Annotated in this window: 45 protein-coding genes, 4 tRNA genes and 3 pseudogenes (2 of these 52 only partly in view); 34 read left to right on the forward strand and 18 right to left on the reverse strand. The window is 61.8% G+C overall.

Going from position 1 to position 57,671, the window contains the following annotated elements:
• The 14 genes from murF to mutT all read left to right on the forward strand — a co-directional run.
• Positions 1-1,144, forward strand: partial view of a UDP-N-acetylmuramoyl-tripeptide--D-alanyl-D-alanine ligase gene (gene murF / locus PG883_RS02440; protein ID WP_103858095.1) — the 3' portion only. Its footprint begins 212 nt before the window's first position; only the last 1,144 of its 1,356 coding nucleotides appear in the window; the start codon falls outside the window, past its left edge; the stop codon is at positions 1,142-1,144.
• A complete protein-coding gene (gene mraY, locus PG883_RS02445; RefSeq protein ID WP_010675838.1) occupies positions 1,138-2,220 on the forward strand; it encodes a phospho-N-acetylmuramoyl-pentapeptide-transferase in 1,083 nt (360 codons plus the stop codon). Before murF ends, mraY begins: the two co-directional genes overlap by 7 nt.
• Positions 2,221-2,223: 3 nt before the next feature.
• A complete protein-coding gene (gene murD / locus PG883_RS02450; protein WP_041211794.1) occupies positions 2,224-3,507 on the forward strand; it encodes a UDP-N-acetylmuramoyl-L-alanine--D-glutamate ligase in 1,284 nt (427 codons plus the stop codon).
• Positions 3,504-4,688 (forward strand): cell division protein FtsW, encoded by a 1,185-nt coding sequence (gene ftsW / locus PG883_RS02455; protein WP_010675836.1) that lies wholly within the window; start codon positions 3,504-3,506, stop codon positions 4,686-4,688. The genes murD and ftsW overlap by 4 nt, the downstream gene beginning before the upstream one ends.
• A complete protein-coding gene (gene murG, locus PG883_RS02460; protein ID WP_125117056.1) occupies positions 4,685-5,752 on the forward strand; it encodes an undecaprenyldiphospho-muramoylpentapeptide beta-N-acetylglucosaminyltransferase in 1,068 nt (355 codons plus the stop codon). The genes ftsW and murG overlap by 4 nt, the downstream gene beginning before the upstream one ends.
• 108 nt (positions 5,753-5,860) lie before the next feature.
• Positions 5,861-7,315 (forward strand): UDP-N-acetylmuramate--L-alanine ligase, encoded by a 1,455-nt coding sequence (gene murC, locus PG883_RS02465; RefSeq protein WP_041211792.1) that lies wholly within the window; start codon positions 5,861-5,863, stop codon positions 7,313-7,315.
• A gap of 97 nt (positions 7,316-7,412) precedes the next feature.
• Positions 7,413-8,165, forward strand: a complete 753-nt coding sequence (locus tag PG883_RS02470; RefSeq protein WP_161653113.1) for a cell division protein FtsQ/DivIB — start codon at positions 7,413-7,415, stop codon at positions 8,163-8,165.
• Positions 8,146-9,405, forward strand: a complete 1,260-nt coding sequence (gene ftsA / locus PG883_RS02475; protein ID WP_010675832.1) for a cell division protein FtsA — start codon at positions 8,146-8,148, stop codon at positions 9,403-9,405. The genes PG883_RS02470 and ftsA overlap by 20 nt, the downstream gene beginning before the upstream one ends.
• A gap of 39 nt (positions 9,406-9,444) precedes the next feature.
• Positions 9,445-10,596, forward strand: a complete 1,152-nt coding sequence (ftsZ, locus tag PG883_RS02480; RefSeq protein ID WP_005305686.1) for a cell division protein FtsZ — start codon at positions 9,445-9,447, stop codon at positions 10,594-10,596.
• A gap of 102 nt (positions 10,597-10,698) precedes the next feature.
• Entirely contained in the window at positions 10,699-11,622 is a 924-nt protein-coding gene (gene lpxC / locus PG883_RS02485; protein WP_010675831.1) for a UDP-3-O-acyl-N-acetylglucosamine deacetylase, read from the forward strand.
• Between the two features lie 140 nt (positions 11,623-11,762).
• Complete coding sequence (locus tag PG883_RS02490) at positions 11,763-12,668, forward strand: M23 family metallopeptidase (RefSeq protein WP_039040495.1); 906 nt, start codon at positions 11,763-11,765, stop codon at positions 12,666-12,668.
• Positions 12,669-12,725: 57 nt separating this feature from the next.
• Positions 12,726-15,446 carry a preprotein translocase subunit SecA gene (secA, locus tag PG883_RS02495; protein ID WP_103261558.1) on the forward strand — a complete coding sequence of 907 codons (2,721 nt, stop codon included), beginning with the start codon at positions 12,726-12,728 and terminating at the stop codon, positions 15,444-15,446.
• A gap of 65 nt (positions 15,447-15,511) precedes the next feature.
• Positions 15,512-16,696: a tetratricopeptide repeat protein gene (locus PG883_RS02500; RefSeq protein ID WP_103858093.1), complete on the forward strand. Its 1,185-nt coding sequence runs from the start codon at positions 15,512-15,514 to the stop codon at positions 16,694-16,696.
• 8 nt (positions 16,697-16,704) lie between these two features.
• A complete protein-coding gene (gene mutT, locus PG883_RS02505; RefSeq protein WP_171864957.1) occupies positions 16,705-17,109 on the forward strand; it encodes an 8-oxo-dGTP diphosphatase MutT in 405 nt (134 codons plus the stop codon).
• Positions 17,110-17,166: 57 nt separating this feature from the next.
• Here mutT and yacG read toward each other — a convergent pair whose 3' ends face one another.
• The 9 genes from yacG to PG883_RS02550 form a co-directional block, all read right to left on the reverse strand.
• Entirely contained in the window at positions 17,167-17,361 is a 195-nt protein-coding gene (yacG, locus tag PG883_RS02510) for a DNA gyrase inhibitor YacG (RefSeq protein WP_103858092.1), read from the reverse strand.
• A gap of 10 nt (positions 17,362-17,371) precedes the next feature.
• A complete protein-coding gene (gene zapD / locus PG883_RS02515; protein WP_010675825.1) occupies positions 17,372-18,094 on the reverse strand; it encodes a cell division protein ZapD in 723 nt (240 codons plus the stop codon).
• 37 nt (positions 18,095-18,131) lie between these two features.
• Entirely contained in the window at positions 18,132-18,746 is a 615-nt protein-coding gene (gene coaE, locus PG883_RS02520) for a dephospho-CoA kinase (RefSeq protein ID WP_052814464.1), read from the reverse strand.
• An 18-nt stretch (positions 18,747-18,764) separates the two neighbouring features.
• A complete protein-coding gene (locus PG883_RS02525; protein WP_052814465.1) occupies positions 18,765-19,640 on the reverse strand; it encodes a prepilin peptidase in 876 nt (291 codons plus the stop codon).
• Positions 19,641-19,717: 77 nt separating this feature from the next.
• Positions 19,718-20,959, reverse strand: a complete 1,242-nt coding sequence (locus tag PG883_RS02530) for a type II secretion system F family protein (RefSeq protein ID WP_010675822.1) — start codon at positions 20,957-20,959, stop codon at positions 19,718-19,720.
• A 127-nt stretch (positions 20,960-21,086) separates the two neighbouring features.
• Entirely contained in the window at positions 21,087-22,793 is a 1,707-nt protein-coding gene (gene tapB / locus PG883_RS02535) for a PilB family type IVa pilus assembly ATPase TapB (protein ID WP_052814466.1), read from the reverse strand.
• Complete coding sequence (locus tag PG883_RS02540; RefSeq protein WP_080989820.1) at positions 22,793-23,182, reverse strand: pilin; 390 nt, start codon at positions 23,180-23,182, stop codon at positions 22,793-22,795. The genes tapB and PG883_RS02540 overlap by 1 nt, the downstream gene beginning before the upstream one ends.
• Before the next feature lie 310 nt (positions 23,183-23,492).
• On the reverse strand, positions 23,493-24,356 hold the full coding sequence (gene nadC / locus PG883_RS02545) for a carboxylating nicotinate-nucleotide diphosphorylase (protein ID WP_052814467.1): 864 nt from the start codon (positions 24,354-24,356) through the stop codon (positions 23,493-23,495).
• 3 nt (positions 24,357-24,359) lie between these two features.
• On the reverse strand, positions 24,360-24,830 hold the full coding sequence (locus PG883_RS02550) for a retropepsin-like aspartic protease family protein (RefSeq protein WP_042015101.1): 471 nt from the start codon (positions 24,828-24,830) through the stop codon (positions 24,360-24,362).
• A 128-nt stretch (positions 24,831-24,958) separates the two neighbouring features.
• Between PG883_RS02550 and ampD the strand changes: the two genes are divergently transcribed.
• The 5 genes from ampD (at position 24,959) to lpdA (ending at position 32,908) form a co-directional block, all read left to right on the forward strand.
• Complete coding sequence (gene ampD / locus PG883_RS02555) at positions 24,959-25,531, forward strand: 1,6-anhydro-N-acetylmuramyl-L-alanine amidase AmpD (RefSeq protein WP_039040507.1); 573 nt, start codon at positions 24,959-24,961, stop codon at positions 25,529-25,531.
• Between the two features lie 276 nt (positions 25,532-25,807).
• Positions 25,808-26,572 carry a pyruvate dehydrogenase complex transcriptional repressor PdhR gene (gene pdhR, locus PG883_RS02560; RefSeq protein ID WP_052814468.1) on the forward strand — a complete coding sequence of 255 codons (765 nt, stop codon included), beginning with the start codon at positions 25,808-25,810 and terminating at the stop codon, positions 26,570-26,572.
• 83 nt (positions 26,573-26,655) lie between these two features.
• Complete coding sequence (gene aceE, locus PG883_RS02565; protein ID WP_039040509.1) at positions 26,656-29,316, forward strand: pyruvate dehydrogenase (acetyl-transferring), homodimeric type; 2,661 nt, start codon at positions 26,656-26,658, stop codon at positions 29,314-29,316.
• Between the two features lie 120 nt (positions 29,317-29,436).
• The gene (aceF, locus tag PG883_RS02570) at positions 29,437-31,332 is read left to right on the forward strand and encodes a pyruvate dehydrogenase complex dihydrolipoyllysine-residue acetyltransferase (RefSeq protein WP_042015108.1); all 1,896 of its coding nucleotides are present in this window, start codon (positions 29,437-29,439) and stop codon (positions 31,330-31,332) included.
• A gap of 148 nt (positions 31,333-31,480) precedes the next feature.
• The gene (gene lpdA, locus PG883_RS02575) at positions 31,481-32,908 is read left to right on the forward strand and encodes a dihydrolipoyl dehydrogenase (RefSeq protein WP_010675812.1); all 1,428 of its coding nucleotides are present in this window, start codon (positions 31,481-31,483) and stop codon (positions 32,906-32,908) included.
• 73 nt (positions 32,909-32,981) lie between these two features.
• Here the strand turns inward: lpdA and PG883_RS23840 are convergent.
• From PG883_RS23840 to PG883_RS02585, 3 genes and pseudogenes are all read right to left on the reverse strand, one after another.
• Positions 32,982-33,165, reverse strand: a pseudogene (locus PG883_RS23840) (hypothetical protein).
• A 143-nt stretch (positions 33,166-33,308) separates the two neighbouring features.
• The gene (locus PG883_RS02580; RefSeq protein WP_270806926.1) at positions 33,309-34,949 is read right to left on the reverse strand and encodes a methyl-accepting chemotaxis protein; all 1,641 of its coding nucleotides are present in this window, start codon (positions 34,947-34,949) and stop codon (positions 33,309-33,311) included.
• Between the two features lie 122 nt (positions 34,950-35,071).
• Positions 35,072-36,982 (reverse strand): methyl-accepting chemotaxis protein, encoded by a 1,911-nt coding sequence (locus tag PG883_RS02585; protein ID WP_270806927.1) that lies wholly within the window; start codon positions 36,980-36,982, stop codon positions 35,072-35,074.
• Between the two features lie 273 nt (positions 36,983-37,255).
• Between PG883_RS02585 and PG883_RS02590 the strand changes: the two genes are divergently transcribed.
• The 3 genes from PG883_RS02590 (at position 37,256) to PG883_RS02600 (ending at position 44,189) form a co-directional block, all read left to right on the forward strand.
• Complete coding sequence (locus PG883_RS02590; protein ID WP_270806928.1) at positions 37,256-39,559, forward strand: patatin-like phospholipase family protein; 2,304 nt, start codon at positions 37,256-37,258, stop codon at positions 39,557-39,559.
• A gap of 229 nt (positions 39,560-39,788) precedes the next feature.
• Entirely contained in the window at positions 39,789-42,386 is a 2,598-nt protein-coding gene (gene acnB, locus PG883_RS02595; protein WP_270681940.1) for a bifunctional aconitate hydratase 2/2-methylisocitrate dehydratase, read from the forward strand.
• A gap of 231 nt (positions 42,387-42,617) precedes the next feature.
• A complete protein-coding gene (locus tag PG883_RS02600) occupies positions 42,618-44,189 on the forward strand; it encodes an EAL domain-containing protein (RefSeq protein ID WP_200164274.1) in 1,572 nt (523 codons plus the stop codon).
• Here the strand turns inward: PG883_RS02600 and PG883_RS02605 are convergent.
• Positions 44,186-45,103 carry a LysR family transcriptional regulator gene (locus PG883_RS02605; protein WP_161470802.1) on the reverse strand — a complete coding sequence of 306 codons (918 nt, stop codon included), beginning with the start codon at positions 45,101-45,103 and terminating at the stop codon, positions 44,186-44,188. The two genes, PG883_RS02600 and PG883_RS02605, sit on opposite strands and share 4 nt — an antisense overlap.
• Before the next feature lie 76 nt (positions 45,104-45,179).
• Here PG883_RS02605 and PG883_RS02610 point away from each other — a divergent pair, with 76 nt between their 5' ends.
• The 4 genes and pseudogenes from PG883_RS02610 (at position 45,180) to mdtD (ending at position 49,969) form a co-directional block, all read left to right on the forward strand.
• Positions 45,180-45,797, forward strand: coding sequence for a LysE family transporter (locus tag PG883_RS02610; RefSeq protein ID WP_270806929.1), 618 nt, complete (start codon positions 45,180-45,182; stop codon positions 45,795-45,797).
• Positions 45,798-45,912: 115 nt separating this feature from the next.
• Positions 45,913-47,319 (forward strand): D-arabinono-1,4-lactone oxidase, encoded by a 1,407-nt coding sequence (locus tag PG883_RS02615; protein WP_270806930.1) that lies wholly within the window; start codon positions 45,913-45,915, stop codon positions 47,317-47,319.
• 71 nt (positions 47,320-47,390) lie between these two features.
• Complete coding sequence (locus tag PG883_RS02620; protein WP_181023067.1) at positions 47,391-48,518, forward strand: CobW family GTP-binding protein; 1,128 nt, start codon at positions 47,391-47,393, stop codon at positions 48,516-48,518.
• Positions 48,519-48,579: 61 nt separating this feature from the next.
• Positions 48,580-49,969, forward strand: a pseudogene (gene mdtD / locus PG883_RS02625) (multidrug transporter subunit MdtD).
• A 9-nt stretch (positions 49,970-49,978) separates the two neighbouring features.
• On the opposite strand, the gene PG883_RS02630 reads toward mdtD, so the two are convergent.
• The 3 genes from PG883_RS02630 to folB all read right to left on the reverse strand — a co-directional run bounded on the left by PG883_RS02630 (position 49,979) and on the right by folB (position 51,459).
• Complete coding sequence (locus PG883_RS02630; RefSeq protein ID WP_042864868.1) at positions 49,979-50,461, reverse strand: YbaK/EbsC family protein; 483 nt, start codon at positions 50,459-50,461, stop codon at positions 49,979-49,981.
• Positions 50,462-50,578: 117 nt separating this feature from the next.
• On the reverse strand, positions 50,579-51,088 hold the full coding sequence (folK, locus tag PG883_RS02635) for a 2-amino-4-hydroxy-6-hydroxymethyldihydropteridine diphosphokinase (RefSeq protein ID WP_103858835.1): 510 nt from the start codon (positions 51,086-51,088) through the stop codon (positions 50,579-50,581).
• On the reverse strand, positions 51,088-51,459 hold the full coding sequence (gene folB / locus PG883_RS02640) for a dihydroneopterin aldolase (RefSeq protein ID WP_010675798.1): 372 nt from the start codon (positions 51,457-51,459) through the stop codon (positions 51,088-51,090). The genes folK and folB overlap by 1 nt, the downstream gene beginning before the upstream one ends.
• 171 nt (positions 51,460-51,630) lie before the next feature.
• Here folB and plsY point away from each other — a divergent pair, with 171 nt between their 5' ends.
• The 6 genes and pseudogenes from plsY to PG883_RS02670 all read left to right on the forward strand — a co-directional run.
• Entirely contained in the window at positions 51,631-52,293 is a 663-nt protein-coding gene (gene plsY, locus PG883_RS02645; protein WP_029314836.1) for a glycerol-3-phosphate 1-O-acyltransferase PlsY, read from the forward strand.
• 47 nt (positions 52,294-52,340) lie between these two features.
• A tRNA-Phe gene (locus tag PG883_RS02650) sits at positions 52,341-52,416 on the forward strand.
• A 52-nt stretch (positions 52,417-52,468) separates the two neighbouring features.
• Positions 52,469-52,544 (forward strand) — tRNA-Thr (locus PG883_RS02655).
• A 3-nt stretch (positions 52,545-52,547) separates the two neighbouring features.
• Positions 52,548-52,623: transfer RNA gene (locus PG883_RS02660), tRNA-Phe, on the forward strand.
• An 8-nt stretch (positions 52,624-52,631) separates the two neighbouring features.
• Positions 52,632-52,707: transfer RNA gene (locus PG883_RS02665), tRNA-Asn, on the forward strand.
• Between the two features lie 19 nt (positions 52,708-52,726).
• Positions 52,727-53,814 (forward strand): annotated as a pseudogene (locus PG883_RS02670) (IS3 family transposase); the annotation flags it as partial.
• Between the two features lie 182 nt (positions 53,815-53,996).
• Here PG883_RS02670 and PG883_RS02675 read toward each other — a convergent pair.
• Complete coding sequence (locus tag PG883_RS02675) at positions 53,997-54,476, reverse strand: MarR family winged helix-turn-helix transcriptional regulator (protein ID WP_010672813.1); 480 nt, start codon at positions 54,474-54,476, stop codon at positions 53,997-53,999.
• Positions 54,477-54,639: 163 nt separating this feature from the next.
• On the opposite strand from PG883_RS02675, the gene PG883_RS02680 reads away from it, so the two are divergent.
• A complete protein-coding gene (locus PG883_RS02680) occupies positions 54,640-55,167 on the forward strand; it encodes a hypothetical protein (RefSeq protein WP_010672814.1) in 528 nt (175 codons plus the stop codon).
• 9 nt (positions 55,168-55,176) lie between these two features.
• Positions 55,177-56,775, forward strand: a complete 1,599-nt coding sequence (locus PG883_RS02685; protein WP_049636524.1) for a BCCT family transporter — start codon at positions 55,177-55,179, stop codon at positions 56,773-56,775.
• Between the two features lie 70 nt (positions 56,776-56,845).
• On the opposite strand, the gene mutS is transcribed toward PG883_RS02685, so the two are convergent.
• A protein-coding gene (gene mutS, locus PG883_RS02690) for a DNA mismatch repair protein MutS (RefSeq protein WP_270806931.1) crosses the window boundary here: on the reverse strand, positions 56,846-57,671 show its final stretch. It continues 1,730 nt past the right edge of the window; the window shows 826 of its 2,556 coding nt (coding positions 1,731-2,556); the start codon falls outside the window, past its right edge; the stop codon is at positions 56,846-56,848.

Here is a 57,671-nt window from a genome sequence, read left to right on the forward strand (position 1 = left end):
GCCGCTGGCCATTCCACAACTGGTGGTGGGCGACACCCTCAAGGGGCTTGGGCGTCTGGGCAGGCTGGTGCGCGAGCGCATCAATCCGAAAGTGCTCGCCATCACCGGCAGCTGTGGCAAAACCACGGTGAAGGAGATGGCGACGGCCATCCTGCGTTGTGAAGGGGAGGTGCTGGCCACCGCCGGCAACTTCAACAACGAGGTGGGGGTGCCGCTGACCTTGCTGCGCCTCGAGCCGCAACACCAGTTCGCGGTGATGGAGCTGGGAGCCAACCACCCGGGCGAGATCGCCTGGACCACGTCGCTCGCCAGACCCGACGCCGCCATCATCAACAACGTCGCTGCCGCGCACCTGGAAGGCTTTGGCTCCTTGGAAGGGGTGTTCCATGCCAAGAGCGAAATCTTCGAAGGGTTAGGCGAGGGCGGCACCGCCATCGTCAATGCCGACAACGAGTTCTGGCCGAAGTGGCGTGAAAAGGGCATCCAGTGCGCCTTCTCCCTCCAGGATCAGCGTCAGCCGTTCCACGCCCGCGACATCGTGCTCAACGAGCAGGGTTGTGCCGGGTTTGTGATGGTGACGCCCCAGGGAGAGGTGAACCTGACCCTGGCCATTCCGGGTCGCCACAACGTGGCCAACGCCCTGGCTGCTGCCGCCGGGACCCTGGCCCTGGGCGCATCGCTTGCGTCCGTCAAGGCGGGGCTGGAGCAGATGGCGCCGGTCAAGGGCCGTTTCTGCGTGCAACGCTGGGGTGGCCTCACCCTGGTGGATGACACCTACAACGCCAGCGTGGAGTCCGTGCTGGCGGGTATCGATGCCCTGACCGCCATGAACGGCTACAAGGTGCTGGTGTTCGGTGACATGAAAGAGTTGGGTGAGGAGTCCGCCGCGCAGCATGCCCGGGTCGGACACCATGCCCGTGAGCAGGGCCTCGATGCCGTGCTGACCGTAGGGGAACAGAGTCGCCACACCGCAGATGCCGCGGCTGGCCGACATTTCGATAACAAGGCGTCGTTGTTTGAAGTGCTTGCGCAAATGATAGAGACACATCAGGAAATTTCGATTCTGGTCAAGGGCGCCCGTGGCTCCCGCATGGAAGATATCGTCGAGATGGTCAAGGGCCATCAGGAGTCAGCCACATGCTAGTCTGGCTGGCGGAACTGCTCACCCCGCACTTCACCTTCTTCAACGTCTTCTCCTACCTGACGTTTCGCGCCATCCTGTCGATCATCACCGGTCTGGTGGTGGCGCTCTGGATGGGGCCGCGCCTCATCCGTCGCCTGCAGATCATGAAGTTCGGCCAGGTGATCCGCAACGACGGTCCCGAGTCCCACCTCAGCAAGAAGGGCACCCCGACCATGGGCGGCCTGATGATCATTGCAGCCATTTTCACTTCTGTGCTGCTCTGGTGCCGCCTCGATAACCCCTATGTCTGGCTGGTGCTGTTCGTGCTGGGGGCCTATGGTGCCATCGGCTTTGCCGATGACTATCTCAAGGTGGTGCGCAAGAACACCGATGGCCTCATCGCCCGCTGGAAGTACTTCTGGCAGTCCGCGGTCGCGCTGGGTGTGGCAGTCTTCCTCTACGCCACGGCCACCCACGATGGTCAGACCCAGCTGGTGGTCCCCTTCCTCAAGGATGTGATGCCCCAGCTCGGCCTGATGTTCATCCTGCTGACCTACTTCGTCATCGTCGGTACCTCCAACGCGGTCAACCTGACCGATGGCCTGGATGGCCTCGCCATCATGCCCACCGTGATGGTGGCGGGGGGCTTCGCCCTGATCGCCTGGGCGACCGGTAACGTCAACTTCGCGAACTACCTGCACATTCCCTACGTGCCCTACACCTCCGAACTGGTGATCGTCTGTACCGCCATCGTGGGCGCGGGCCTGGGCTTCCTCTGGTTCAACACCTACCCGGCCCAGGTCTTCATGGGGGACGTGGGTTCCCTGGCCCTGGGCGGCGCGCTCGGTACCATAGCCGTGCTGGTGCGCCAGGAGTTCCTGCTGGTGATCATGGGGGGCGTCTTCGTGATGGAGACCGTCTCGGTGATCCTGCAGGTCGGATCCTACAAACTGCGCGGCGTGCGGATCTTCCGCATGGCCCCCATCCATCACCACTATGAGAAGAAGGGCTGGCCGGAGCCGCGCGTCATCGTGCGCTTCTGGATCATCACCCTCATGCTGGTGCTGCTTGGCCTCGCCACCCTGAAGGTGAGGTAAGCCATGGTCATCATCATCGGACTCGGCAAAACCGGACTCTCCTGCGTCGATTACTTCCTCGACCGCGGCGTCACGCCGCTGGTGATGGACACCCGTGCCAACCCGCCGGGCAAGGACGAGCTTCCCCCCGAGGTGGAGCTCATCCACGGGCTGGACGCGGAGCGGCTCAAGCAGGCGCACATGATAGTGGCCAGCCCGGGCATCGCCCTGGCGACTCCGGAGTTGAAGGCCGCCGCCGAGTTCGGGGTGCGCATCGTCGGTGACATCGAACTGTTCGTGCGTGAAACCCAGACGCCCGTCATCGCCATCACCGGTTCCAACGGCAAGAGCACGGTCACCACCCTGGTGGGTGAGATGATCGCCGAGGCGGGACTCAAGGTCGGTGTGGGGGGCAATATTGGCACCCCGGCGCTGTCACTCCTCAAGCAGCCCATGGATCTCTGCGTGCTGGAGCTCTCCAGCTTCCAGCTCGAGACCACCTACAGCCTGCGGGCCGCCGCCTCCGTGGTCCTGAACCTCAGTGAAGATCATATGGATCGCTATGCCGGCATGGCGGATTACCGCGCCGCCAAGATGGAGATCCATCAGCACTCCCAGCACATCCTGATCAATCGCGACGATCCCCAGACCCTGCCCGATGTGGGTCAGGTGTGGCAGAGTTTCGGCCTCGACTGCAACGGCTACGGTCGCTGCGAGCTGGAGGGCCGTCACTGGCTGACCTTGCACGGCGAGCCGCTCCTGGCGGTGGACGAGATGAAGATAGTGGGTGCCCACAACCAGGCCAATGCCCTGGCGGCCATGGCCCTGTGCGATGCGGTGGGCATTCCCCGCGAGGCACAACTTGCCGTGCTGCGCCGCTTTGAAGGCCTGCCTCACCGTGCCCGCTTCGTGCGGGAGGTAAATGGGGTGCGCTGGATCAACGACTCCAAGGCCACCAACGTGGGGGCGACCCTGGCCGCCGTGGCCGGGGTACGTGAAGCGGTCAAGGGCCGCCTGCTGCTGCTGGCCGGTGGCCAAGGCAAGGGGCAGGACTTCGGCCCGGTGCAGGCCCTGCTCGGCAGCCAGATCGATCACATGTACTGCTTTGGCCAGGATGCCGAGGTGCTGCTGGCCCTGGGCGAACAGACCGAGCGGGTTGCCGATCTTGACGCTGCTGTCGCCAAGGCGGCGGTCGATGCCAGGCCCGGTGACTGGGTGCTGCTGGCGCCGGCCTGCGCGAGCCTGGATCAGTTCAAATCCTTTGAAGCGCGCGGCGATCGCTTCACCGAACTGGTGATGGGCTTATGAACGCCCTGCGCGTGGTTGCGGGATTCTTGCAGCGCTGGTTGCTACCGGCGCGCCCCGCCGGTCTCTACGATCGGCAGCTGGTGGTACTGGCTCTCGCCCTGATGGGCGTCGGGCTGGTGATAGTGGCGTCAGCTTCCATTCCTGAGGGGATCGCCATCAACAACGATCCCTTCATGTTCGTGAAGCGCCACGGCATGTTCCTGGTGATGGCGCTGGGTATCTCCTGGTTCGTGTTGCAGGTACCCATGGCACGCTGGCAGCACTACAACGGCCCCATGTTGTTGCTGGCCATCGTGCTGCTGGTGATGGTGTTGCTGGTGGGCCGCAGCGTCAACGGTTCGGTACGCTGGCTGCCGCTTGGCCCCTTCAACTTGCAGCCGGCTGAGTTCGGCAAGCTGGCGCTGTTCGTCTATCTGGCGGGCTATCTGGTGCGCCGCCAGAGCGAGGTGCGCGAACGCTTCATCGGTTTCATGAAACCCATGGCGGTGCTGTTCGTGGTGGCCATCCTGCTGCTGGCCCAGCCGGATCTCGGGTCAGTGGTGGTGATGTTCGTCACCTCCCTCGGGATGCTGTTCCTGGCCGGTGCCCGGCTGGTGCAGTTCATCGGTCTCATCCTGGTGGGGGTGAGCGCCGTGGTGACCCTGATCATCGCGGAGCCCTACCGGATGCGGCGGGTGACCTCTTTCCTCGACCCCTGGGCCGATCCCTTTGGCAGCGGCTATCAGCTGACCCAGTCCCTGATGGCCTTTGGTCGGGGGAGCTGGTTTGGCGAGGGGCTCGGCAACTCCATCCAGAAGATGGAGTACCTGCCGGAAGCCCACACCGACTTCGTGTTCGCCATTCTGGGCGAAGAGCTGGGCTACGTGGGGGTGCTTGGCGCACTCTTCCTGATTTTTGCGCTGGCGGTGAAGGCGCTCAAGCTGGGTCACCAGGCGCTGGTGGCCGAGCGGCTCTATGAAGGTTATCTGGCCATCGGCATCGGCATCTGGTTCAGTTTCCAGACTTTCGTCAACGTCGGTGCCGCCAGCGGCATGATGCCTACCAAGGGGCTGACCCTGCCGCTGGTCAGTTATGGCGGCTCCAGTCTCATCATCATGATGGTGGCGGTGAGCATGTTGATTCGTATCGATTTCGAGTTGCGCCAGGCGAGTGCCCAGGCGCGCGTGCGGGAGGTTGCGTGAGCAAGACGTTACTGGTGATGGCGGGTGGTACCGGGGGCCATGTGTTCCCCGGCCTGGCCGTCGCCGATCGCCTCAAGGCCCAGGGCTGGACCATCCACTGGCTCGGCACTGCCGACCGGATGGAGGCGGAGCTGGTGCCTGCCCATGGTTATCCCATCTCCTTCATCGACATCCAGGGGGTGCGTGGCAACGGCATCAAGCGTCTGCTCGCGGCGCCCTACTGTGTCATCAAATCCGTGCTGCAGGCCCGCCAGGTGCTCAAGACCATCCAGCCCGATGTGGTGCTGGGCATGGGGGGCTTCGCCTCCGGCCCGGGTGGCGTGGCCGCCTGGCTGTCCGGCATTCCGCTGCTGCTGCACGAGCAGAATGCCGCCGCCGGCCTGACCAACAAGCTGCTGGCCCGTATCGCCAGGCGGGTACTGATGGCCTTCCCCGGTGCCTTCGCCCCCAATGTCCGTACCGCCGTGGTGGGCAACCCGGTGCGCCCCGAGGTGGTGGCGCTGCCGGATCCCCAACTGCGCAGCAGCAGCGATCCTCTGCGCCTGCTTGTGGTCGGTGGCAGCCTGGGGGCCCGGGTCCTCAACGAGCAGGTGCCTCCTGCGGTTGCAGCTGCCGGTGTGCCCATCGAGGTGCGTCACCAGTGCGGCAAGGGCAACGGGGAGGCCGTGGCTGCTTCCTATGCCGGGCTGGGGGTCGAGGCCGAGGTGAGTGAATTTATCAAGGACATGGCGGATGCCTATGCCTGGGCGGACCTGGTGGTGTGCCGCGCCGGCGCATTGACCGTCTCCGAAGTGGCCGCCGCCGGTGTGGCCGCCATCTTCGTGCCCCTGCCCCATGCGGTGGACGATCACCAGACCCGCAACGCCCTGACCCTGGTCGACGGCGGTGCGGCCGAGTTCCTGCCCCAGTCCGAGCTGACGCCGGCGGCGCTGGCGTCGCGCCTATCCTGGCTCGCCGGGCGCAGGGAAACCCTGTTGAACATGGCCCAGGCCGCGCGCCGGGTCGCCATCATCGATGCCGCCGAACGGGTTGCCGATGAGTGCAAACGGCTCGCGACAGGGTGAGTCGAACGAGATTGACGGACGGGGTGCTGGCCAAAGCCACCCACCCGCTCCTCGAATACATGTGTCACCGAATGAAAGTGGCCTGTGGCCGCGAATTGAGAAAGAACTATGACCAAGGTTGAACTGGCAAAACTGCGTACCGTTATCCCCGAAATGCGCCGCGTGCGTCGCATCCACTTCATCGGCATCGGTGGCGCCGGTATGGGCGGTATTGCGGAAGTGCTTGCCAATGAAGGGTATCAGGTGACCGGCTCGGATCTGGCCCGCAACGGGGTGACCGAACGCCTGGCCTCTTTGGGCGCACACATCTTTGTCGGTCACAGTGCCGAGCATGTGGACGGTGCCAGCGTGGTGGTGGTTTCCACCGCCATCAAGCAGGACAACCCCGAACTGCTGGCTGCCCGCGAGCTGCGTATTCCCGTGGTGCGCCGCGCCGAAATGCTGGCGGAACTGATGCGCTTCCGTCACGGTATCGCCATCGCCGGGACCCACGGCAAGACCACCACCACCAGTCTGGTGGCGAGCATCTATGCAGAGGCGGATCGCGACCCCACCTTCGTCATCGGCGGTCTGCTCAACAGCGCCGGCACCAATGCCCGCCTGGGCAGCAGCCGTTATCTGATTGCCGAGGCGGACGAGAGCGACGCCTCCTTCCTGCATCTGCAACCCATGGTCTCCATCGTGACCAACATTGAAGCGGATCACATGGATACCTATGGCGGCGATTTCTCCAGGTTGAAGGCCACCTTCATCGATTTCCTGCACAACCTGCCGTTCTACGGCCTGGCCGTGGTGTGCGTGGATGACCCCGTGATCCGCGGTATGCTGCCGGAGATCGCCCGTCCTACCCTCACCTACGGTCTGAGCGATGATGCCGATGTGCAGGTGCTGGACTTCGTGCAGACCAGCAATCGCAGCCGCTTCCGGGTGCGCCGTGCAGGGGCGGGTGAGCTGGAGGTGACTCTCAACCTGCCCGGTATCCACAACGCCCTCAACGCCGCCGCCGCCATCGCGGTGGCAACCGAAGACGGCATCGGCGACGAGGCCATCATCCAGGCACTTTCCAAGTTTGAAGGGGTGGGGCGCCGCTTCCAGCAATATGGCGAGTTTGAAACCGGCCGTGGCAAGGCCATGCTGGTGGACGATTACGGCCATCACCCGAGCGAAGTGAAGGTGACCATCAACGCCGCTCGTGCCGGCTGGCCCGAGAAGCGGCTGGTGATGGTGTTCCAGCCGCACCGCTACAGCCGGACCCGGGATCTCTACGAAGATTTCGCGGACGTGCTCTCCAAGGTGGACGTGCTGGTGATGCTGGAGGTCTATGCCGCCGGTGAGGAGCCCATCCCCGGTGCCGATGGCCGTGCCTTGTGCCGTTCCATCCGCTCCCGCGGCACCCTGGAGCCGATCTTTGTCGCAACGCCGGACGATGTGCCCGCGGTGCTGGCCGACCTGATTGGTGAGGGGGATCTGGTATTGACCCAGGGGGCGGGGAACGTCGGTGCGCTGGCCCGTCGTCTCGGCGAGATGAAATTGAGCGTGGATAGCATGAAATCCGGTGCCTGAGGGCCCAATGAGTATTTTGACCGCCAAGCCGAGGCCTATATAATGGCGAACCGGTCTGCAAGTGGCCGGCATGGCGCGTTTTACGGGGATCGATCGGGTGGAGGCAAGGGCACAAGGGCGCACCAAGGGGGGCTTCATCGCCGGGGTGGCATTTTTCATCCTGGTCATGTGGGGGCTCTACCAGACTGCGCTGGATGTTAAAGACTGGCTGACGGATGCCAGTCGGTTGCCCATGCGCGAGCTGTTGCTGCAGGGGCAACACGAATATTTGAAGGCCGATGAGTTGCGTGCTGCCGTGCTGGATGGTGCCGAACTTCGCAACTTCTTCGAGCTGGATGTGAACGAATTGCAGGCGCGTCTGAACGCTCTGCCCTGGGTGGCCCAGGTCTCGGTACGAAAGAAGTGGCCGAACAAGATCAAGGTCTATCTCACGGAACAGGATGTGGCGGCTCGCTGGAACGGTAACCGCTTCGTCAACACCAAGGGTGAGGTATTCAGTGCCCCGGACAGGGTGAAGAAGCCCCTGATGCAGTTGTCCGGGCCCGATGATCAGGCCGCCAAGGTGCTGGAAGCCAGCCATCAGTACGAAACGCTGCTGGCGGCCAAGGGATACAAGTTGCTGGGGGTGAATCTGACCCCCCGCCATGCCTGGGAACTGACCCTGGATGGCAACATTCAGCTGTTTGTGGGGCGCTCGGATATCGCGCTTCGTCTGCAGCGGTTTATCGATGCCTTTCCCGTCATCGAGCCCCGTGAGCGGGTTGCTTACGTGGATCTTCGATACGACACCGGGATGGCAGTTGGCTGGAAGAAAAGCGAAGAGAAAGTGAATGACCAACACCGCAGATAGAAATTTGATTGTCGGACTGGATATCGGCACGACCAAGGTGGCGGTACTGGTTGGCGAAGTATTGCCTGATGGCGAACTCAATGTCATCGGCATGGGCAGCCACGCTTCTCGCGGGATGGAGAAGGGCGGGGTCAATGACCTCGACTCCGTGGTCAAGTCCCTGCGCCGCGCGGTGGAAGAGGCCGAGATGATGGCAGACTGCCAGATCAGTTCCGTCTATCTGGGGCTGTCCGGCAAGCACATCGATTGCCGCAACGAGACCGGCATGGTGCCCATCTCCGACGAAGAGGTGACCCAGGAGGATGTGGACAACGTCATCCACACCGCCAAGTCGGTGCGGTTGTCTGACGAGCTCCGGGTGCTGCACGTGCTGCCCCAGGAGTTCGCCATCGACTATCAGGAAGGGATCAAGAACCCGGTCGGCCTCTCCGGCGTGCGGATGGCAGCCAAGGTGCATCTCATCACCTGCCACAACGACATGGCGCGCAACATCGAGAAGTGTGTGGAGAAGGTGGGTCTGCGGGTGGATCAGCTGATCTTCTCCGCCCTGGCCTCCAGCTACGCCGTGCTGACCGAAGACGAGAAGGAGCTGGGTGTCTGCGTGGTGGACATCGGTGGCGGCACCATGGACATGTCGCTCTTTACCGGCGGTGCCCTGCGTCACACCAAGGTGATTCCCTATGCGGGCAGCACGGTGACCAGCGACATCGCCTATGCCTTCGGCACGCCGCCGCTGGATGCGGAAGCGATCAAGGTGCGCTACGGCTGCGCCCTCGGCCGCCTGGTCAGCAAGGAAGACAATATCGAAGTGCCCAGTGTCGGCGGTCGCCCGGCGCGCAGCCTGCAACGGCAGACACTGGCGGAAGTGATTGAACCCCGTTACACCGAGTTGCTCTCCATGGTGAATGATGAGCTGGTGCGGGTGCAGAGCGAATTGAAGGCACAGGGGGTCAAGCATCAGCTGGCCGCCGGTGTGGTCTTGACCGGTGGCGCGGCCCAGATCGAAGGCATTGTGGAGTGCGCAGAGCAGATCTTCCAGAGCCAGGTCCGGGTAGGCGAGCCCATGAATATCCGGGGATTGAGTGACTACGTACAGGCACCGGTGTACTCGACTGCGGTCGGGTTGTTGCAGTACGGCCGCACCAACCAATCCACCGGCAGTAACAAGGAATATGCCGCCAAGGCAAGCGTAGGTGGGCTGGTCAAACGGGTCAGCAACTGGTTGCGTGGCGAGTTCTAAAGATTTTGCTGAGTCAGGCAAATAAAGCGGAGAGACAACATGTTTGAATTTATGGATAGCCACACTGACGAAGCCGTCATCAAGGTGATAGGTGTGGGTGGCGGCGGCGGCAACGCAGTCGAGCACATGGTTCGTCAAAACATCGAAGGTGTCGAGTTCATCACCGTGAACACCGACGCCCAGGCACTGCGCAACTCCAGTGCCAATACCACCTTGCAGATCGGCGGTGGCATCACCAAGGGGCTGGGTGCCGGGGCCAACCCGGAAGTGGGTCGTGACGCCGCCATGGAAGACAGGGAAGCGCTGCGCGAGCTGCTGACCGGTTCCGACATGGTGTTCATCGCTGCCGGCATGGGTGGTGGTACTGGTACAGGTGCTGCACCGATCGTGGCCGAAGTAGCCCGCGAGATGGGTATCCTGACCGTTGCCGTCGTGACCAAGCCGTTCTCCTTCGAAGGGAAGAAGCGGATGGGCTTCGCCGCTCACGGCATCGAAGAGCTCTCCAAGAACGTCGACTCCCTGATCACCATCCCCAACGATAAGTTGCTGAAGGTGCTGGGTCGCGGCATCTCCCTGCTGGACGCCTTCAAGGCGGCCAACGACGTGCTGCTGGGTGCAGTACAGGGCATCGCCGAGCTGATCACCCGCCCGGGCCTCATCAACGTCGACTTCGCGGACGTGCGTACCGTGATGCGCGAGATGGGTACCGCCATGATGGGTACCGGCTCCGCCTCCGGTGACGACCGTGCCGAAGAAGCGGCCGAGAAGGCCATCTCCAGCCCGCTGCTGGAAGATGTGGATCTGGCCGGTGCCCGCGGCATCCTGGTCAACATCACTGCCGGCATGGACATGACCATCGAAGAGTTCGAGACCGTGGGTAACGCGGTCAAGGCCTTCGCGTCCGAGAACGCCACCGTGGTGGTGGGTACCGTAATCGACCCGGAAATGCACGACGAACTGCGCGTTACCGTAGTAGCGACCGGTATCGGTGCCGAGCGCAAGCCCGACATCACCCTGGTCAAGAACAACATGGTTCAAGAGCGTCCGGCCCGTCAGCCCCTGATCAGCGAAGCCCTGCAGTCTCGCGTGATGGAAGAGGCCCCGGCCAAGGTGGTGAACGCCGAGCCGCAAGCTCGTCGCGAACCGGATTATCTCGATATTCCTGCGTTCCTGCGCAAGCAGGCAGACTAAGCCTCTGATGGCTCTGGTTTGTTTGTTGCTTAAGGATTGTGCTAAGATGGCCCGGCAACGACCATCTGGTCAGGAATTTGAGCTGTTAAAGCGGATACGCCCATGATTAGACAAAGAACCTTGAAAACGAGTGTCCAGGCCACCGGTGTGGGCCTGCATTCGGGCCGGAAAGTCACTATGACGTTCCGTCCGGCGCCTGTTAACACAGGGATCGTTTACTTGCGTACCGATCTGAATCCTGTGGTCGCGCTGCCAGCCAACGCCGATCAGGTGCGTGATACTGTGCTTTGTACCGCTCTGGTGAACGAAGCCGGTGTTCGCGTGTCGACCATCGAACATCTGTCTGCCGCTCTGGCCGGGATGGGGATCGACAACCTCTATGTCGAGGTTGATGCCCCCGAGATCCCGGTAATGGACGGCAGTGCGCATCCGTTCATCTATCTGCTGCAGGAAGTGGGTATTCGTGAACAGAACGCGCCCAAGCAGTTCGTGCGGATCAAGCAGAGCATCCGGGTTGAAGACGGCGACAAGTGGGCGGAATTCCACCCCTATCGTAACGGCTTCAAGATGGATCTCGAGATCGATTTCCAACATCCGGTGTTTGAAGGCCGCAACCAGCGTTGCGTGCTGGACTTCTCCGGCAGCTCCTTCGTGAAAGAGATCAGCCGTGCCCGTACCTTCGGCTTCATGCGTGATATCGAGTACCTGCGTTCCCAGAACCTGGCACTGGGCGGCAGCCTGGAAAACGCCGTGGTGCTGGATGACTACCGGGTGCTGAACGAAGATGGTCTGCGCTACGAAGACGAGTTCGTGAAGCACAAGATGCTGGATGCCATCGGCGATCTGTACATGTGCAATCGCAGTATCATCGGTGAATTCCGTGCCTACAAGACGGGCCATGCCCTGAACAACAAGCTGCTGCGTGCCCTGCTGGCCCAGCAGGAGGCCTGGGAACTGGTGACCTTCGAGGGTGAGGGCGACAAAGCGCCTATCGCTTACTACGACAACGGTCTGGTTCTGGCCTGATAGCTGTGCAACAGGACGTCGGTCATCTCTCCGCACCGACGTCCTGTCATTTGTTTATTCCATCCTTTAATACCGATTATCTCCCGGTTTTATTGCCCGTGCAGGCCCTTGGCCTCACCTGACCGAGAAGACAGATTTCTATGAGTATTACCCTGATCCTCCACGGTAAGCAGCGCCGCAGGTTGCACTTACCCAAACAACGTCTGGCTTGGGTCGGCGGTATTCTCTTCACTGTATTGGCCTTGGGGGGCGGCTGGCTCTGGCAGAGCTGGCAGCAGAAAATGGAGGCGCTGGAAGTGGCGCTGACCCTGGCGCAGCAGCAAAAATCCACGCAAGGGGCCGATGAAGCCCGCGAACAGCTTGCCATGCTGGCCGCCCAGGTGGGCACCATGCAGGGACAACTTGGTCGCCTCAACGCCCTCGGCGAGCGCCTGACCGAGAAGGCGGACCTCGATCCCGAGGAGTTCAACTTCAAGGAGCTGCCCCCGATGGGCGGCCCTTCCTACGATGCAGACCTGGAAGTCAGCCTGGGTGAACTGCAAGATTCCATGGAACACCTCAGCCGTCAGCTCAGCAGCCGCGAAGAACAGCTGTCGGTACTTGAATCCTTCATCATGAACCACCATATCACCGATGCGGGTTTCATCCCCGGCTCACCGGTCAAGCAGGAGCGTGTCTGGATCTCCTCCGGCTTCGGTGGGCGGGTCGATCCGTTCAACGGTCGCGCCAAGATGCACAAAGGGGTGGATTTCCGCGGCAGGCCCGGCACCCCCATCCTGGCGACAGGCAAGGGGATTGTCAGCTGGGCAGGGCGCCATCCGGAGTTTGGCAACATGGTGGAGATTGACCATGGCAATGGTCTGGTCACCCGCTATGCCCACAATTCCAAGTTGCTGGTGGATGTGGGCACCCTGGTCGATGAGGGCCAGAAGATTGCCCTGATGGGGCGAACCGGTCGTGCAACCGGAGTTCATTTGCATTACGAAGTGTTGAAAGATGGTCGTCAGGTCAACCCCGCGCGCTTTCTGAATGCCAGACGGGGTTAGGTTTTTTCTTCAGGTTCCAGTGACGGAACGCTTATATAACCAAAACAGTTGGTACCCATGATTAGCACACTGCTCACCAAGATTATCGGCAGCCGGAATGACAGAACGCTCAAGGCTTTGCGCAAAATTGTAAAACAAATCAATGCGATGGAGCCTCAGTTCGAGGCACTGTCCGATCAGGAACTGCAGGCGAAGACCGCCGAGTACCGTCAACGTCTGGAGCAGGGCGAAACACTGGAGCAGTTGCTGCCGGAGGCGTTCGCCACCGTCCGTGAAGCCTCCCGCCGTGTGTTCGGCATGCGTCACTTCGACGTCCAGCTGATCGGCGGCATGGTGCTGAACTCCAACCGCATCGCCGAAATGAAGACAGGTGAAGGTAAAACCCTGACGGCCACCCTGCCGGCCTACCTGAACGCCCTGACCGGCCGCGGTGTGCACGTCGTGACGGTGAACGACTATCTGGCCAAGCGTGATGCGGAAGCCAACCGCCCGCTGTTCGCCTTCCTCGGCATGACGGTGGACTGCAACGTGCCCGGCATGGATGCGTCCCAGAAGCGCGATGCCTACGCTGCCGACATCACCTACGGTACCAACAACGAATTCGGTTTCGACTACCTGCGCGACAACATGGCATTCTCGCCGGAGCAGCGTGTACAGCGTCCGCTCAACTACGCGCTGGTGGATGAGGTGGACTCGGTGCTCATCGATGAAGCCCGCACCCCGCTCATCATCTCCGGTCCGGCGGAAGACAGCTCCGCCATGTACACCCAGATCAACAAGTTGATCCCCCTGCTGGTCAAGCAGGACAAGGAAGACTCCGAGGAGTACACCGGCGACGGCCACTACACGGTGGACGAAAAGAACCGCCAGGCGCTGCTGACCGAGAACGGCCAGATCTTCGTGGAAGAGCTGCTCAAGAAAGAGGGACTGCTGGCCGAGGATGACTCCCTGTTCTCCGCCACCAACATCAGCCTGCTGCATCACGTCAATGCTGGCCTGCGCGCGCACACCCTGTTCGAGCGCAACGTCGACTATATCGTCCAGAAGGACGAGATCGTCATCGTCGACGAGCACACCGGCCGCACCATGCCGGGTCGTCGCTGGTCAGACGGTCTGCACCAGGCGGTTGAGGCGAAGGAAGGGGTCAAGATCCAGAACGAGAACCAGACCCTGGCCTCCATCACCTTCCAGAACTACTTCCGTCTGTACGACAAGCTGGCGGGCATGACCGGTACTGCGGATACCGAAGCCTTTGAATTCCAGCAGATCTATGGCCTGGATACCGTGGTCATCCCGACCAACAAGCCGATGGTGCGCAAGGACATGGGCGATCTCGTCTACCTGACCGCCCAGGAGAAATACGCGGCCATCGTGCAGGACATTCGCGAGTGCGTGAAGCGCGGCCAGCCCGTGCTGGTCGGTACCGTCTCCATCGAGAACTCCGAGCTGCTCTCCGGCATCCTGACCAAGGAAAATATCCCGCACAAGGTACTGAACGCCAAGTTCCATGCCATGGAAGCGGAGATCGTCGCCCAGGCCGGCCAGACCGGCGCCGTCACCATCGCCACCAACATGGCCGGTCGTGGTACCGACATCGTGCTGGGCGGCAACTGGCAGGCGGAGATCGCCCAGCTGGAAAACCCGTCAAGCGAGCAGATTGCCGGGCTGAAAGCGGCCTGGCAGGTGCGTCATGACGAAGTGCTGGCGGCCGGTGGCCTGCACATCATCGGTACCGAGCGTCACGAATCCCGTCGTATCGACAACCAGCTGCGCGGCCGTTCCGGTCGTCAGGGTGATCCGGGTTCCTCCCGCTTCTACCTCTCCATGGAAGATACCCTGATGCGGATCTTCGCCTCCGACCGCGTGACCGGCATGATGAAGAAGCTGGGCATGGAAGAGGGCGAAGCCATCGAGCATCCCTGGGTGACCAAGGCCATCGAGAATGCCCAGCGCAAGGTGGAAGGTCGCAACTTCGACATCCGTAAAAACCTGCTCGAGTTCGACGACGTGGCCAACGATCAGCGCAAGGTGGTCTACGAGCAGCGCAACGAACTGCTGGACACCAACGACATCTCCGAGACCATTCACGTCATCCGTGACGACGTCTACGGCGCCATCATCGACGAGTACATCCCGCCCCAGTCCCTGGAAGAAATGTGGGACGTGCCGGGTCTGGAAGCGCGTCTGAAGTCCGATTTCGCCCTGGATCTGCCGCTGCAGCAGTGGCTGGCGGAAGACGACAAGCTGTATGAAGAGAAGCTGCGCGAACGCATCCTGGATGAAGCCACCAAGCTCTATGCCCACAAGGAAGAGCTGGTCGGCAAGGAGGTGCTGCGCAACTTCGAGAAGGCGGTGATGCTGCAAACCCTGGACGGCCTGTGGAAAGAGCACCTGGCGGCCATGGATCACCTGCGTCAGGGCATCCATCTGCGCGGCTACGCCCAGAAGAACCCCAAGCAGGAGTACAAGCGCGAATCCTTCGATCTGTTCACCCAGATGCTGGAAACCCTCAAGCGCGACGTGGTCAGCATCCTGAGCCGGGTACAGGTGCAGGAGCGGGATGTGGAGGCGATGGAAGAGCAGCAGCGCCAGCAGGCCGAAGCCGCTCCCCGTACCTACACCCATGCCACGGCCGAAAACCAGCTGGCTGACGAGGATACGGGTGGGGCCGAGGGCCATACCACCTTCGTGCGCGACGAGCAGAAGATCGGGCGCAATGATCCCTGCCCCTGTGGTTCGGGTAAAAAATACAAGCACTGTCACGGTCAGCTGACCTGACACCCTGCCATGATGAATACACCGCCTTCGGGCGGTGTATTCATTTTCGGACCAAGGAGGGGACGATGAGCAGATTGCCGGCGGGATGGGATGGGGAGGCACATGGGCACTGGCTGCAGGAGAGACGCCAGGAGGCGATCCGTTGTGTGCTGAGCAGGCTGAACGCAGAGACGAACAAATCTGTTCCCCTGCAACTGCAGTTTGCCTATTACCTCTTTTTGTCCGGCGATCCCGCCTCGGCGGCCCAGGTGCTGACGCTGGCGTACCGATCCGCGCCCGATAACACTGAGGTGCTGCGCAATCTCTGTGTCTGCCTCTCGCGCTCCGATCAACATGAGCGGGCCGTGATGCACCTGGTCGAACTGGTGCGGCGCGAGCCGGATGATTATCTGGTCCATGACGGGCTTTGCACTTCCCTTGCCAAGCTAGGACGCCATGAAGAAGCGGCACAAGCGGGAACCCGTGCCCTGACTCTCAAGGATGAGGCCGTCTCGCAGCCTGTCGCAGGGTGGGTGCTGCCGATAGAGGGGCCGGATGACTGGCTCGCGGAGCAGGGGGAGAAGCAGGCAGTCATCGCCTTCTCCTTGTGGGGAGCACAGCCTCGCTATTTGCGGGGAGCGCTCGACAATGTGCTGGCCGCAGCTTACCTCTATCCTGGCTGGCGGGTGCGCTTCTATGTGGATGGCAGTGTCCCTCAGGGGTTTCTGGCCTGCCTGCAGGAACATGGCGCCGAGATAAAGGTGCAGCCCGATGGCCAATCCCAGCGTCAGCGCCTCTGCTGGCGCTTCCAGGTCGCCAATGATCCCGGCGTGGGGCGCTTTCTTGTGCGCGATGCGGACTCCGTGATGAATCTGCGGGAGCGGCTGGCGGTCGATGACTGGCTTGCATCGGGGCGCTGGTTCCATATCATGCGTGACTGGTGGAGCCACACCGATCTGGTGCTGGCCGGCATGTGGGGCGGTGTGGCCGGTGTGCTGCCTCCCCTTGCGCCGCTGATGGCGAGCTATCAGCCCAGTACCATGGAAACACCGAACATCGACCAGTGGTTCTTGCGAGACTGTTTATGGCGCTATCTGCGCCAGAGCGCGCGGGTACACGATCGTTGTTTCACTCCGCCCGGTGCGGTGCCCTGGCCGCAGGTTGCGCCGCCGGGCAATGAGCATGTCGGGCAGGATCTCTTCAGGGCCCGGGGGGATCAGCAGGCCATTCGGCTTGCCCCCTGGATCGCCCGTTTGCCGTGTTTACGCTGAGGACAATGATGGAACAGAAGAAACGGATCTGGGTGGCGGTGGGCGTCATCGAGAACGAACGGGGCGATATCTTCATCGCCAAACGCTCAGCCGATCGCCATCAGGGGGATCGCTGGGAGTTTCCTGGTGGCAAGGTGGAGTCGGGGGAGGATCTGCTCACCGCGCTGGACAGGGAATTGTGGGAAGAGATCGGGATCCGGGTGCAGGATTGTGCCCCCTTCATGGAGCTGCACCACGATTACCCCGACAAGCAGGTCTTGCTGGATATCTGGAAGGTGACCCGCTTCCACGGCGAGCCCTTTGGCAAGGAGGGGCAGGAGTGTCGCTGGGTGCCACTGGCCTCGCTGCACGAATACCGCTTCCCGGATGCCAACGGCCCCATCGTCGCGCGGTTGCAGGCCTCGCTTGCCTGAAAGGGAATCGATACCAACGAAAAAGGGCCTGAGGGCCCTTTTTTGATCGTGAAGTGTTTATTGCCAGGGATCGCCCTGTTCCGAATCGGGCAGCAGATCCGGGTTGATCTCGCCCGGGATGCGCTTCTGTTCATCCGCCCACTCGCCGAGGTCGATCAGCTGGCAGCGCTTGCTGCAGAAGGGGCGAAACGGGCTCTGCGGACCCCATTCGATCTCGCTCTGACAGGTCGGGCACTTTACCTTGGTCACCATGGGGCGCTCCTCAACAACAGGCGAGCTGGAAGGAGACGTCGCCTATCTGCTGTTCCGTCGTCGGCAGGAAGCGCAGGGCGAAGCGGTTCTTGTGGCCGCTCAGGGTCGGATAGCAGGGCTGGGTGCCCGCCAGACGGATGCGGATCAGTTCAGCCCCTTCGGCGGTATCCTGGAAGAAGCCGTTGGTGGCCACCTGGTCGCTGAAGTTGCCCGACTCGCGCCACAGGCGCAGCAACAGGGAGATGGCGTTCATCAGCAGGGTGATGTCACTCAGCCATTGCTGCATCTGCTGGTGGCGGGTGACGGCCGGGGTCGCCAGCCAGTGGTGCAGTTGCGGCACATCGAAGGCGCACAGACCTCCCGGAATGGAGAAGCGCTGACGAATGGAGCCGAGCAGGCGATCCTCTTTCAGACGGGCGCCGGGGCGCGGGGAGTTTAGCAGGTTGCGGGAGAGCTGGGTACTCTCCTGCTGCATCCGCTGGATCTGCTCGAGATCGACGTCAGGCAGACTGGCCCAGTGGCTCAGGCGTTGGCCGAGGCGCTCCAGATCCTTGATCAGATCGGCACGCAGGTCACCACGCTCCAGCAACTCCTGCAAATCGAACAACCCCTTGAAGAAGGCGATATGTGCCCAGGACTGGTCACTCTCCAGATTGTCGCGGATCTGGGAAAACAGGGACTCCAGACGAAGATAGGTCCGGCTTTTTTCATTGAGGGGAAAATCGTAAATCATGCCTAATCCTGGCCAGCCATAAACCGGCCTAGTGTACTCACAGTTGGTGGGCTTGTTGAGAGGCAAATGCCAGATATGTCTGGTGCAGGGCGAAAATTCGCTGCCAGATGGTCTCACTCGTACCACTCTGGTTGTCCAGGACGTCGTCGGCCATCGCCAGGCGCTCGCTGCGGCTCGCCTGGGACGCCAGTATCGCCTGGGCCTGTTCCCGAGTGACGCCATCGCGGCGGCAGGTACGCTCGATTTGCGTCGCTTCGTCCACATCGATCACCAGTACCCGATCGGCGAGGGAAGTGAGCCTGTTTTCCACCAGCAAGGGGACGACCAGCAGGCAGTAGGGGGAGCGGGTTGCCGCACACTGGCGCAGCATCTCGGTGCGGATGAGGGGATGGAGCAGGGCATTGAGCCACTCCTTGGCCTGCGAATCGGTGAAGATCCGCTCTCGCAGCCGGCGGCGATCGAGCTGGCCATCGGGGGCAACGACATCCGGGCCAAAATGGGCGGCGATGGCAGCCAGAGCAGGGGTGCCGGGCTCCACTACCTCGCGGGCGATGATGTCCGCATCCACCACCTCGATGCCCAGCTCGGCAAAGCGGTTGGCAACCGTGGTCTTGCCGCTGCCGATTCCCCCTGTGATTGCGACTACATACATGGGTCAGAGATCCTTTTGCTAGAGCACGACATCAAGATACCAGCGGGTGATGCTATCGCCCCACAGCAGCGTTATCCAGCCCGCGATGGTGAGATAGGGGCCAAAGGGAATGGGTTTGCCCTGGTGGTGGTTGCGCAGCAGGATGAGACCGATGCCGATGATGGCGCCCGCCAGCGAAGAGAGCAGCAGCACGATGGGCAAGGCTTGCCAGCCGAGCCAGGCGCCCAGCGCCGCCAGCAGTTTGAAATCCCCGTACCCCATCCCTTCCTTGCCGGTCAGCAGCTTGAAGGTCCAGTAGAGGCTCCAGAGCACCAGGTAACCCGCCATGGCGCCGACCACCCCATCGGCCAGGGGCACGAAACCGCCCGCCAGATTGAACAGCAGGCCACCCCAGAGCAGGGGCAGGGTGAGCTGATCCGGCAAGAGCATCTTGTCCAGGTCGATGAAGGTCAGTGCGACCAATGTCCAGGTGAGCAACAAAGCGGCAAGGGTGCCCCAGCCGGGGGAAAGCGCGGCTGCTACCGAGACCGACAGCAGGGCGGTGAGCAGCTCGACCAGGGGATAGCGAGCCGAAATGGGGGCGTGGCAGTTGCGGCAGCGCCCCCTGAGCCATAGCCAGCTCAGTAGGGGAATGTTCTCCAGCGCCCCTATGGGGTGGTCGCAGTGGGGGCAGCGGGAGCGAGGTACCATGAGGTTGTATCGTCCGGTTGCAGGAGGAGTCTCTTCACCGTCACCGAAATAGTCGCTGTATTCGGCATGCCAGGCCCGCTCCATCATGATGGGCAGGCGATGGATCACCACGTTCAGGAAGCTGCCCACCATCAGGGAGAAAAGGAAAATCAAGGAGAGATAGAGCCAGGGCAAGCCCTGGGCCAGTTCGATCAAAGGCACCATAGATCAATCGCTTGTGTCGGGAACGGGGATGACAGATGGCCGGGGGAAATGCACCGCCCGGCCCTCTGTCGAGGGGGTCAGTGTATCACAGAGCCCAGCTTGAAAATGGGGAGGTACATGGCCACGACCATGCCGCCGACCAGCACCCCGAGCACCACCATGATGATGGGTTCGAGCAGGCTGGTGAGGCCGTCGACCATGTCGTCCACCTCCTGTTCGAAAATGGCGGCGACCTTGGAGAGCATGTCGTCGATGGCGCCGGATTCCTCACCGATCATCACCATCTGGGTCACCATGTCGGGGAAAAGATCCACGGTGCGCATGGCGACGTTGATCTGCATGCCGGCCACCACCTCGTTGCGAATGGCCATGGTCGCAGTGCGATAGACATAGTTGCCCGATGCTCCGGCCGCCGAGACCAGGGCATCCACCAGTGGGATACCGGCGGAGAAGGTGGTGGAGAGGGTGCGTGCAAAACGGGCCATGGCCGCCTTGTGCAGTATGTTGCCCACCACGGGAATGGTGAGGATGAACTTGTCCGTGTTGTCCCTGACCTTCTGGGATTTTCGCCAGGCCCGCACATAGAGGAAGACGGCGAGAGCCGCGCCGCCAAAGATGGCGTACCACCACTCCTGCATGAAGCGGGAGATGGCGATGACGAACCGGGTAAAGGCGGGCAGCTCGGCACCGAAGCTCTTGAAGATATCCTCGAACTGGGGAATGACGAAGAGCAGCAGGATGGAGGTGACGACGATGGCCACCAGAATGACCATGGACGGATAGAACATGGCCTTCTTGATCTTGGATTTGAGGGCTTCGTTCTTCTCGCGGTAGATGGCGATACGGTCGTAGATGGTCTCCAGGGCACCGGATTGCTCCCCGGCCTCGACCAGGTCGCAATAGAGGTCGTCGAAGTGGCGGGGATGGCGGCGCAACGCCTCCGAGAGCGGGGTGCCCGTTTCCACATCGGCGGCGATCTGGCCGATGAGTTCGCGCACCGCCGCTTTCTCGTGGCCGCGAGCAATGATCTGAAGACTCTGCACCAGAGGCACGCCGGCGGAGAGCATGGTGGTGATCTGGCGGGAGATGACGGCGATGTCCATCGGCTTGATCTTGGCGCCGCCCTTGGAGAAGAGCCCCTGGCTCTGCTTGCTGACCCTGGTGACGTTGACGCCCTGCTTGCGCAGCTCGGCCTTGACGGTGGTGATGCTGTCGGCTTGCAGCTCGCCGGAGACCTTCTGTCCCTTGCGGTTGACGCCGTGCCAGCGGTAGGAGAAGACTTTTTTCGGTGCGTTGCGTTTTTGAGCTAATGTGGCCATCACTGCATCCTGCAATTGGGCGACGGTGGCCGGATGCTGCTGCCTGTCCGGCTCATCTTGGCTTGAAGAAGGTCATCGGGGTGATTACAGCGGCTTCACCCGGCGAGATGACTCGGGCACTGCGAACTCAGTTGGTGGTGATCCTGTTGATTTCGGCCAGGCTGGTGACGCCAAGACGCGCTTTCTCGAGGCCGGATGTACGCAGGGTGCGCATCCCTTCTTTTTGGGCTATCGCGGCAATCTGCAGCGAGTTGGCTCCCTGCATGATGAGTTTGGCGATGTTGTCGGACATCAGCATGATCTCATAAATGCCGACCCGGCCTCTGTAGCCTCCCGAGCACTCCTTGCATCCCACGGGTTTGAACAGCCGCAAACCGGCGGCCAGTTGCTGCTGGGTGAAGCCCAGCTCCAGCAACTCGGCTTCCGGCACCACTTCCGGCGCCTTGCAGTGATCGCAGAGTTTGCGGGCAAGGCGCTGGGCCATGATGAGGGTGACCGAAGAGGCGATGTTGAAGGCCGGCACCCCCATGTTCATCATCCGGGTGAGCGTTTCTGCCGCCGAGTTGGTGTGCAGGGTCGACAGCACCAGGTGACCGGTCTGGGCGGCCTTGATGGCAATCTCGGCGGTTTCCAGATCCCGGATCTCCCCCACCATGACGATGTCGGGATCCTGGCGCAGGAAGGAGCGCAGGGCACTGGCGAAGGTGAGCCCCGCCTTGGGGTTGATCTGCACCTGGTTGACGCCGGGCAGGTTGATCTCAACCGGATCCTCGGCGGTGGAGATGTTGACCTCGCTGGTATTGAGGATGTTGAGACCGGTATAGAGCGACACCGTCTTGCCCGACCCTGTGGGCCCGGTGACCAGTATCATGCCCTGTGGTTTGGAGAGCGCATGCAGGTATTGCGCCTTTTGGCGGTCGTCGAAGCCGAGTTGATCGAGGTTGAGGCGGGCGGCCGACGAGTCCAGCAAGCGGATGACGATCTTCTCGCCCCACATGGTGGGCAGGGTATTGACCCGCATGTCCATGGATCTGCTGCGGGAGATCTTCAGCTTGATCCGCCCATCCTGGGGCAGACGCCGCTCGGCGATATCCAGCCTCGCCATCACCTTTAAGCGAGCCGCGAAACGGTTCGCCAGATTGACCGGCGGGGTGGCGACTTCGTGCAGTATGCCGTCTACCCGAAAGCGGATCCGGTACTTGGTCTCATAGGGTTCGAAATGCAGGTCGGATGCCCCGCGCTTGATGGCGTCCATCATGATTTTATGGATGTATTTGACGATGGGGGCATCGTCGTCGGCGGTGTTGACGCTCTCGTCGAGGCGGGAATTCTCATCGGAGACCTCGAGCTCCGAGATCTCGGCCTCGTCGATGTGATCCATGCCGAGGGTATCCTGCTCGCTCTCCATCAGCTTGCCGATGGCGGCGGTCAGCTTGCTCTCTTCGACCAGCAGGGCTTCCGTGTGCAGGCCAAAACTGAAACCAAAATCCTCCAGAGCCGACACATTGGTCGGATCGGACATGGCGATATAGAGGGTATGCCCCTGGGTGTAGATGGGCAGGACATGGTGCTTTTCAATCAGCTTTTGATTGAGGTATTTCTGCGGGATCTCGGCGAGATCGAAGGCCGCCAGATCCAGCAGAGGTACCCCATATTCCAGCTCGCAGAAATCTGCCAGCGCCTTGCTGTCGAGGATATCGTTCTCGATCAGGAAGGTGACAAAGGGCTTGCGCTGCGCCCTGGCCTGGCTCAGATAACGCTGTGAGTCCGGCTCACTGAGGAGGGAGGAAGCGGCCAGGCTGGTGGCCAGGCCGCTATTGAGTGAGGAGGTCATTAATTACAAAGAGTGGTTGGACTGCAGGTAGCGGTCCAGGTAACTGCACCACCAGAAGTAGCTGCTACAAGTTGGTATGCTCCTGATGGGTTTGTCATGCTACTTTGAATCGTCAGGCTTGTTGCACTGCTTGAAGCCCCAGTGATTGTTAGAGCAACCCCAGTTGGCGCAGCAGCACTGGCAAGCAGAGCAGGGCAGCCAAATGCCCCTGTTGTCTGGAAGCAAACTTCCGCCTCAGTCTTGATTCCACCAGCTGATGAGATTGCCTGTGTGAAGCGAGCCTTATTGGTATAGTTCTGATACGCCGGCAAGGCGATGGCGGCGAGGATGGCAACGATCGCAACGACGATCATCAATTCGATTAGCGTAAACCCTGACTGTCTTTTCATGTCAAATATCCTTTTTTTCCATGGTTCCTGATAAGCACAGGTGGAATGCATCCACGTTGGTATCTTATCCGAGCGCTTCGGGTTGGCAACAGAGGCAGGCCTCTTGTCAGCCACTTTTGTGTCATTCAGTGAAATAGGTAGAAAAATCAAAGATCAAATGGCTTCCATTGGCACTTGTCATGAGGCGGGAGGGCCCATCTTCACACTCCTTATGTCGAGGGATCCTGCATAAAGAAAAGGCGCCGATGGCGCCTTTTGCAAGTTTCGAGCCCTGTAATATTTTTGGGCACGAGCAACGGATGGGGCTTGCTCAAGCCTCGACAAAGCGCATGGAGAGATCCAGTGCCCGCACATGCTTGGTCAGCGCTCCCACCGAGATGAAGTCGATCCCGGTCGCGGCGTATCCGGCAAGGGTATCGAGGGTGACGTTGCCGGAGACTTCCAGCTTGGCTCTGCCCTGATTGAGGCGAACGGCTTCCTGCATCATGGGGATGTCGAAGTTGTCCAGCATCACGATGTCGGCCCGTGCGGCCAGGGCCTGCTCCAGCTCGGCCAGGGATTCGACCTCGACTTCCACCGGTTTGTCCGGATTGAGACGGCGCGCTTCGCTGATTGCTTCAGGGATGCCGCCGCAGGCGAGAATGTGGTTCTCCTTGATGAGGTAGGCATCAAACAGACCGATGCGGTGGTTTTTGCCGCCGCCGCAGGTGACCGCATACTTCTGGGCGCTGCGAAGGCCTGGCAGGGTCTTGCGGGTATCGAGCAGGCGGCAGTCAGTGCCTTCCAGCTCGGCTACATAACGGGCGGTCAGGGTGGCGACCCCGGAAAGGGTCTGCACGAAGTTCAGCGCATTGCGCTCGCCGGTCAGCAGCACGCGGGCGGGGCCATGGAGGCGGAACAGCTCCTGATTGGGGGCAAGGCGTTCACCATCTTGCACTTTCCACTCGACCTTCACTTCGCCACCGAGCTGGGCAAACACCTCGTCGACCCAGGGCTGGCCGCAGAAGACGCCCGCCTCGCGGGTGATGACTCGCGCGGTCGAGATGCGATCGGCCGGGATCAGCTGGGCCGTGATGTCGGCGCTGGCATCCGGTTGATCCAGCGCGGTGAGGGCATCGCCCAAGTCTTCGAGAAGTGCGGCGCGCACGGCGCGGCGGATGTCCTGTTGTAACATGCCTTATTCCTGCAAGGGTCTGAGAAGCAATTGCCTGTCTTTCTGGCGCAATTCCAGCCTGCCCAGGGCATTCATGCCCACCAGGATCTCCTCCCCGTCGGCAGCCGGATTGATAAAGACGGACAAATCGTACAGGGTCAGCGGACCCATCGCCAGACTTTCGATCCGGCCGGTTTCGACCTGGATCTCTCCGGCTGCCGTGTTGACACGGCTGCGGCCCGTGGCGACGAGGCCGAGCCGGGCGGCCACCTGGCTCGGTATGGTCACCCTGGTTGCTCCTGTGTCCAGCAGCAGTTGCACCGGCTGGTCGTTGATGGCACCCTCCAGACGATAATGGCCGCTGGCATCGGCCCTGAGCAGCAGATCGCCGCTGGCGGTCACCGACGGTTGTTCACGACCATGAAAGTAGAGGGTCAGCAGACCCAGCAGCGAGAGCCAGGCGAGCAGCCAGAGACGGCGTGCCATCGGGTGCATAGTGTGTCCCATATCGCGCGAGTGAATGGCTCAGCCTAACATAGCGTTATCCATGAATTCAGAGACTTGTTCCCAGTTTTCCCATCCCGCCAGAGGCACATCGCTTCCATTTGTGAGTCGAGCAGACGATGACACAACCCACAACCCTGTTTTCCATCGATCGAGAAGGATGGTGCGAGCAGGCCCGCAAGGTGCCTTCCCCCCATCACAATGAGAGGCTCAGCCCGGAGGATGTCTCCTTGCTGGTGATACACGGCATCAGCCTGCCCCCCGGGCAGTTTGGTGGCCCCTTTATCGACGATCTGTTTCTGGGGCGCCTCGATCCCGGTGCTCACCCCTATTTCGCCGGTATTCATCAACTGAGGGTCTCGGCCCACTGCCTGATCCGCCGCGATGGGGAACTGGTTCAGTACGTGCCTTTTGGCGCCAGGGCATGGCATGCGGGAGTCTCGAGCTGGGAGGGGAGGGAGGCGTGCAACGATTTTTCCATCGGGATCGAACTGGAAGGAACCGACGAGCTTCCTTACAGCGACAAGCAATACGAGGTGCTGTCGGACCTCAGCCGGGCGATTGTTCACCGTTATCCCGCCATCACGGCGGACCGTATTGTCGGCCACTGTGACATCGCGCCGGGCCGCAAGACGGATCCGGGTGACAGTTTCGAATGGCCCCGCTATCGGGAAAAGCTTCACTTTGAGTGAAAAATCTAAAAATTATTTTGTGTTTTTAGAATCAATGGCTTGCCTTGTCTAGCAAGCCATTTTTCATGCTGTTGAACAAATGTTATCGGTGAGCAAGCTCACAAATATTGGTCAGACCATTTTCTATGAGCTATATCATGATTCCGCGTTTTTACCCCTAAAGTGGCAACCGAGCTTCTTGATTCAGATCATCTTTTGGGTGGACTTTTTTCAAGCCCTCTGCTAATTTTCGCCCCAACCATAAAATTGGTAATACCAATTTAACAAAGTAGCCTCATGCCCTATATCAAGATAACTCAGCCCAAGCTGGCCGACGCCATTGTCGCCGAGCTGGAAAGCATGATTCTGGAAGGCAGCCTGCAGCCGGGCCAGAAGTTGCCGCCCGAGCGGGAACTCGCCATGCAGTTTCAGGTGTCGCGCCCTTCCTTGCGCGAAGCCATCCAGCGCCTGGAAGCGAGAGGACTCTTGTATCGTCGTCAGGGCGGTGGCACTTACGTACAAAATGCCCTGAGCAAGGGGATCGCCGACCCTCTGTTCGAACTGCTCAGCACTCACCCGGAAGCCCAGTACGACCTGCTGGAGTTTCGTCACGCGCTGGAAGGCATCTGTGCCTACTATGCTGCGCTGCGGGGCACCGAGGCTGATTTCGAACGGATTCGCCTGGCGCAAGCCGCCATCGAAGAAGCCGGCCAGCAAGGCTCGCTGGTGGTCGAATCGGCCGCCGTGACCCAGTTCTATCTGGCCGTGGCCGAGGCCTCCCACAACGTGGTGCTGCTGCACCTGTTGCGGGCCATGGGCCCCATGCTCGAGCAGAACATTTTACGCAATAACGAAATTTTGAATCGCCGTCCGGGAGTGGTCGCCAAGATCCGTCGCCATCGTGCGAGCCTGATCGAGGCTATCCTGTCGGGGGCTCCGGAGCGGGCCAGGGCTGCTTGTCATGAGCACCTGGCCTTTATCGAGGACACCTTGTTGGATATGCAGAGGGAAGACAGCCGGATCCAGCGATCCATGCGTCGGATCCGTCAGCAGGAAAACTAATCCCACAAGGCTTTCTTAATTGTCGAATGCTTGCGCCCTTCGCCGTGCAATGCCGTGCAATCACAACAACATAGGAACCAGCCATGTCTGATATCCTGAAGAACGATGTGGACCCGATAGAAACGCTGGAGTGGCTTGCCTCTCTGGAATCCCTGCTGCGTGAAGAGGGTCCGCAACGCGCTCAGTTCATCCTTGAACAGTTGGCCGAGAAAGCCCGCGCAAGCGGTGTGGACGTGGCTGCCAAGGCAAACCGCGACTACATCAACACCATCCCGTCCAGCGACGAGCCGGCTTACCCGGGCGACCTGGAAATGGAACGCCGCATTCGCGCCATCATCCGCTGGAACGCCATGATGATCGTGCTGCGCGCTTCCAAGAAAGATCTGGACCTGGGTGGTCACATGTCTTCCTTCGCTTCTTCCGCGACCATCTATGAAGTCTGCTACAACCACTTCTTCCGTGCCCGCAACGAGAAGGACGGTGGCGATCTGGTCTACTTCCAGGGTCACATCTCCCCGGGCATCTACGCCCGCGCATTCGCCGAAGGTCGCCTGACCGAAGAGCAGCTGGACAACTTCCGTCAGGAAGTGGATGGCAAGGGTATCCCTTCCTACCCGCACCCGAAACTGATGCCGGAATTCTGGCAGTTCCCGACCGTTTCCATGGGTCTGGGCCCCATCGCCGCCATCTATCAGGCGCGTTTCCTGAAGTACCTGACCGACCGTGGCATCAAGGATTGCTCCGAGCAGACCGTTTACGCCTTCCTGGGTGACGGCGAGATGGACGAGCCGGAAGCCAAGGGTGCCCTGACTGTTGCCGTGCGTGAAAAGCTCGACAACCTGGTGTTCGTGGTCAACTGCAACCTGCAGCGTCTGGATGGTCCGGTTGTCGGCAACGGCAAGGTCATCAACGAGCTGGAAGGTCTGTTCGCCGGCGCTGGCTGGGACGTGACCAAGGTCATCTGGGGTCGCAAGTGGGATGAGCTGCTGAAGAAAGACACTTCCGGCAAGCTGATCCAGCTGATGAACGAGACCGTGGATGGTGACTACCAGACCATGAAGTCCCGTGACGGTGCCTACGTGCGCGAGCACTTCTTCAACCGTTACCCGGAAACCGCCGCGCTGGTCAAAGACATGACCGACGAGGAGATCTTCGCCCTGAACCGCGGTGGTCACGACCCCCGCAAACTGTTCGCCGCCTTCTCCAAAGCTGCACAGACCAAGGGCAAGCCGACCGTGATCCTGGCCAAGACCATCAAGGGCTATGGCATGGGCGAAGCGGCCGAAGGCAAGAACATCGCTCACCAGGTCAAGAAGATGGATCTGGGCTCCGTGCGTCACCTGCGCGATCGTTTCAACCTGCCGGTCACCGACGAGCAGCTGGAAAACCTGCCGTACCTGAAGATCGAAGAGGGTACCGAAGAGCACAAGTACCTGCACGCCCGCCGTGCCGCACTGAAGGGCTATGTACCGACCCGTCTGCGCGAGAGCACCACCAAGCTGGAAATCCCGGCGCTGGATGCCTTCGGTCCGCTGCTGGGTGAACAGGCGCGCGAAATCTCCACCACCATGGCGTTCGTGCGTTCCCTGAACGTGATGCTGAAAGACAAGTCCATCGGCAAGCGCATCGTCCCGATCCTGGCTGACGAAGCCCGTACCTTTGGTATGGAAGGTCTGTTCCGCCAGATCGGTATCTACAGCCCGCACGGTCAGCAGTACACCCCGCAAGACCGCGACATCGTCTCCTACTACAAGGAAGACAAGCAGGGTCAGGTTCTGCAAGACGGTATCAACGAGCTGGGCGCCATGTCCTCCTGGCTGGCTGCTGCCACCTCTTACAGCACCAACGACTGCCCGATGATCCCGTTCTACATCTACTACTCCATGTTCGGCTTCCAGCGGATCGGCGACATGGCGTGGGCAGCCGGTGACCAGCAAGCCCGTGGCTTCCTGCTGGGCGCGACCTCCGGTCGTACCACTCTTAACGGAGAGGGCTTGCAGCACGAAGATGGTCACAGCCACATCCTGGCCAACACCATCCCGAACTGCATCTCCTACGACCCGTCCTACGCCTATGAAGTGGCAGTGATCGTACAGGACGGCCTGCGCCGCATGTACGGTGAGAACCCGGAGAACGTGTTCTACTACATCACTACCCTGAACGAGAACTATGCCATGCCGGCCATGCCGGAAGGCGCCGAGGAAGGCATCCGCAAGGGTATCTACAAGCTGGAAACCGTGGCCGGCACCAAGGCTAAGGTACAGCTGCTGGGTTGTGGTTCCATCCTGGGTCACGTGCGTACTGCCGCCCAGATCCTGGCCAGCGAGTACGGCGTGGGTTCCGACGTGTTCAGCGTCACCTCCTTCAACGAACTGGCTCGTGACGGTCAGGACGCGGATCGCTGGAACATGCTGCACCCGACCGCCGAAGCGCGTGTGCCCTACATCGCTCAGGTACTGGGCAGCGAAGCCACCATCGCTGCGACTGACTACATGAAGTCCTTCGCCGATCAGGTGCGTGCCTTCGTTCCGACCGAGAACTACCGTGTACTGGGTACCGACGGTTACGGCCGCTCCGACAGCCGTGCCAACCTGCGTCGTCACTTCGAAGTGAACGAGTTCTACGTAGTGGTTGCTGCCCTGACCGAACTGGCCAAGCGCGGCGAGGTAGACAAGCAGGTTGTGGCCGAAGCCATCGCCAAGTACGGCATCGATGCCGACAAGGTCAACCCGCTGTACGCGTAAGAGGATTGAGTGTCGCGCCGGGTATCCGGCGCGACCTTGCCTGGGTTTAAACGGATAACGCGGGATGCGCGTGGTGATGCTCAGGCTGCCACGCGGATGCACGCAAGAGGATAAAGCGCAATGTCCAAACAGATTATGGTGCCGGATATCGGTGCTGATGAAGTTGAAGTCACCGAGATCATGGTGGCCGTGGGTGACAAGGTCGAACTGGACCAGTCCCTGATCGCCGTGGAAGGTGACAAGGCCTCCATGGAAGTCCCGGCACCCGCCGCCGGTATCGTCAAAGAGATCCTGATCAAGGTGGGCGACAAGGTTGCCACCGGTTCCCAGATCATGGTCTTCGAAGCCGAGGGTGCTGCCGCACCGGCTCCGGTCCAGGCTGCTGCCCCGGTTGCTGCCGCGCCGGCCGCCGCTCCTGCTGCTGCCGCTCGCCAGGACGTCAACGTGCCGGACATCGGTGGTGACGAAGTCGAAGTGACTGAGATCATGGTTGCCGTGGGTGACATGGTTGAAGCCGACCAGTCCATCATCGCCGTGGAAGGTGACAAGGCCTCCATGGAAGTACCGGCACCGTTCGCCGGCCGCGTGGTCGAGATCAAGGTCGCCGCCGGCGCCAAGGTTTCTACCGGCTCCCTGGTGATGGTCTTCGAAGTGGCGGGCGCTGCCCCGGCCGCTGTTGCCGCGCCGGCTCCTGCTGCTGCCCCCGTGGCTGCCGCTGCTCCGGTTGCCGCCGGTGCCAAGGACGTCAACGTGCCGGACATCGGCGGTGACGAAGTGGAAGTGACCGAAATCATGGTCGCCGTGGGTGACAAGGTTGAAGCCGACCAGTCCCTGATCACCGTGGAAGGCGACAAGGCCTCCATGGAAGTGCCTGCGCCGTTCGCTGGCGTGGTCAAGGAGATCAAGGTGAAGGCGGGTGACAAGGTCTCCACCGGTTCCCTGATCATGGTATTCGAAGTGGCGGGTGCCGCTCCGGCTGCCGTGGCTGCTCCGGCTCCTGCCGCAGCGCCCGTTGCTGCCGCGCCGGCTGCCGCCGCTCCTGCGCCGGTTGCCCAGGCTGCTGCCGCCTCCGATTTCGTCGCCAACGACGCCTACGTCCACGCCTCCCCGGCAGTACGCCGTCTGGCGCGCGAGTTCGGTGTCAACCTGGCCAAGGTGAAAGCCTCCGGTCGCAAGGGTCGCATCGTCAAAGAAGACGTGCAGGCTTACGTGAAGGATGCGGTCAAGCGCGCCGAGTCCGCTCCGGCTGCCGGCACCGGCACTGGCAACGGCATGAGCGTCGTGGCCTGGCCGAAGGTTGATTTCAGCAAGTTCGGCCCGGTCGAAGAGCTGGAACTGACCCGTATCCAGAAGATCTCCGGTCCTGCCCTGCACCGCAACTGGGCCATGATCCCCCACGTCACCCAGTTCGACGAAGCCGATACCACGGATCTGGAAGCGTTCCGCAAAGAGCAGAACATCCTGGCCGAGAAGCAGAAGCTGGACGTGAAGATCACCCCGCTGGTGTTCATCCTGAAGGCGGCCGCCAAGGCCCTGGAAGCCCATCCGCGCTTCTGCAGCGCCCTGTCCGAAGACGGCAGCAAGCTGATCATGAAGAAGTACATCCACATCGGTGTGGCGGTGGATACCCCCAACGGCCTGGTGGTTCCGGTGGTTCGCGACGTCAACAAGAAGGGCATCCACGAGTTGTCCCGCGATCTGGCCGAGATCTCCAAGAAGGCCCGTGCCGGCAAGCTGACCGCTGCCGACATGCAGGGCGGTTGCTTCACCATCTCCAGCCTGGGTGGCATCGGCGGTACCAGCTTTACCCCGATCGTCAACGCGCCGGAAGTGGCCATCCTGGGCGTCTCCAAGTCCGAGATGAAGCCGAAGTGGAACGGTAAAGAGTTCGTGCCGCGTCTGATGTTGCCGCTGGCTCTGAGCTACGACCACCGCGTCATCGATGGCGCCGACGGTGCCCGTTTCATCACCACCCTGAGTGGTGTGTTGTCCGACATTCGTCGACTGGTCCTGTAAGTGAGAGGGCGGGCCCAGAGCCCGCCCTTTTTGCTTCTCATTTCGTTAACAGGATTGTAAACTTGCCCCGTTTTTTTCACGGCTGCAGCGGCCTTGTTTGGCATAAGACTGTGCTGTCCGGGGATATAAGAACGACAAAGAGGTCATGATGAGTAAAGAAATCAAAACCCAGGTCGTAGTACTGGGTGCTGGCCCTGCCGGTTATTCCGCTGCCTTCCGTGCGGCTGACTTGGGTCTGGATACCATTATCGTCGAGCGTTACTCCACCCTGGGTGGCGTCTGTCTGAACGTGGGTTGCATCCCGTCCAAGGCACTGCTGCACGTCGCCAAAGTCATTGAAGAAGCCAAGGCGCTGGCCGAGCACGGCATCGTCTTCGGTGCCCCGCAGACCGACATCGACAAGGTGCGTCTGTGGAAAGAGAAGGTCATCAACCAGCTGACCGGCGGTCTGGCTGGCATGGCCAAGATGCGTAAAGTCCAGGTCGTGAACGGCTTTGGCAAGTTCACCGGCCCGAACACCCTGGAAGTGGAAGGCGCCGACGGCAAGACCACCGTCACCTTCGACAACGCCATCATCGCTGCCGGTTCCCGTCCGGTGAAGCTGCCGTTCATCCCCCATGACGACCCCCGCGTATGGGACTCTACCGATGCGCTGGAGCTGACGACCGTTCCTGGCAAGCTGCTGGTCATCGGTGGCGGCATCATCGGTCTGGAGATGGGGACCGTGTACTCCTCCCTGGGTTCCGAGATCGACGTGGTGGAATTTGCCGACCAGCTGGTACCGGCTGCCGACAAAGACATCGTCAAGATCTACACCAAGCGCGTTGCCAAGAAATTCAACATCATGCTGGAGACCAAGGTCACCGCCGTTGAAGCCCGTGAAGACGGCCTGTACGTCTCCTACGAAGGCAAGCACGCCCCGGCCGAGCCGGTTCGCTACGACAACGTGCTGGTTGCCGTAGGCCGTGTACCGAATGGCAAGATGCTGGATGCCGAGAAGGCCGGTGTTGCCGTCAACGAGCGCGGTTTCATCGAAGTCGACAAGCAGCTGCGTACCAACGTGGCCCACATCCACGCCATCGGCGACATCGTCGGTCAGCCCATGCTGGCCCACAAGGGTGTACACGAAGGCCACGTGGCGGCCGAAGTCATCGCCGGCAAGAAGCACTACTTCGACCCGAAAGTGATTCCGTCCATCGCCTATACCGAGCCGGAGATGGCCTGGGTGGGTCTGACCGAGAAGGAAGCCAAGCAACAGGGTCTGAACTTCGAAGTCGCCACCTTCCCGTGGGCTGCTTCCGGTCGCGCCATCGCGTCCGACTGCTCCGACGGCATGACCAAGCTGATCTTCGACAAGGAGAGCGGCCGCGTCATCGGTGGTGCCATCGTGGGCACCAACGGCGGTGAACTGCTGGGTGAAATCGGTCTGGCCATCGAGATGGGTGCCGACGCCGAAGACATCGCGCTGACCATCCACGCTCACCCGACTCTGCACGAGTCCGTGGGTCTGGCTGCCGAAGTGTTCGAAGGCTCCATCACCGACCTGCCGAACGCCAAGGCCAAGAAGAAAAAATAATCTTCTGCCCGTTTCATAAGAAAAGCCGCTCCATGGAGCGGCTTTTTGTTGTCTGTCTTTCGGCACCCTGCGGTCAGCAGCGCCCCTTCTTGGCCTGTCCCGGTCGGCAGAATGTACCGTAGCCTCCGCGATCCCCATCACTGACCCGGATCCGGGTATCGTCCACGCTCACATCGGCCCCGTGCACCCGCACGGGCCCGCTGCTGCAGGCACTGAGCAGCCCCCCCCAGCACTATCATCACGACCAGCTTACCCATCATCCCTCCTCGCGTTTTCCTGATTATGAGGTATGTGGCAGGGCGGTGGGAGGCGGTGTATCCCCCGTGCGTCACGGCTTGCCGTGGTCATGAAGAAGGGCGCCGAAGCGCCCTGGTGCGGGTCAGGAAGAGGTGCCGGACGCTCAGAGGCGGAAGTTGCCGACCAGCTTGTCGAGCTCACCGGAGAGGTGCTGCAGGTTGCGGCTCGACTCGGTCAGGTGATGGGCGATGTCGGCGGTCTCCATGGTGAGCTGGTTGATGTCCTCCACGTTGCGGTTGAGTTCGCCCACCACGCTCGACTGCTCTTCGGTGGCGGTGGCGACCTGGATGTTCATGTCGCTGATCTGGGTGATGTGTCCGGTGATCTGGTCGAGGGCGCCGTTGGCCTCGTCGGCCTGGGTCACCACCCGCAGGCTCTGGTTGCGGCCCTGGGCCATGGCGCTGACGGCACGGGCGCTCTGCTCCTGGAGGCTGTTGATCATGCCCTGGATCTCGGCGGTGGAGGCGGCGGAGCGGCTGGCGAGGTTGCGCACCTCGTCGGCCACCACGGCGAAGCCACGGCCCTGCTCGCCGGCGCGGGCGGCCTCGATGGCGGCGTTGAGGGCCAGCAGGTTGGTCTGCTCCGAGATGCTGCGGATGGTGTCGAGGATGCTGCCGATGGAGTCGGTCTGGCTCGCCAGGGACTCGATGACCCCGGCGACCTGTTCGATTTCACCGGAGAGGCCGACGATGCCGTGACGGGCCTGGGCGACGACCTGGGCCCCCGCATCGGCCTGCTCGTTGGCCTGCTTGGCGACGTCGGCTGCCAGGGATGCATTGCCGGCGATCTCGGTGACGGTGGCCCCCATCTCGTGGATGGCGGTGGCGACCTGGACGGTGCGATCCCGCTGGGCGGTGCAGTTGTGCTGGGTGAGCTGGGCCTTGGCGGCCACCTCGCTGGCGGTGGCGGCTACCTGGCGGGAGTTGCTCGCCACCTGCACGATGGCCCCGTGGATCCGGGTCACGAACTGGTTGAAGCTGTGGGCAATCTCGGCCAGCTCGTCCTTGCCGGTGAGACTGGCGCGGCTGTCGAGGGCGAGGTGGCGGGCCACCTCGCCAATATGGGATTGCAGGAAGGAGACCCGGCGGCGCAGCCCGATGAGGATGAGGGTCGAGACGAGCAGCGAGATGGCGATGGCGATGATGGCGATCATCTGGGTACGACCGCTGTCATAGCTGTTTTCGCTCAGGTCGTTGCGATGCTGGGCCTGACCTATCAACCCGTCGAGCAGCTCATTGGCGCCTTTGCGCATGACCCCGTAGCTCTGGCTGTAGCGATCCCGGTAGATGGCGCGTGCCTCGTCCATCTTGTTGTCAGAGAGCGCCTGCAACATGGGGGTCAGCTCCTCCCGCTCCACCCGGGTGAATTGATCGAGCAGGGTCTGGGCCCTAGCCCGGGCGTCCGGATCGACCTGGGCCTTGACGGCCTGCTCCATGGCCTGGCGCATCTCGGGAATGTCTTCCTCGCGGGTCTCCTTGACCCGGGTCAGCACCCCCTTTTCGTCGCGCAGGGAGGTGTCCTGCAGCAGCATCATGTCGATGCCGACGCGCATGCGCGGGATGCGGGAGGCCACTTCCGCCATGGCCCGCATGGGGGTGGCGGTATTCTGGAACAGCTCTTCGGCCTGCTGCCTGATGTTGTCCATGCTGCGCAGACTGGCGGCGCCAACCAGCAACAGGGCGAGACAGGGCACGGTGACGGCCAGGATCAGTTGGGTTTTGAGGGTGAGGTTGCCTGCCAGCATGTTGACTCCTTGGTGTGTTGCTGTGTCGCTACTGTAGCGGCTTGTCATGACGGTTCGCCGTCATGGGGGTCGGTATTCCCTGTCGACCCGTTGAAAAAAGGGCGCCGCAGCGCCCTTTCATCTTATAACCGGAAGTTGCCGACCAGCTTGTCGAGCTCGCCGGAGAGCTGTTGCAGGCTGCGGCTGGACTCGGTCAACTGGTGGGCGATATCGGCGGTCTCCATGGTGAGCTGGTTGATGTCCTCCACGTTGCGGTTGATCTCCCCGACCACGCTGGACTGCTCTTCGGTGGCGGTGGCGACCTGGATGTTCATGTCGCTGATCTGGGTGATGTGCCCGGTGATCTGGTCGAGGGCGCCGTTGGCCTCGTCGGCCTGGGTCACCACCCGCAGGCTCTGGTTGCGGCCCTGGGCCATGGCGCTGACGGCGCGGGCGCTCTGCTCCTGGAGGCTGTTGATCATGCCCTGGATCTCGGCGGTGGAAGCGGCGGAGCGGCTGGCGAGGTTGCGCACCTCGTCGGCCACCACGGCGAAGCCACGGCCCTGCTCGCCGGCGCGGGCGGCCTCGATGGCGGCGTTGAGGGCCAGCAGGTTGGTCTGCTCCGAGATGCTGCGGATGGTGTCGAGGATGCTGCCGATGGAGTCGGTCTGGCTCGCCAGAGACTCGATGACCCCGGCCACCTGTTCGATTTCACCGGAGAGGCCGACGATGCCGTGGCGGGCCTGGGCGACGACCTGGGCCCCTGCATCGGCCTGCTCGTTGGCCTGCTTGGCGACGTCGGCGGCGAGAGACGCATTGCCGGCGATCTCGCTGACGGTGGCTCCCATCTCGTGGATGGCGGTAGCGACCTGGACGGTGCGATCCCGCTGGGCGGTGCAGTTGTGCTGGGTGAGCTGGGCCTTGGCGGCCACCTCGTTGGCGGTGGCGGCGAGCTGGCGGGAGTTGCTCGCCACCTGTTCGATGGAGCCGTGGATCTTGGCGACAAAGTTGTTGAAGCCGGTCGCCACTTGGGCCAGTTCGTCACGGCCATCGACCTTGAGGCGATGGGTGAGGTCGCCATCACCGCTGCCGAGTTCGCGGAACAGGCGGGCCAGTTCGTTGAGGGGGCGGCTCACGGAGCCCGCCAGGAGAACGCCGAGCAGCCCCATGCCGACGGCGATGGCCAGGCTGACCAGCACCATGTGCAGGCGCGCTCTGTCCAGTTCGGCATAAATTTCGGCCTCCGGCACCTGGGCCACCAGATACCAGTCGAGCAGGGGGATGTAGCTGCTGGCCAGGATCACGGGCTGGCCGTCGACCTCGGCATGGGTGGCGGCAAAGGGCTGCTTGTTGAGCAGGTTGGTGCTACTGCCGCTGGCCAGCTGGGTCAGGTTGTCCCGATCGATGCGGGCGGCGTCGGGGTGCAGCTTCACCTTGCCGCTGCCGTCTGTCATGAAGACGAAGCCGCTGTCGCCGATGCGGAAGTTGGCGAGCATGCTGACCATGCTGTCGAGGGATTTGGCGAGGCCGGCGAGGCCGCGTCCGTCGAGTTGCTGGAAGTTGACGAACAGTTTCACCTCGCCGTTGCTCTCCCGAAAGATGCTAAGCATCAGATCCTGGCGGCTCTTGGTGTAGTCATAGAACCAGTTGTCCTGCTCGTGGTTCAGGATGCGCAGAAAACCGTCCTGGTTGTAGTAGGCGGCACTCTGACGATCGGCGAAGGAGGCGGTGACCAGACCATACTGGCTCGTCATGTCCTTGAGCTGGTTGATGAGGATGGACTCCTGCTCCTTGGGCATGCCGCGCTCGACCCAGTCCAGCACGAAGCGGTCGTTGGCAAGCTGTCTGGCGGCATTGGCGACCGAGGTGAGATCCTTTTCGATCTCCTTGCCGATGCGCTGGGTCAGGTTGGGCAGCTCCTGCTCGAACATGCGGCCCTCGATCAGCTGCTGGGCAGAACGCTGGCTGAAATAGCCCACCAGCAGGCAGGAGAGGGCCACGGCGAGGATGACGGTGGCCAAAATTTTCTGTTTCAGTGTCAGGCTTGCGAACATAAGGGTGACTCGGAAGTGTGAACCAGGGTTGAACTCATAATAGCGGCTGATTTGGCGCGCTCTTGAGGCGGCGGGGGCGTTTATTGTCGATTAACGTTTGCGCTCACACCCGGATTGGACTGGATTGGCGCCCGATTTTGCCAAGACATCGTCGCAAGCGGGGCGACCCCTCGCCAGCACCCCGGCTTGCGGTTAAAGTGCTTGCACTTATAGTAGGCTGCACCTGACTGGCGGCCTGCCCGCTCGACTCGCACCGGATTTATGGACTCTCATATGCGCATCTTTCATCGGGGATGGACCCACCTGCTCGTGCTCCTGCTGGCGACCCTGCCGTTCATGGCGGCGGCCGGAGCCAATGATCCCGCGCCTTCGGCCAGAAACCCGGGGGCAACCAAGATGGATCGTCCGAGGATCGCCCTGGTACTGAGCGGCGGCGGGGCCAAGGGGTCGGCCCATATCGGGGTGCTCAAGGTGCTGGAGGCAAAGCACATCCCGGTGGACATCATCGTCGGGACCAGCATGGGCTCCTATGTGGCGGGCATGTATGCCATGGGGCTCAGCGCCGAGGAGGTGGAGCGCACGACGCTGGCCATCGACTGGAACAAGGGCTATCAGGACAAGGTGGGGCGCGACGAGCTCTCCCTACGCAAGAAGCAGCAGACCGAGAAGTACCAGCTGCGCACCGACATCGGGGTCAACGGTGACCAGACCCAGCTACCGGACGGCTTCTTCCAGGGGCAGTCCATGGCCAGCCTGCTGCGCCACGCCACCTCCAACCTGCCGGCGCAAAAGAGCTTCGACAACCTGCCTATCCCCTATCGCGCGGTGGCGACCGACATGGAGACGGTGACCCCCTTCGTGCTGGATCACGGCAGCCTCGCCAAGGCGATGCAGGCCTCCATGTCCATTCCCGGTGCCCTCAAGCCGGTGGAGTGGGACGGCCGCATCCTGGCCGACGGTGGCACGGTCAACAACATGCCGGTGGACGTGGCCAAGGCCATGGGGGCCGACGTGGTGATCGCGGTGGACATCAGCGCCAAGCTGCGTACCCGGGAGTCCCTCAAGTCGGGATTGGCCATGATCGATCAGCTCACCACCTACATGACCCAGGTGGGGACCGAAAAGCAGAAGGCGCTGCTCGGCCCCAGGGACATCCTGCTGACCCCCGAGTTCGGCAACATGGGGATCGCCGACTTCGCCCTGATGCCGGAGGGGATCAAGATCGGGGAGGCGGTCGCCAACAGTGCAGCGGCCCGGCTCGATGCGCTCTCTCTCTCGCCCGCCGCCTACGCCGACTATCGCAACGGCAAGCTGAGCCGGCGCGCCGAGCGCAGTGGCCAGCCCGCCTACTACATCGACAAGGTGGAGATCATCAACAAGTCGCGCCTCTCCGACGACACGGTGCGGGCCATGCTGAACGTGCGTCCGGACAAGGTGCAGACCTACGAGAGCCTGGAGGCGGGGATCCGTCGCCTCTACGCCCTGGAGTCGTTCGATCGCATCACCTACGAGGTGGAGGAGCGGGACGGGGAGAACGTGCTGGTGGTGGACGCCAGCGAGAAGAACTGGGGGCCGGGTTATCTCAACTTCCAGCTCGGTTTCTCCGATGACTTCGAGAGCAGCTCCAACTACAACGTCGGCATGTCCTACACCCTGACCAACGTCAACGACTGGGGCGGCGAGTGGCTGACCGAGGCGTCCCTCGGGACCGCCAAGCACCTCAAGACCGACTTCTACACCCCGCTGGAGCCCTCCCAGACCTACTTCGGCGAGACGAGCCTGGCCTACGACAAGACCCAGCGACGCGTCTTCTTCCCAGAAGAGAGCAGGTCGTCGTCCGGGGTTAGCTATCTGGACTCCGAGTACAGCTTCACCAGCGTGGATCTCGCCGTCGGCTGGAATCGCCAGCCCTGGAGCCGCTTCTCCCTTGGGCTGGAGGGCAAGATCGGCAGCGTGGAGATCCAGAACCTCACCAACGCGGATGCCGATGCCTCCGCCTGGGGACCCTACATCCGCTTCGAGCACGACACCCTCGACAGCCGCTACTTCCCCTATCAGGGGGTCTACTGGGACATCAAGGGTGGCTACTCCTACGTCGATCTCGACCCCGCGGACGCGCCCTCCGAGCAGGCCGAGGGGGTGAATTACCGGCTGGTGATGATCAAGCCCTGGTCCTGGGACAGACACAGCCTCAACCTGATGCTGGAAGGGGGCGGCTCAAGCTCCCAGGAGACGGTACCACTGTTCGTGCAGGATCTGGGCGGGCTGTTCCGCATGTCCGGCTTCCAGCATTACCAGTTGAGCGGTCGCTACAGCCTGTTCGGCGGATTGCGCTACATCTACCGGGTGGCGGACAACGACTTCGGTGCCTTCAAGGCGCCCCTGTTCCTCGGGGGCTCCCTCGAGCAAGGGGGGGTCTGGGACAAGGGAGAGGACATCAGCATCGAATCCTCCTATACCTCGGGTTCCCTCTATATGGGGGTGGAGAGTTTCCTCGGTCCCATCTTCCTCGGCTATGGCGTGGCGGAGGAGGGGCACGACATGTTCTATCTGCAATTGGGCACTACGTTCCAATAAGGGCGAAATGCTGCCTTTTTGTTAACTCACCTTGGGTGGGCGGCTTGTCACTCTAAAAAAACCTAATGGGTTTATATGGTTATGCTGGTTTGATGAATAACTGCACAGGGTTTGGATTTTAATTAGTCGTTAAAACTTATATAGTGGGGGGCACCCTACGGGTGTCCCGCAAGGACGATCGCCGCGAGCTTGGGCGAACCCCAAAAAAAAGACCAAAGAGGAATTAGTCGTGCTTGAAACATACCGTAAACACGTCGCAGAACGTGCCGCCGAAGGCGTGGTTGCCAAACCTCTGGACGCAGAGCAGGTCGCCGCCCTGGTTGAGCTGATCAAGAATCCGCCCGCCGGCGAACAGGACTTTCTGAAAGAACTGTTGTCCTCCCGCATTCCCCCGGGTGTTGATGAAGCGGCCTATGTCAAAGCCGGCTTCCTCACCGCCGTCGCCAAGGGCGAGGCCCATTCCCCCATCCTGACTGCCGCCGAAGCCGTCGAGCTGCTCGGTACCATGCAGGGTGGTTACAACATTCAGCCGCTGATCGACCTGCTGGACGATGCGACCCTGGCTCCTCTTGCCGCCAAGGGCCTCTCCCACACCCTGCTGATGTTCGACTCCTTCCACGACGTGGAAGAGAAGGCCAAGGCGGGCAATGCCCACGCCAAGCAGGTGCTGCAATCCTGGGCCGACGCCGAGTGGTTCCTGAACCGCCCGGCCCTGGCCGAGAAGATCACCGTCACCGTGTTCAAGGTGACCGGCGAAACCAACACCGATGATCTGTCGCCGGCGCCGGACGCCTGGTCCCGCCCGGACATTCCGCTGCACGCCCTGGCGATGCTGAAGAACGCCCGTCCCGGCATCACCCCGGACAAGGATGGCGTCATCGGCCCCATCAAGACCATTGATTCCCTGAAAGAGAAAGGTTTCCCGCTGGCTTACGTGGGTGACGTGGTTGGTACCGGCTCTTCCCGTAAATCCGCCACCAACTCCGTGCTCTGGTTCATGGGCGACGACATTCCGTTCGTGCCGAACAAGCGTGCCGGCGGCGTCTGCCTCGGTGGCAAGATTGCCCCGATCTTCTTCAACACCATGGAAGATGCCGGCGCCCTGCCCATCGAAGTGGACGTCTCCAAGCTGGAAATGGGCGATGTCATCGACATCTTCCCCTATGAGGGCAAGATCACCCGCCACGGCACCGACGAGGTGCTGGCCCGGTTTGAACTGAAGACCGAGGTGCTGATCGACGAAGTGCGCGCCGGTGGCCGCATTCCGCTGATCATCGGCCGCGGCCTGACCGACAAGGCCCGCGAAGCGCTGGGTCTGCCGTTCTCCACCGTGTTCCGTCGTCCGCAGCCTGTCGCCGACACCGGCAAGGGCTTCACCCTGGCCCAGAAGATGGTGGGCAAGGCGTGCGGCGTGAAGGGCATTCGCCCGGGCACCTACTGCGAACCCAAGATGACCACGGTCGGCTCCCAGGACACCACGGGCCCCATGACCCGCGACGAGCTGAAAGACCTGGCCTGCCTCGGTTTCTCTGCCGATCTGACCATGCAGTCCTTCTGCCACACCGCCGCTTATCCCAAGCCCATCGACGTGCAGACCCACCACACCCTGCCGGACTTCATCATGAACCGCGGCGGTGTGAGCTTGCGTCCAGGCGACGGCGTCATCCACTCCTGGCTGAACCGCATGCTGCTGCCGGATACCGTGGGTACCGGTGGTGACTCCCACACCCGTTTCCCCATCGGCATCTCCTTCCCGGCGGGCTCCGGCCTCGTGGCCTTCGCCGCCGCCACCGGCGTGATGCCGCTGGACATGCCGGAATCCGTGCTGGTGCGCTTCAAGGGCGAGCTGCAGCCGGGCATCACCCTGCGTGATCTGGTCCATGCCATCCCCTACGCCGCCATCCAGAAAGGGCTGCTGACCGTCGAGAAAGCGGGCAAGAAGAACATCTTCTCCGGCCGCATCCTCGAGATCGAAGGTCTGCCGACCCTGAAGGTAGAGCAGGCGTTCGAGCTGGCGGACGCCAGCGCCGAGCGTTCCGCTGCCGGTTGCACCATCAAGCTGGATAAAGAGCCGATCATCGAGTATCTGAAGTCCAACATCGTGATGCTGAAGTGGATGCTCTCCGAAGGCTACGGCGACGTGCGCACCATCACCCGCCGCATCAAGGGGATGGAAGAGTGGCTGGCCAACCCGGTGCTGATGGAGGCGGACAAGGACGCCGAGTACGCCGAAATCATCGAGATCGATCTGGCCACCATCAAGGAGCCGATCCTGTGCGCGCCGAACGATCCGGACGATGCCCGTCTGCTGAGCGACGTGGCAGGCGACAAGATCGACGAGGTGTTCATCGGTTCCTGCATGACCAACATCGGCCACTTCCGCGCCGCCGGCAAACTGCTCGAGAAGTATCAGGGCGAGCTGCCGACCCGCATGTGGATCGCCCCGCCCACCAAGATGGACAAGGATCAGCTGACCGAAGAGGGCTACTACGGCATCTTCGGTCGCGTCGGTGCCCGCATCGAGATCCCCGGCTGTTCCCTCTGCATGGGCAACCAGGCGCGGGTAGCGGAAGGGGCCTCCGTGGTCTCCACCTCCACCCGCAACTTCCCGAACCGTCTGGGCAAGGGGGCCAACGTCTATCTGGCCTCTGCGGAGCTGGCCGCGGTTGCCGCCATCATCGGCAAGATCCCGACCGTGGAAGAGTATCTGCAGTATGCCAAGGCGCTGGACGCCACTGCGGCCGACACCTACCGCTACCTGAACTTCAACGAGATCGCCTCCTACACCAAGAAGGCCGATGCGGTGATCCTGCAGCAAGCGGTCTGAGACTCGCCGGTCTGACCACTGAAAATAACAATGCCGCGTCTCGACGCGGCATTTTCCATTTCAGGGGGCTGCGCGATAATGACCCGCCATGCCCAGCAACGGCGTCGTCGATTTGCCTGGTACGCGCGTTGCGCTTTCGTTGTCTGGCCATGATGGCCCCACCGTTTCCTGGTGGGCACTTTTATATCGCGGTACCTGCGAAGCGGGCCCGCGCATTGCGGCGTGGTTGCTATGTTTCTGTTCCGGATTGATCTGGCCCGCATGAAGTGGCGCCTTGGTTGTGCCCTGCTGGTGTTGGCCCTGCCCCTGATGGTGGGAGGGTGGATGGTGCACGACAGCTACGAGCAGGAGCTGAAGAACGATGCCAGTGCGTCAGCCAGCAAGGCCAGAACCTTGCTGGAGCGCATGCTGGATCAGGCCGAGCGGGCCAACCTCGAGGTATTGCCGCTGGCCGGTCGACCTTGCAGCGACAACCTGTTGCTGCTGCGCAAGCGGGTGGCGCTGGAGCCGTTCCTGCGCTCCATCAATCTGGTGCGACAGGGGATCATCAACTGCACCTCGCTGTTCGGGCCTGCCAGGGAAGTGGATGACGGCTCCCGCTACACGGATCGCAAGTTGCTGCTGATGAGCGGCAACCTGGTGCGCAAGAATCACCCCTTGCTGGTGGTGCGTCAGGAGCGGGGGCGTGATGCGGCACTGAGCGCCATTGACAGCAGCCAGCTCAGTTTCATGCTCACCCTGAGCAGCGATCCCAGCGAGCTGTTCTTGCAGGTGGGGTCCGCCTGGCTCGATGAGTCCGGCCACTTCCAAAGCGATCCGCCGAAACTGCACAGCAAGTTTGCCCTGATACTCGCCTCCCAGCGTTACCCCTTCACCATCCACGCCGGTTATGCCATGCCGATCTACTGGCGTGCCCTGTGGGAGGCTCGCCATCTGCAACTGATCTGGCTGGGAGCCAGTTCGCTGGTGCTCTCACTGCTGGTGTGGTGGCTGCTTGGGCGGCCTGGGGCCCTGACGGACGAGCTGAGACGCGGGCTGCGAGCCAGGGAATTTGTCCCCTATCTGCAACCGCTGATCGCCAGCAAGGGCGGCAAGATGGTGGGAGCAGAGGTACTGATGCGCTGGCAACATGCCACCGAGGGGCTGATCCGCCCCGATCTCTTCATCCCCCAGGCGGAAGAGTCTGGCCTGATCGTGCCCATGACGGTCAACCTGATGAAGACGGTGGCCAAGACACTCCACCCGGTACAGGAGCAGCTGCCCGAGGCATTTCACATCAGCTTCAACATCAGTGCCATCCACTGCCGGGACCTCTCCCTGGTGGCGGAGTGCCGCGACTTCCTCGGCCACTTCGTGCCGGGACGGGTGGTGCTGGTGCTGGAGCTCACGGAGCGGGAGCTGCTGGTGACCAGCCCGCAGACCCTCTCCCTGTTTCGCCAGCTCGACGAGATGGGGGTGCAGCTCGCCATCGATGACTTTGGCACCGGCCACTCCAGCCTCATCTATCTGCAGCAATTCCACGTGGACTATCTCAAGATCGACCGCTCCTTCATCGGCCGTATCGGGACGGAGTCCCTCTCCGAGCACATCGTGGACAACGTCATCGACCTTGGGGGACGGCTGGGTTTGTCCCTGGTGGCCGAAGGGGTGGAGACGGAGCAGCAGGCCGCCTATCTGAGAGGCAAGGGGGTCCAGTATCTGCAGGGATACCTGTTTGCCCGCCCCATGCCGATACGCCAGTTCTGCCGGGAGCTGACGGCGGGAGAGATACAGGTCGCCGCCGGGCGCACCGCCCAGGGCTAGGCCGCGCCCACCAGGCTGTGCAGCCAGTTCACCAGGATGTCGTGGGGGCTGCCGGGTTCGGGTGGCGCGGGGGCGAGCAGGTGATAGCCGGTGCCGTCGGGGACGAAGCCGAGCGGTGCCACCAGCAGACCGGCCTCGATATCGTCGCACACCTGCCGGTAAGGGCCGATGGCGACTCCCAGCCCGGCGACTGCCGCCTGCAGGCTGAAATAGAAGTGCTCGAAGGTCTGACCCGGCACCTCCTCGTCGGCGGACATGCCTGCGTGCTGCTGCCACTCCAACCAGGCGCCCGGACGGGTCTTGGTGTGCAGACGGGGGGCCGTTGGCCTGAGGGCCTGCACATCCCCCCTGGATTCAAAAAAGTGCGCCACCTTGCCTGGCGGACAGACAGGGCCGGTCAGCTCCTCGAACAGCAACTGGTTGTAGAGCTCGGCGGGCCAGTGAAAGTCGTTGCGCCGGATGGCGAGATCGATGCCGCTGCCAAAGCTGAGGGCGCCGCCGCCCGCCATCAGGTGTACGTCCAGCTCCGGGTGCAGGGCCTGGAAGGCGGGCCAGCGCGGGATCAGCCAGCGCATCAGGAGGGTGGGCTCGCAGGAGAGCACCAGTGATTGGGGGCGGCTCTGCTGGCGCAGGGCCTGCGCCGTCTGGCGGATGCTGCCCAGCCCCTCTCTGACCGCCTGATAGAACCGTTCACCCGCGTCGGTCAGAAAGACCCGGCGCTGGCGCCGCTCGAACAGCATGACCCCCAGATCCTCCTCGAGCAGTCGTACCGCCCGGCTGATGGCGCCATGGGTGAGGTGCAGTTCGTCGGCGGCGCGGCCGAAATGCTCGGTGCGGGCAGCCACCTCGAAACAGCGCAGGGCGGTGAGGGAGGGAAGCGAGAGGGTTTTTTGTGAGTTTTTTTCACCATTCATGTCAGAAATCATCGTTCGTTATTGGTGTTATTGGCAAATAAAATAGCCGATATCCCCTCTAATCAGGACTATTTTCATGACCGAACTGTTAGCCGTTGTCGCCATTACCCTCTTTGCCGTGATCAGCCCCGGGCCCGACTTTGCCATGGTGTCGCGCAACAGCCTGCTGCTCTCGCGCCGCACCGGCGTGCTGACGGCGATCGGCATCGCGGCCGGGGTCTGCGTGCACGTGGCCTACACCCTGCTGGGGGTGGGCCTGCTGATCCAGCAATCCCTCTGGCTGTTCAACCTCATCAAGCTGGCAGGGGCCGCCTATCTCATCTTCCTCGGCATCAAGATGCTGCGGGCCAAACCGGCTGCCGATGAAGAGAGCATCTGTCAGCCTGCCCTCTCCAGTCTGGGTGCGCTGCGCACCGGATTTCTGACCAATGTGCTCAATCCCAAGACCACCATCTTCATCGTCAGCCTCTTCATGCAGGTGGTGCAGCCGCAGACGCCGCTGGCGGTCCAGATCGGCTATGGCGCCTTCATCGCGCTGGCGCACGCCCTCTGGTTTGGTGCGGTGGCGCTCTTATTCTCCACCCCTGCGGTGCGGGACCGACTGCTGGCGGTACGCCACTGGATCGATCGGGTGTTCGGGGGCCTGCTGGTGGGATTCGGCATGTTGCTGGCATTGACCCAGCAGACGCGCTGAGGCGGGGAGGGGGGCTCCCCCTATCCACCCCCGACTGTAGGGTCTTGTTTTTCATGCCTTGGCAGCCACTTTTCGGTAGAATTGGCGCTCATTTTGAAGTCAGATGAGGCGCGGTATGACGGTCAGGTTCCAGGCATTTCACAGCATCAAGGCGATTGGCAATCGGGAGGTGCTGTTCAACTGGTCCAGAACCAACCCCCTCGGCGCCCTTGATCAGGTGTGGCGCCCGACGACCCGTGACGAGCTGCAGCAACTGCTGCGGGAATACCCCGAGCGCAAGCTGCGGCTCATCGGCTCCGGCCTCTCTTTCGAACCCATCCACAGTGTCTACGCCGAAGGCAGCCAGGCGCTGCTGGTGGACCTGCACCACCTGCGCGGCCAGCTGGACAAGACTGCCGATACGGTGACCTACCTGGCGGGGACGCCGCTTGATACCGTCTATGCCGACCTCATCGCCATGGATCGCATGCTGCCGGCGTCCCCCGGCGTCATCGGTATCCAGACCCTGGGCGGTGCGCTCAGTACCGGCACCCATGGGCAGGGACTGCACCAGTCCGCCCTGTGCGATGCGGTGGCTGCCCTGACCGTGATGCTGGCGAACGGCGACATCATCCGTGTGGATCGCACCGATCCGCGCTTCGGCGCCTTCGTGATGGGCATGGGGATGCTCGGCATCCTGCTGGATGTGACCCTCAACACCGTGCCCAACCGCATCATGCGCTGCACCAAGTTCACCACCGACTACCCCTTCCTGCTGGAACACAACGAGCGCCTCAACCGGGAGCACGCCTTCGTGAAGAGCTGGTGGTTCGCCTGGACCGGCGAGAGCCACATCTGGCTGGTGGATCCCGCCTCCGATGACGAGGTGGCCCGCTACCGGGCCGGGGGCAGCGAGCCGCTGGTGCTGGAGGGAGACATGGACGAGCGCATGAACCTGGCGCTCAATGCCACCATAGACGCGACCCTGCAGAAGATGGCCAGAGACACCAAGGACGAGGCCAGGGCAGGCGAGCACTTCGAGACGGTGCGCCGCTTCAAGGATGCCTCGGATCTGGTGGGCAACGTCTACCAGATCCTCTGCAAGGGGATCCCGGCGCCCCAGATCAACTGCGAGGTGGCCGTGCCCCTCGAACGCATGGGGGAGGCCCTTGCAATCCTGCAGGCATGGCAGGAGGCGAACCCCGGCGTGCTGCACTACCCCTTCATCCTGCGCTGCACCGGTCCCTCCGTGGCCTGGCTCAGTGCCGCCCATGACAAGTCGGTGTGCTGGATAGGTTTTCTGGTCTATCTGGCGGCGGACGGGACCTTCGTCGGGGGCTCCATGGAGCAGATGCGCGAGTTGCAGCAACTGCTGGTGCCGCTCGGCGGCATTCCCCATTTCGGCAAGCACCTGGCGATGGACCTCTACGACTTCCCTGCCTTGTTGCCGCGCTGGCACGACTTCCTGGCCCTGAAGCGGGAGCTTGACCCCCATGGCCGTTTCGAAAACCGCTGGCTCGGCGACCTGTTCGCCAACCGGTAAGGATCTGACATGACCGATATGCAAGACACTCGCTTACTCATCCTCCTGCCGATCAGAGGGGGGGCAACCCGATGACAGACATGCAAGACACCCGCATCCCCGTGACCCTGCTGACCGGTTTTCTCGGCAGCGGCAAGACCACCTTGCTCAACCACTGGGTCAAGCAGCCCGAGCTCGGGGAGTGCGCCGTGCTCATCAATGAGTTCGGCTCCGTGGGGCTGGATCACCATCTGGTACAGCAGGTGGACGAGCAGGTGGTGCTGCTCGATTCCGGCTGCATCTGCTGCTCGGTGCAGGGCTCCCTGGTGGAGGCGCTGCAGGGGCTTTTCATGAAGGCCATCCAACGGAAAATCAAGCCCTTCAAACGGCTGATCATCGAGACCACGGGTCTGGCCGATCCGGCCCCCGTGCTGTTCACGTTGAGGGAAGAGGGCTTTATCGCCCAGCGCTACCGCTTCGATGGCACCGTCACCGTAGTGGATGCCGGCCATATCGAGCAGCAGCTTGCGGCTCAATATGAGGCGGTCAAACAGGTGGCGCTGGCGGATCTGCTGGTGGTGAGCAAGGGGGACCTGGTGGATGAAGAGACCCTTGCTCGGGTGGAAGCCCAACTGGCGGCCCTCAATCCGGCAGCCCCCATCCAGCGGGTCAGCAATGGGGTGCTCTCACCTGCGGTGCTGGAGAAGCTCGGCGCCTACAACGAGGCGGCGGGGCGCGACGTGCGCCAGTTGCTGGCCTGGCTGCGTACCGAATCCCCGAAACAGGGGCTGGCTTCGCCCATGCAGCCGAAGATGACGCCGTTTGCCGCCAAGGTGGGGACGGCCGCGCCCACCCGCTTCGAGCACGGCAATATCGAAAGTTTCTCCCTGCGCATCGGCGAGCCGCTCAAGCCTTCCCGCCTGCTGGCCGCCATCGACGCGGTGCAGGCGCAATACGGCGATGCCCTGCTGCGTCTCAAGGGGATATTGCAACTGGAAGGGGAGAGCCAGCCCGTGGTGATCCACGGCGTGCACGGCCAGCTCTATCCGTTGCAGGCGCTGGGGGAGTGGCCCGAAGGCAAGGCCCAGTCCCGGCTGGTGTTCATCGTGAAGAGCCAGGACAGGGCAGGCATAGAGCAGTTGTTCCTCTCGACCCTCAAGGCCCCCGAACCCAGCCTGGAAGAGCACCTCAAGGCCATGCTCGGCCAGCCGGATGCCTGATATGCTGATATGACCCGCGCTCGTGCGGGTCTTTTCTTATGTGATGAGGAGAGACAGAACCATGCCTGACAGCTCCCCGATGGTGACGCCCGCCCAGCGCAAATGGCTGCCCTGGCTGACAGCGGTCGGTTTTTTCATGCAGACCCTGGATGGCACCATCCTCAACACCGCCCTGCCCAGCATGGCCGAGGCCCTGGGCGAGAGTCCGCTGCAGATGCAGTCCGTCATCATCGCCTACATGCTGACGGTGGCCCTGCTCATTCCCGCCTCCGGCTGGCTGGCGGACAGATTCGGCACCCGCCGGGTCTATCTGGTCGCCATCCTGCTGTTTACCCTGGGTTCCCTGGCCTGTGCCATCGCCAACACCCTGCCCATGCTGGTGATCGCCCGGGTGTTGCAAGGGGTCGGGGGGGCCTTGCTGATGCCCATCGGGCGTCTGGCGGTGCTGCGGGTCTACAGCAAGCATGAGCTGCTGAGGGTGATGTCGTTCGTCACCATCCCCGGTCTGCTCGGCCCCCTCATCGGCCCGGCCCTGGGGGGGCTGGCTGGTGGAGGTGGCGAGCTGGCACTGGGTCTTCCTCATCAACCTGCCGGTGGGCCTGCTCGGCTTCGTGGCGAGCTGGCACTTCATGCCCGACCTTCGCCAGCACACCGCCAGGTTTGACTGGCAGGGGTTTGTGCTGTTCAGTGTCGGCATGGTGCTGGTATCCGTCGGTCTGCAAGGCCTGGGGGAGCACAGCATCTCAACCGGCTGGGCCCTGTTTGCGGTATTGTTCGGTCTGGCCGCCATGGCGAGCTACTGGCTCTATGCCGCCACGGCGGAGCAGCCCCTGTTCAGTCTGGCGCTGTTCAAGACGTCCACCTTCGCCATCGGTATCTGGGGCAATCTGTTTGCCCGCCTCGGCAGCGGCGCCATGCCGTTTCTCACCCCGCTCTTCCTGCAACTGGGGCTCGGCTTCTCCCCGAGCAAGGCGGGGATGACCATGATCCCCACGGTGATCGGCGCCATGCTGACCAAGACGCTGGTGAACAAGCTCATTCCGCGCATCGGTTATCGCCGCATCCTCATCGGCAACACCCTGGCGCTCGGGGCCATGATCGCGAGCTTCTATTTCATCGACAACCAGGTGCCCCACGGCGTACTGCTGGTGTGGCTGGCGGTCTTTGGCGCCATCAACTCCCTGCAATTTTCCGCCATGAACACCCTGACCCTGCAGGATCTCAGCAGCGAGCACGCCAGCAGCGGCAACGGTCTGCTGTCGGTGGTGATGCAGCTCTCCATGAGCCTGGGGGTGGCCATCGCCGCCAGCCTGCTGGGGCTCTTCTCCATCGGCCAGCCCGAGGAGAGTGGCCGCTGGCTGGAGGGGTTCCACCTCACCTATCTGTGCATCGGCCTGATGTCCATGCTGGCGGCGCTGATCTTCGCCCAGCTGGCGCGGGAAAAGCGCTGAGTCCCAGGCTCAGGGGGCGGGCAGGTAGCTCACGTCGCAGGGCAATCGGGCCAGCAGTCCGGCCAGGTGGGTGGTCTCCAGTAGGAAAGTCTGCTCGGGGTGGCCCGGCGTCCAGGTAAAGGCGTGGTGATTCATGAGCACGGGATCCACCAGCAGGGGGATGTCGGCGCGGGGCAGGAAGGGGCAGACGGCTCCCGGCAGGCAGCCAATCTCGGTCTGCATCTCGTCGGCGGTGCAGATGGAGGGTTTGGCACCGAGCGCCGCCTTGACCGCCTTGCTGTCGAGCCGGCCGTCCCTGTGGGTCAGCAGCAGGGCGAAGCGACCATCCTTGAATTTGAGGAAAAGGGTCTTGCTGAACTCGGCCTGCCAGCCGAGGCGAGCCTTGACCCGCTCGTCGGTGGCGTAATCGAGGATGGGTTCGTGCTCGAAGCGCTGGTGGGGCAGGTCGGTGAGCAACTGACGGTTGAAGTCATGAATGGCATCGAGTGGCATGGGGTTCTCCTGTGATGGCGGTCATCCTGCCACTTGCACCGGCGCAGGCCCAATCATCGTTTCTTATCCATCATCAGCGGAGTCATCAACAAGGGCACCCGAGGGTGCCCTTGTTGTTCAGTGATGCTGCAATTCGCCCGCTTTCCAGTGGAAGGGAATGGGGTCAAGGCGCTGGGAGGCTTTGTCGTAACCTGCCCACAGCTCACCGATGGTGCGACCATCGATGGGGTGGCGGAATGTGGGAGCCAGCTCCGCCAGCGGCCAGAGCACGAAGGCGTTGGTGAGGATCTCGCCGCGCGGCAGCACCAGCGGTGTCTCGCAGACCAGCTCGCCGTAGAGCAGCAGATCGAGATCCAGGGTGCGCGGGGCGAACTTCTTGGCATCCGGCTCGCGGCCGTGAGCGAACTCCATGGCGCGCAGCCGCTGGCACAGGGTCGCCAGGGGCAGCTCGGTATCGGCACCCACCACCAGGTTGTAGAAGGGGCGGCCGTTGAAGCCCACTGCCTCGCTCTCGAATACCCGGGAGACCTGCAACTCGCCGAATTCGGCGTGCAGGGCATCGAGGCCGGCGCGGATATGGCGTTCCCGAGCGATGTTGGATCCCAGACTTATATAGATGCGGGTCATCAGTTGGCGCTCGCAGCCGGCGTGCGATGGCGCAGGATCTCGACCCCGACGCCTGCCGCATTGGGCACGGCACCCGGTTTGGTCAGGGTCACCTTGACCCACTGTACCCGCTCGTCTTCCAGCACCAGGGCGGCGACCTGCTCGGCCATGGTCTCGACCAGCTCCACTATCTTGCCCTGGGCGTGATCACAGATCTTGCGAGAGAGGGTGGCGTAATCCAGCGCCAGATTGATATCGTCGGTTGCGGCGGCTGGGCGATTGTCAAACCCCATCTCGAGGTCGAAACAGAGCTTCTGGCGAATGCCCTTCTCCCACTCATATACACCTATGGTGGTCAAAACCTCGAGTCCGCGAATAAACACCTTGTCCATGACAGTACTTCTTCTTTACTCTTGATGGGCTGTGAAAACAGCGCAGGGATGCAGGCCCGGCAAGCAGATTGCCGCTGGCGGCCGGTTTGGGCGACACGCTTTCGGGCAAGCCCGGGCCTGGGAATGTGGCCCGCATCATACCCCATTCATATCGTGGTAAAAACGACCAAGATGACGGCCCTGACGATTTTGATGATTATTCTGGCCTATCTGGGCGGCTCGCTGTCCAGTGCCGTGCTGGTTTCCCGCATCACGGGTCTGCCGGATCCCCGTGACCATGGTTCCCACAACCCGGGGGCGACCAATGTGTTGCGCCTCGGCGGCCGGATGGCGGCGCTGATCGTACTGCTTCTCGACGTGCTCAAGGGGATGGCCCCCGTCTACCTCGCCTGGTATCTGCAGATCAAGCCCGTCTACCTCGGCTTTATCGGGGTGGCCGCCTGTCTGGGCCACATGTACCCCCTCTTCTTCCACTTCCGTGGCGGCAAGGGCGTCGCCACCGCCCTCGGTACCATGCTGCCCATCGGCTTTGCCATGGGGGGCGCCGTCATCACCACCTGGCTGCTGGTGCTGCTGGTGAGCGGCTATTCGTCACTGGCATCCATCGTGACCGTGTTGCTGACTCCGCTCTTTACCTATCTGCTCAAACCGGAATACACGTTGCCGGTCTCCCTGCTCTCCTGTCTCATCCTGATCCGTCATCACGAGAATATTACCCGCCTGCTCAAGGGGGAGGAGTCCCGCCTCTGGGGGCGCCGGGGAGCGGTCCCGCCAGCAGAAGTGATGAAAATGGATGATGCTGCGCAAAAAAGAGACGAACGAGACGAAAAGTGAAATTTCCCGTTGACCACCTGCCCTAAAATCCGTTTAATAGCGCCCACGCCCAGATAGCTCAGTCGGTAGAGCAGGGGATTGAAAATCCCCGTGTCGGCGGTTCGATTCCGTCTCTGGGCACCATATTTTGGTGCCATGAAATAAAAACGTGTTCATGCACAATGGTTTGAAGTGTGCCGGCTTAGCTCAGTAGGTAGAGCAACTGACTTGTAATCAGTAGGTCACCAGTTCGATTCCGGTAGCCGGCACCATTTGCCCAGATAGCTCAGTCGGTAGAGCAGGGGATTGAAAATCCCCGTGTCGGCGGTTCGATTCCGTCTCTGGGCACCACGAATAATTCCTCCTTAGCTCAGTCGGTAGAGCGACGGACTGTTAATCCGCAGGTCGCTGGTTCGAGCCCAGCAGGAGGAGCCAAATAAAAAGCCCAGCAGCAATGCTGGGCTTTTTCTTTTCCCACTGTCCCCGTCCTGAATATGGCTTATACCTTGTGAAACGCACACAGCGCGATTACTCACTGAGGTTTAAATTGTCCCTGGTCGAGCAGATTGAAAAAGGTGAACTCACCTACCAGTAGACACAATTCCAATATGGCATTCAGGGCAATTCGACCATTCTGGTATGGTTGCATAAGCATGGTCTGCAGGGTTGGAGCCAGGGAGCATCGATTAGAGCTGGCAGGATCACGTCATGCCTGATCCCGACAACCAAATGTCTGAACAGCGTATCAAGAAGCTCGAGTAGCTGGCGCTGATGAGCCAGGAGGCTCAGTTCTTTGAAGGCGCCTCAATCGTAAAAAACGACCTGGTAAGCTCTCTCGCAGCGGTATGTCGAAAAGCTGACCATCTTCAGTGCTTGCTGGTTCCTCGGAATAAACCGTTAGGCTGACTACAATCGCAATCGGGTCGCCGACCTGCGTCATGCACAAGGGCAGCAGGTAGTGAGCTTTGTGCGCAAAGTTCACTACGGGTGGGCATCCACAAGTAGCATTATCTGCTGCAGGGCCAAGACGATGCTGGGCTGACGGTCTGGTGGGACAGACTGTTTCGGATATTGGCCGAGCACCGTCTGTTGGTGCAGCCCAAACGGGCCTATCACAAGACGCTCCACAGTTTTCAGCGTTTCTATCGCCATCCCAATTTGCTCAAACCCGGCCCGGTGAAAATCACTGCGGTGGCGCCAGGGCAGGTCTCGGTTGCCGACATCACTTACCTGCCAGCAAAGAGCGGGCCACTCTACCTGAGCCTGGTGACGGATGCCTGCTCGCGTAAGATAGCGGGGCATCACACGCACGAAGGGATGCATGCTGAGTTGGTGGTGATGGCGCTCAAGAGAGCACTGAAGCAACGGTGTGGCAGCGGGGAGTTTATCCATCACTCGGACGGCAGGGTGCAGTATTGCTCAGGCTTGAATCAGACGCTGTATGAACGGTACGGAGTACAGTACTCGATGACTGATGGGTATAACTGTTATCAGAATGCGCTGGCAGAGCGGGTGAACGGGATACTGAAAGGAGAGTTGCTGTAGCAAAGCCCGTAGGGCCTAGTGTAGATGAGGAAGATGGTGCATAAGGTGGTGGGTAGTTATAACCTAGAATGATCGCATTAGGCCTCGCAATGCAGAATCCCCGATGCGGTACATCGGGTTCTGAGTGCCAGAAGTTAACTGAAAACATGTAAACGGACTTCAGGATTAGGCACTGCAGTTCAGGCCCGCTCTTCGGTCAGGGGGCTGACACTCAGCACGGGGGCAGCATCGATACCGTCGGCATTCATCATGGCGGAGATGCGTTGCAGGGAAGAGAGCAACAACCCCTGCTCCCAGTTCTCCAGCGCCTGAAAGCGTTGAATGAAACTCTCCTGCAAGGGGGTCGGAGCCTGGGCAAGCAGGGCGCGTCCCGCGTCAGTGAGCGTCGCATGCACCTTGCGTTTGTCGGTTTCGCTGCGAATGCGCTGCACCAGCTGGCGGCTCTCCAGCCGGTCCATGATGGTGGTGGCGGTGGCCTGGCTCATGTTGGTGTGATCCGCCAACTGGCGCATGGAGATCTGGCCAAGCTCGTCGATACCCTTGAGCAGCAGGAGCTGGGGCGAGGTCAGGCCGGCTTCCTTGATCAAGCGCTTGGAGTGCATGTCGATGGCACGGATGATCTGGCGCAGGGCGATCAGCACTTCATCATGTTTTTCCATGGGGTCTGGGTCATCGCAGGGCTGTGGAGAGGCGCGAAATTCTCCGCCTAATCCATAACAAGGTCAATATGGTTTTTGATGTAATGATTTCAGCTCTAATGAATATTGTGTTAGGTTATCGGACAATTGCCCCATTCCAATCCGATATTTGAGGAGTGAAATCATGCATGACGACCTGGATATCAAGTCCCTGGTTGCCGATCTGCGCGTGGTCAGAGTTCGCTATGAACTGCCGGATACCGCGGCATTTGTGCGTTATCAACCTGCTTATGACGAGGACCCCAACAACCTCAAGGTACACCACTACGATGGCGAGCTGCCGCTCTCTTGCAGCAACACAGGTTCTTTCAGTCTAAAGGAGTTGGTCAATGAGCTGCGCTATGCCTATGTGCTGGTTCACCTCTTCCCCGACGAGAGTGCCATGAACTTTTATCTGGCGGGCCTGGACAATGGGCTGGCACAGCTGGAGTTCATCGGTGGCTCCTATGACTTCAACCGCCTCTGGATCACCAGCGGTGTCTCCAATCTGGGGGTGCCCATGGCTATCTTCCTCGGCAAACGCCACGCAGTGAACGGCCAGCCGTCGGTGACCCTGGTGGATCACCGTGAGCAGGTGGCTGGTCGTCTGGCCTATCGCGCCATCGGCGGTGCCGGCGATCACGTGGGTGAAGACTTTTTCAACAACGACTAAGGAGGCCCGATGCGAGCAACCAAAGGGCTTTTGAAAGGCCTCAATCCCACCATGGCCATGACGGCCCTCACCGTCGTGACCCTCTTCCTGCTGTTCGGCGTCTTTGATCCGGATACCGCAGGCACCTGGTTTACCGGGGCCAAGGACACCATCATTGCTGGCTTCAAGTGGTATTACATCCTGGTGGTCGCCCTGTTCCTGTTCTTCGCCGTCTACCTGATGTTCAGCCGCTTTGGCAGCATCCGGCTGGGCGACGACGACCAGGTACCGGAGTTTGGCTACTTTGCCTGGTTCTCCATGCTGTTCAGCGCAGGCATGGGCATAGGCCTGGTGTTCTGGAGTATCGCCGAGCCCATGTATCACCTGCAGGGCAACCCCTTCATCACCGAAGGTATGACGCCGGAAGCGGCCCAGATCGCCATGCGCCTCACCTTCTTCCACTGGGGTCTGCACCCCTGGGCCATCTATGTGATCGTCGGCCTGTCGCTGGCCTTCTTCAGCTACCGGCGCAAGTTGCCGCTGGCCATCCGCTCCGTGCTCTACCCCATTCTTGGCGATCGCATCTACGGCTTCTGGGGCCATGCCGCCGACGTGCTGGCGGTGTTCGGTACCGTGTTCGGGGTGGCGACCTCCCTTGGGCTGGGAGTTTCCCAGATGAACACCGGCCTCAATCAGATGTTCGGCATGGGCGTGTCACAAGCGAACCAGCTCTGGCTCATCGGTGGCATCAGCCTGATTGCCACCCTGTCGGCCATCTCCGGCGTCGGGCGCGGGGTGAAGATCCTCTCCGAACTCAATATCTGGTTGAGCGTGTTCGTGCTGGGCCTCTTCCTGGTGCTGGGGCCGACCACCTACATACTCAACGCCTATGTGCAGAACATCGGTGATTACCTGCAGAACATCGTCAAGCTGAGCTTCTGGACCAATACCGAAGCCAACGGTACCTCGGCCTGGCAGTCTAGCTGGACCGCATTTTACTGGGGCTGGTGGATCGCGTGGGCACCCTTTGTCGGCATGTTCATCGCCCGCATCTCCAAGGGCCGCACGATTCGTGAATTCGTGCTCGGTGTTCTGCTGGTGCCCTCCCTGCTCGGCATGTTCTGGCTCACCGTGTTCGGCGGGACTGCCATGAACCTGGAGCTGTTCGGTGGCGGCGGCGTGGTGGAAGCGGTCAATCAGGATGTCACCATGGCGCTCTACAAGACGGTGGAACTGCTGCACTGGGAGACCTTCGGCTGGATTGCCAAGGGGGTGCTGACCCTGCTTATCTGCACCTACTTCATCACCTCCAGCGACTCGGGCACGCTCGTGATTACGACGCTGCTCTCCATCGGCGACCAGGATCCCCCCGTGCTGCACCGTGCCATCTGGGGACTGGGGCAGGGGCTGGTCGCGGCCATTCTGCTGGTCTCCGGCGGGCTTGCCGCCCTGCAGGCCGCCAGCATCATCGCCGCGCTGCCCTTCTCGGTCATCATGCTGGCCATGTGCTACTCCCTGATGCAGGGGCTCAAACAGGAGAGCCAGCACCAGTTCGAATACAGGCAGAAGCTCAAGCGCCATCCGGGGTCGGTCAATCTGAGCCTGATGGATCGCATCGGTCCGGGCTGATGACAGGTTCGGTCAAACGAAAGGGGAACCTCGCGGTTCCCCTTTTTCATGCCTGTTCGGCGGTCGGTAGCTACAGCATCTGCTTGAGTCGATAGAGAAGGTTAAGGGCCTGGCGCGGGGTCAGCTCGTCCGGGCGAACTGCTGCCAGCTCCTCCACTACAGGATGGGGTTGCGGGGCGAGAGTGACCGGAGCCGGACGGCTTTCGCCGGCGGCCACCGGAGTGGCACTCTCCAGCTCGTGCAGTTTGTGGCGGGCCTGGTGGATCACCGATTTCGGCACCCCGGCCAGCGCCGCTACCTGCAGGCCGTAGGATCGGCTGGCCGCACCTTCCTGCACCGCGTGCATGAAGGCGATGGTGTCGCCGTGCTCCACCGCATCCAGGTGGACGTTGGCCAGCCCGCTCATCAGCTCGGGCAGGCGGGTCAGCTCGAAGTAGTGAGTGGCGAACAGGGTGTAGGCGCCAATCTTGCTTGCCAGCTGCTCGGCGCAGGCCCAGGCCAGGGAGAGGCCGTCGTAGGTGCTGGTGCCGCGGCCAATCTCGTCCATCAGCACCAGACTGCGGGCGGTGGCGTTGTTGAGGATATTGGCAGTCTCGGTCATCTCCACCATAAAGGTGGAGCGGCCGGAGGCGAGATCATCCGACGCTCCGATGCGGGTGAAGATGCGGTCGATGGGGCCGATGCGGGCGCTGTCGGCGGGCACGAATGCGCCGATATGGGCCAGCAGCACGATGAGCGCGGTCTGGCGCATGTAAGTGGATTTACCGCCCATGTTGGGGCCGGTGATGATCAACATCCGCCGCTCCCGCTCCAGCTGTATCGGGTTGGCGATAAAGGGGTCGGTCATCACCTGCTCCACCACGGGATGGCGGCCCGCCTCGATGATGATCTGATCC

This window comes from Aeromonas sp. QDB25, assembly GCF_027707725.1.
Lineage (GTDB): Bacteria > Pseudomonadota > Gammaproteobacteria > Enterobacterales > Aeromonadaceae > Aeromonas > Aeromonas caviae.

Coding starts and splice junctions, on each gene's coding strand:
- murC (WP_041211792.1), top strand. CDS start 5,861: ATGACCAAGGTTGAACTGGCAAAACTGCGTACCGTTATCCCCGAAATG.
- ftsA (WP_010675832.1), top strand. CDS start 8,146: ATGACCAACACCGCAGATAGAAATTTGATTGTCGGACTGGATATCGGC.
- murD (WP_041211794.1), top strand. CDS start 2,224: ATGGTCATCATCATCGGACTCGGCAAAACCGGACTCTCCTGCGTCGAT.
- lpdA (WP_010675812.1), top strand. CDS start 31,481: ATGAGTAAAGAAATCAAAACCCAGGTCGTAGTACTGGGTGCTGGCCCT.
- mutT (WP_171864957.1), top strand. CDS start 16,705: ATGGAACAGAAGAAACGGATCTGGGTGGCGGTGGGCGTCATCGAGAAC.
- coaE (WP_052814464.1), bottom strand. CDS start 18,746: ATGTATGTAGTCGCAATCACAGGGGGAATCGGCAGCGGCAAGACCACG.
- PG883_RS02590 (WP_270806928.1), top strand. CDS start 37,256: ATGCGCATCTTTCATCGGGGATGGACCCACCTGCTCGTGCTCCTGCTG.
- PG883_RS02605 (WP_161470802.1), bottom strand. CDS start 45,103: ATGAATGGTGAAAAAAACTCACAAAAAACCCTCTCGCTTCCCTCCCTC.
- PG883_RS02680 (WP_010672814.1), top strand. CDS start 54,640: ATGCATGACGACCTGGATATCAAGTCCCTGGTTGCCGATCTGCGCGTG.
- pdhR (WP_052814468.1), top strand. CDS start 25,808: ATGCCCTATATCAAGATAACTCAGCCCAAGCTGGCCGACGCCATTGTC.
- ftsZ (WP_005305686.1), top strand. CDS start 9,445: ATGTTTGAATTTATGGATAGCCACACTGACGAAGCCGTCATCAAGGTG.
- PG883_RS02685 (WP_049636524.1), top strand. CDS start 55,177: ATGCGAGCAACCAAAGGGCTTTTGAAAGGCCTCAATCCCACCATGGCC.
- PG883_RS02540 (WP_080989820.1), bottom strand. CDS start 23,182: ATGAAAAGACAGTCAGGGTTTACGCTAATCGAATTGATGATCGTCGTT.
- PG883_RS02630 (WP_042864868.1), bottom strand. CDS start 50,461: ATGCCACTCGATGCCATTCATGACTTCAACCGTCAGTTGCTCACCGAC.
- PG883_RS02525 (WP_052814465.1), bottom strand. CDS start 19,640: ATGGTGCCTTTGATCGAACTGGCCCAGGGCTTGCCCTGGCTCTATCTC.
- PG883_RS02500 (WP_103858093.1), top strand. CDS start 15,512: ATGAGCAGATTGCCGGCGGGATGGGATGGGGAGGCACATGGGCACTGG.
- PG883_RS02600 (WP_200164274.1), top strand. CDS start 42,618: ATGTTTCTGTTCCGGATTGATCTGGCCCGCATGAAGTGGCGCCTTGGT.
- PG883_RS02490 (WP_039040495.1), top strand. CDS start 11,763: ATGAGTATTACCCTGATCCTCCACGGTAAGCAGCGCCGCAGGTTGCAC.
- PG883_RS02580 (WP_270806926.1), bottom strand. CDS start 34,949: ATGCTGGCAGGCAACCTCACCCTCAAAACCCAACTGATCCTGGCCGTC.
- nadC (WP_052814467.1), bottom strand. CDS start 24,356: ATGTTACAACAGGACATCCGCCGCGCCGTGCGCGCCGCACTTCTCGAA.
- PG883_RS02585 (WP_270806927.1), bottom strand. CDS start 36,982: ATGTTCGCAAGCCTGACACTGAAACAGAAAATTTTGGCCACCGTCATC.
- secA (WP_103261558.1), top strand. CDS start 12,726: ATGATTAGCACACTGCTCACCAAGATTATCGGCAGCCGGAATGACAGA.
- aceE (WP_039040509.1), top strand. CDS start 26,656: ATGTCTGATATCCTGAAGAACGATGTGGACCCGATAGAAACGCTGGAG.
- PG883_RS02610 (WP_270806929.1), top strand. CDS start 45,180: ATGACCGAACTGTTAGCCGTTGTCGCCATTACCCTCTTTGCCGTGATC.
- PG883_RS02675 (WP_010672813.1), bottom strand. CDS start 54,476: ATGGAAAAACATGATGAAGTGCTGATCGCCCTGCGCCAGATCATCCGT.
- mraY (WP_010675838.1), top strand. CDS start 1,138: ATGCTAGTCTGGCTGGCGGAACTGCTCACCCCGCACTTCACCTTCTTC.
- folK (WP_103858835.1), bottom strand. CDS start 51,088: ATGACCCGCATCTATATAAGTCTGGGATCCAACATCGCTCGGGAACGC.
- ftsW (WP_010675836.1), top strand. CDS start 3,504: ATGAACGCCCTGCGCGTGGTTGCGGGATTCTTGCAGCGCTGGTTGCTA.
- tapB (WP_052814466.1), bottom strand. CDS start 22,793: ATGACCTCCTCACTCAATAGCGGCCTGGCCACCAGCCTGGCCGCTTCC.
- PG883_RS02620 (WP_181023067.1), top strand. CDS start 47,391: ATGACAGACATGCAAGACACCCGCATCCCCGTGACCCTGCTGACCGGT.
- lpxC (WP_010675831.1), top strand. CDS start 10,699: ATGATTAGACAAAGAACCTTGAAAACGAGTGTCCAGGCCACCGGTGTG.
- yacG (WP_103858092.1), bottom strand. CDS start 17,361: ATGGTGACCAAGGTAAAGTGCCCGACCTGTCAGAGCGAGATCGAATGG.
- aceF (WP_042015108.1), top strand. CDS start 29,437: ATGTCCAAACAGATTATGGTGCCGGATATCGGTGCTGATGAAGTTGAA.
- folB (WP_010675798.1), bottom strand. CDS start 51,459: ATGGACAAGGTGTTTATTCGCGGACTCGAGGTTTTGACCACCATAGGT.
- PG883_RS02550 (WP_042015101.1), bottom strand. CDS start 24,830: ATGCACCCGATGGCACGCCGTCTCTGGCTGCTCGCCTGGCTCTCGCTG.
- PG883_RS02530 (WP_010675822.1), bottom strand. CDS start 20,959: ATGGCCACATTAGCTCAAAAACGCAACGCACCGAAAAAAGTCTTCTCC.
- zapD (WP_010675825.1), bottom strand. CDS start 18,094: ATGATTTACGATTTTCCCCTCAATGAAAAAAGCCGGACCTATCTTCGT.
- ampD (WP_039040507.1), top strand. CDS start 24,959: ATGACACAACCCACAACCCTGTTTTCCATCGATCGAGAAGGATGGTGC.
- PG883_RS02615 (WP_270806930.1), top strand. CDS start 45,913: ATGACGGTCAGGTTCCAGGCATTTCACAGCATCAAGGCGATTGGCAAT.
- plsY (WP_029314836.1), top strand. CDS start 51,631: ATGACGGCCCTGACGATTTTGATGATTATTCTGGCCTATCTGGGCGGC.